We start from the raw sequence: 54,988 nt of genomic DNA on the forward strand, positions 1-54,988 counted from the left end.
CTCGAGCTGGCCGAGCGAGCTACCGCAGCAATCGGCGCGGGTGCGATCGCGGTGGCCTGCGACCTCAGCGACCGAAGTCAATAGCGTCGTCACAGCAGACTTCATGCTCAATCAGCAGACTCATGACCCGGTTCGAAGGTAGCGACGCAGTCCGGGGATGGCGAAGTCGACCTTGCCGTAGCCGGCGCTGATTCGATCAGGCCTCCTGCTATAAGTCTGTTCCGGTACTTCGAGACCACGTTGGGCTTGGACTTGATGGCTTGCCCGATCTGAGCAGCTGTCAAGGGCCCCTTGATGGCTTGCCCGATCTGGGCAGCTGTCGAGGGGCCGTCCTCCCCTGCCATGGCATTTAGGAATGCACGGTCCTTTTCGGAGATGTCTGACAGCGCGGCCTCGACGACAACCAGCGTGCTCCGTCGCTGCGGCGCCGCGATGGCTGTACGGGCGCTGTTCTGGTCCAAGGTCCAGTCGGCCTTGTCAGCTTCCATCCAGAGGTAATAGCCAACGAGCTGAATGAGGAACGGGTAGCCCTCGGTGGCCTCCGCCGCCTCGCTGATCAGGTTGGGAGAGACATCAATATCGCCCTGGCTGAAGAGGTCCCGGTAGGAGGCAGTGACTTCGGCAATGGCGGCCTCGTGAAGGTTGATCCTGGCGGCTCGCCGGAGGAAGGTTGCCCGGCGAACATGAGGCCGATGGGCAGCCCATCGCGGATGAAGTGCTGTATGTCGGAGGCCAGCTGGGAGATTTCAGTCCGGTCGACGGCGTGGATCTCGTCAATAGTGATGACAAGGCCTGTACCTTTCGCTTCCAGCAGCCGCAGTAGCTCCTCCCCGGTCCGACGCCAGTCGGGAATTCGTTCTTGGGGGAGCTGAGTTGTCAGCCCGAACCCTGCAGCGGAGAAGGCGGTGATCTTCCGCGTGGGCGGGCCGTCCCCTAGCTCGTCGACGAGCCAGAGCATATCGTCGCCGATCTTCGCCAAGAAACTGTGATTGGCCGTCCTGGAGATCACGGCCCAGCCGTGCTCTTTCGCGATAGCTTCTGCTGCGCTCAGCATGACGGTCTGGTCGATGCCTCTGGACCCGGTGATGATGGTGAGAAGCCCGGGAGCACCCGAACCCAGATGAAGGCCGTACTCAAATTCGTCCAGTGCGGCGCAACCAAACCAGAACAGACCGGCCCGAAAGTGCACACCGATGAAGTTGGCCCGGGCAACTACGGGTAATTGATTATTCGTTTCGAACTAATCCGTCGGTTCCGAGATTTGAACTGCTGGACCGACGCGTCGCACAAGGCGTGGGTCGCAGGTGAGATCAAGGATTCGTACTCATCGAAGCGAAGCACAGAGCCAGCTATCAGGAGTGCCGCCAGCTCAACTCTGCAAATTTCTGGAGGCCGGCAAATCTAAACTCGAGCATCTGGGCTAGCTGAGCTTCTGCGTCGCAGCGGTCAACGACACGCTCCGGGCTAGGGGAGATAGACCAATCGCCGCTGGCTGCACAGATCTGTCTCTCAAGCCGTTGCGGTGCGCGCTTCCCCTCACGGAGTGCGCTACTTTGCCCGAGCCGGTGCCCAGATTCAGTAGCGCGTATCGCCGGGGACGCAGGTAAAAAAGGAGGGCTGCTCGACCGGCGTAAGCGGAACGACAAGCCACCGGCCAGCATAGAACTCCACGTAGGAGTCCGAAGAGCAACAAGCATAGGCTTCTTCTCGTGTCACGTCGATCAATTCCTTTCAAAGGGAGAAGTGAAGGTGGTCACGTGACCAAGTCTAGTTCAATTTGGTCGGTTGAACAAGTCGTTTGACCAGACTGATGTCTAAGAAAGGATATTGGCCTATTTTCAGACCCCTCCCCGGCCCATTTCGCCACGCCGATAATGAAGATTCCGTCAACCTGCTGTGTGCAGAAGAGGCATTTGCTTCCTCACCAAGTGTTCCAATGGAATGACCTTGAGAGGGCCAGGGCTTGGTCAATCCGGCCTATCCGTCTGGAGATGGCTAGCTGGTGGTGGCGAGCTGGAGCCTTGAGTTACTTGCAATCTTCAGAGCTAGTCGAACGGCAAGGTCTTGTAGGCGGTGTCTTTGCTCATGTTCCAGCCGGCCACGATGCCGGAGCCGATCATTTGGTCACTAAGGCGGGCGAGGCGGTAGGCAGGGTCGGAGTCGAGGGCCAGTTGGAGGAATTGGTGTGCTTTACTGCCTTTGCCTTCCCACCAGTTGATGTAACCGATGGCCGTCAGGACAGGTGCTGAGTGCTCTGCGCTTGTGCGGGTGTAAGCGTGGAGAAGCAGTTGTTGTGCCCACTCGATGCGTGACCACTTCGGCGCCTCCTCGGTTTGGGCAAACAGGACCTGCTGCATGGGTTCGTCGAGCCCTGGAATATCTGCGAGGAGACGGTCGCGGATCTCTGGGAACTGCAGGTTTGCGACGAGGGCGTGGCAGTCTTCATCGCTGGGGAGGTTCTTGGAATCGAGCATGTTTGCCCAGAGTTTCCGGCCATGCTGGAGCGCTGCGTCGGTTGGTTGGGTCCTGATGCTTTCTATTTGGTGTTCGACGGCGGTGGCCTTGGCTGTTTCCTGGCCGGTGGTTGGGAGGGCGATGTGGTTGGTGGGTTCGATGAAGCTGCCGCGGTAGATGAATTCGGCGTTGATCGCACTTGTCTGGGTGGAACTGACGGGCAGGGCGAGGCTGGTGCAGGGTTCGTCGTCGTAGGGTGAGAAGGTTTCGTCTCCGACGAAGAGCCCGTCCCGGATGGTGATGCCCTGTTCGGCGAGGACCCCGGTAAGCGCGGCGATGGTGCCGGCATACGGTTTGGCCTGTCCGTGGTGGGCAGTTTCCTTGGTGTAGACGGCGAAGAGGATCGATGTGGCGGTCGTGTCGCTGGTCAGGTAGTGGGCGACGGTTCGTGCATACGGGAGTTCCTGGCCAGGTTGGCCGGGGAGGTCAATGCGTAGGGTCGCGCCGATGCCGTTGCTGTTCAAGGTGATGCAGACCAGGCTTTCCTGTGGCCAGAAGCCCAGGGTGTGTCCGATGAAGCTGAGCACATCTGATGGTGTCTTGATCGTGAGCTTTTCCATGATCCTTTGGTTCCCTTCACCCTTTGTGTTGCCGTGTTTTCTGCGGTTGTTGGTTGTGGGTGTCGTTCTGGTAGGGGACCACCCGCTGGGCTGAGGGGCCGGAGTGCAACTTGGGGAACCGGCGCCGGGGGCGGAAACTTCATCTGGTGGTAATGCGTCGCCGTTCGTATGACGAAGTTTTCGATTCCGGGGTCGGCGCGGTAGCGCCCTGGTTGCGCGGAGGACCCGCTCAGCGATCATGGGCATATCAGAATGACAAGCAGCGATGGAACTTTTACTGGTCCATCTACGCCAGGGAACCGGGCGGCATGACTTCGACTTGCAGCCCGAGCAGAATTTCCTGAACGTGCTGGATCTCTTCATCTACCGCTCCAGAGATCGACACCAACCGATTAAAGGGCTACGCCCCGAGGGCCGACAGTCTGGTATTCGTTTCGGCACCGCACCTGTCGTTGACGCCGAGTTTCTTCAGTGCGCCGGGTTCGATATTCAGCTTCCCGACCCGCAGACCAATTTGCTTGGGTCTGGCGCACGAGGTGGTGGTTTGGGCCCAGGTGTCGACGGTCGACGGAGGCCAGGGAGCCGATTGAAATACCGTTACGCCCTGTTCACCCGAGAACTAGCCGCCGGCGGGTGGGGGAGGTGTGGGGGCCGAGCAGGTTCCGGGACTCAACGAACTGTTCCTGGAAATGATCCGTGAAGCAGTGTTCTCAGGTGAAATCTTGACGACTGAAGAACTGTTGGTCCTCGAACGAACATCAGCGGTTCTCGCGGCTCCGGGATACTTCGATGATCTTGTTCTCACGGCAGCTTCAATTCCGGCGGTTGCCGTTCCGGGCGTCAGAGTCCCGTTGTCAGAGGGGCAGCGCGTCCGAAAATGCGGACATCGCCGCAAGCCCGGTCACTACCGTTCCAACTGCTCTGTGTTGAATTAGTCGTGTTGACGCTGTCAACGTATTTTCGCTTGGACTGGCTTTTATAGCCCTCGTATCGGCCCGGATCACGTACGTTTCCGCGGGTGCCCAGTGTTTGTAAGGGCTGGAATGCAGTTCGAGTCCCACCTCGGGCACGTGTTTTCCCTGTTCAGGGGCTTGTAGGCCTCTGAGTGTGCACAAATGTTCACATGTGGGCCCCTTCGGGCCCCTTTTTTTGTTCGCCGTGCCTATGACCGCCGGTCTCCTTCTCCTGCTTTGGCCGGTGTCGTTTCGTATTCATTCATGGTGGGGAGCATCCGGAGCTACATGACCTGGACGGTGCTGGGGGGAGGGGCTGCCCTTTCCCATTGCTATTCCTGTGCTCACGACTGTTCATGTCGAAGTTGGAAGGTAGCGGCATGACCTTTGAACTACTCGGATGGTTCCGCAGTCCAAGAACTTGCAATAGGTTAGTCTGCAATGTTGGCGCGCAGTGGCCGAACCTCGGGTGCGTTACGTCTCGGAAGCCGCTGGTTTGAAGACCGTCCAAAGGAACACACCCAGATATAGCGTGTTGAGGTACAGGTATATTCCAGCCTTGTTCGACAAGCTGCCACCAGCGCCTGGTGGCGGACTGCGCGCCGGGAGGGGGCCACGGGTGTTAGACGTCGCAGTGGTTGATGGTAGTGGCGTCGTTGCCGGTGACGATGCGGGCTTTTGCCGTGGTGCCTTGATTTAGTTCCGTTGGCGCCCGTGAGGACCCGCACCGTGCGCAGCCCGGCTTCGATGCCCGCGATGATGTCGGTGTCCATCCGGTCACCGATCATGACCGTGGTTCGCGCATGGACCTGAGTCCGGTTCATGGCCGAGCGGAACATCATGGGGTTCGGTTTGCCCACAACGTGCGGTTCGCGGCGGGTGGCCTTGGTAATGAGGGCCGCGACGGAGCCCGTACCGGGCACCGGTCCAGCCCTGGATGGACCGGTGGCGTCCGGATTGTTCACAACCTCCGCAAGAGTTACAGCTATGCCCAGGCGCTCTCCTAGGAGGCGTGTCGGGCGATTGGCGAGTCGATCTCCAGCGCGGGGCTGTCGACGGCCGGGACGCTCATGAGAGCTCCCGGAGGATCTCGTCCGCGGCCCGGCGACCGGAGCGGATGGCACCGTCCATGTAGCCGTTCCAGACCGTGGAGGTCTCAGAGCCCGCCCAGTGGATCCGGCCGACCGGCGCAGCGAGGGCTGGGCCGTACTGGGTCCAGCCGCCTGCGCCGAGTCGTCCGCCGTAACAGCCGCGGGTGAACTCTTCAGCGCTCCAGTCCTGTTCGATGATGTCGAACGGGTGCGCTGCCTTCGGGCCGAAGTACTTTACCAGCGCTGCGATGACGAGCTCGCAGCGCTCCTCGGCGCTCATCAGGCCCGCGGTGCGGGCGTGGGCGCCTTCGAGGAAGCCGAGCAGCACACCGCAGGAGGCGTCGTCCGGGCTGTTGTCAAAGACGACGTTAAACGCGTCGTCGAGGCTGATCACGAAGCCGCTCAGTCCGTCCTCGCGCCAGAACGGGGCGTTGTACCCGACCTGGAACTTGATCACCGAACCGGCCGGCATTTGCTGGGTGAGACCGTCGCGCAGCGCGGGCAGCGGCGGGACATAGCGCAGCCGGCCGGCCAGCGTCTGCGGTACGGCGACAACGACACGCTCGGCCGCAACGGCGCCCCCTTCGTACTCAACGAGCACTCCCGTCTCGTCCTGACGGATGGTCCTGACCACGGCGTTGAGCCGGACCGCGTCGCCCAGTTCCGCGGACATCCGCTCGGAGATCTGGTGGGTACCACCGACGACACGTCTCTCCTGTGCGCCCCCTGTGGTCGCGACGAGCGTCTCGAGGCTGGTGCCGGACTTGACGTAGAAGAGGAAGTGCAGGAACGAGAGCTCCGCAGACTCCGCGGAGAACAGTCCCGGCACGAGCAGGCGGAAGAACCGCCGCGCGATGCTGTCCTCAGTGTTGGCGACCAGCCAGGCGTCCAGCGTCTGCCGGTCGAGGTCCTGCGCGCCCTCGGTCTCCCACGGTGCGTCAGCGGTGACCGTCGAGGCCAAGGCCTCCAGTTGTTCCCAGAGGCGGCTGACCTCCATCGCGGACTCCGGCGGAAGGCCCCACGTCTCGTCGGCGTACCGCACGACGTTGCCATCGAAGACCATCAAGGCATCGCCCTCATCGAAGCTGGGGAAGGTCTCCAGGCCCAGTTCGCTGATGAGCTCGAGTGCCACGTCCTGTGTCCCGCCGACCCACTGGCCGCCCATCTCCACCGGCACACCGTTGCTGAGAAAGCCTCCCAGCCTGCGGCCCGCGACCCGGTCGCGGGCCTCCAGCACGACCACGGTCCTGCCGGCCTCCACCAGCCTGCGGGCCGCACTCAGGCCAGCCAGGCCCCCGCCCACGACGGCAACGTCCACATCACGCATCTCGAGATCCTCCAGACTAAGTCATCCCCGAGCCGGCAGACGTCCTGGACCGCTCCGGCTGGCGCCAAAGACACCAACAGAACGCCCGCCGGCACCACTACAAGAAAGGACAGCAGCCGAAACAAACGCGACTGTGTACTAGGCGGGCTTGGCGTACGAGGCCGCGCTCATGATTTCGTACCCGACGAACGTCTCGTCGTTTTCAACCCACGCATCGTGGCCTGGAGGGATGGCGTAGGCGTCACCGGCGTGGATTGTGGTGCGGGTCCCGTCTTCCAACTGAACCGTGAGTGTGCCGGCGGTGCAGAAGCCCAGATGGTTGCTTTGGCAGCTGTCGGTGTGGACCACGGTCTTGACCGTCTCGGACCACCGCCAACCGGGCTCGAAAGTGAACCTGCCCAGCGTGGTGCCACCAATGTTGACGACGTCGACTTCTGTCTTTGGCGGACGGCGCTTCTCATCCGGTTCGTTGAAGGACTTTGATTCAAGGGTTGTGACAGTTACTGCAGGCATGTTCATTTCTCCTCAACAGGGAGTGGTTTATAACTGTTCCTCCGGAAGCGCGATTGGTGCTCCGGGAATGCAGGCCCGGCGGGGCCCGGGACGACGTGCCGTAAAGGGCTGAACCGAACTTTCTCAGGTTGCTCTCAGCCTGAGGCGCTGTCAACACGTGCTATTGGCTTTAGCGACGCATCATCGGGACCGACCCTGAGCGGAACTGGTCCGCGTTGACCTCGATTGCGCCAGGCCGAGGTGGCCGCCCAAGGTCATGTGAGAGCCCAAAGCATCCAGGCAATTTATGTGGTTGTGAAGCGTACCAATCATCTGAGGGAAGGCCTCGACGTCAGCCACGCGAAAGTAGCGCCGGAAGCCCTGGAGCAGCTCCGCGCATGCTCCGAATCCACCGTCTGCCGGCCATCACCGATCCGCTTCAGTCAGAGAGTAGGCTCCGCATTGTGGCGCCTGCCGCTGAGGTGGCCAACCTTGGAAGGCCTCGACGGCGGGGAGGCGGCTAAGGCGGTACGCCGCTTGACCGCTCTGGCGGCGGCCCGACCTCTGGTCCCGGTTGCCCGGCCTCCAGCCCGAGTTGCTGGACGGGCGGCCGGGGCCCCCTTTCTTGCCATGGTCTACGAAGCATGGTCATGCCTAGGCAAGTCGGTGGTGGAAGCCTCCACGGGGAACCCTGCGTCTTTCCACTCGGGGTAGCCTTCCTCCAACCGTGCGGCTTGGATGCCGTGCTGATTCAAGGTCCGGACGGCATTGTCCGCGAAGACGCAGTACGGGCCCCGGCAGTATGCCACAACGATGCGATCGTTGGGTAGTTGATCCAGCCGCGTCTCCAGCTCCTTAAGCGTCACGGACATCGCGCCGGCAATGTGGCCCGCCTGGAACTCGGCCTCTGGCCGGACATCAATGACGATCAGATCACCATCGCCTATCCGCTCACGCAGTTCAGCGCGGGTCATGGTCATCATGGTTGAGCGGTCGCCCAGGTAGGACGTGGCAAGTTCATCCAGCTCGGCGAGGTGTTCGCCGGCCACCTCCCGGACGGCAGCCCAGAGCCGGGATACGGCGGGCCCGCTAAGTGAGTAGTAAATTCTGGTCCCCTCGCGCCGGGTTTTCACCAATCCCGCGCGGAGCAGTTGCTGCAGGTGCTGTGACGTGTTTGCGATCGTTTGGTCGATTTCGTGAGAAATCCCATCAACCGGGCGCTCGCCCTGAGCGAGGATGTCCACGATCTCCGCCCGCCTTCCGCTGCTAAGGACCTTGGCAACGGATGCGAATCCGTCAAAGAGTTCCCTTTTTGCCTTATGGCTACCTGGATAGTGACCCATGGGAGTCTGACTGTCCATGTCCTCGGTGCTCTTCCCGGGCTTGTTCATCGGCCTAACCTTCAGATCTAGTCAAGAAACTACTTGACAATGTATCTCCTTCCGGAGGCGTATTCAAGCATTCCCTTGAATATGGTTTGGACTCCTGGTCCTGACCCCACGCTGAGTTGAGGTGAACAACGATGGAGGGCGCACCGAACCATGAGCGACCAAAATGATGGAGTCCTTCTGTCGCCGCCATGGCACGGGCCCGGGTGTAGTCTGTTGCGCAAAACCATCGTCGTCATGAACGAAGGCGGAGGGAGTTATGGAACCAAGGGTGCTTCAACATGATTCCCAGGGTCAGGGCGAGCCGGTCGTGCTCATCCCCGGTGGCCTCACGGGGTGGCTGTCATGGATCCCCCACCAGGAGCGGCTGGCTGGCAGGTACCGTGCGATTCGGATCCAGCCGATTCACAACGAGCTCGGATCAGCAGGCCTTCCCGGGGAGCCGGGCTACACGGCGGAGACTGAGCGGGAGGCCCTGCGGCTGACGCTCGATGCGCTGGGTCTCGAAAGCTCTCATTTGGTGGGCTGGTCAGGCGGAGGCAAGTCATCGCTCGAGTTTGCAATCGAATACCCTGATCGCGTCCGCTCCCTGACCCTGGTGGAGCCAGCCGCGTATTGGATCCTCGAACAGCTCGGCGACGGGCTCGAAGACGTCGAGCGCGTGAATTCGCTGGTACACGGATTGTTCGGTCGCCCGGTTACTGGGGAGGATCTGGCCATGTTCCTTGAGCTGGCCGGCTTCGTCCAGACCGCCCGGGACGCGCCATCGCACCCCAACTGGGACCGATGGCTAAGCCACCGGATGGCGTTGTCCTGGCAGGGCGAGGCGCTCGACCATCCGGAGCGCACGGTGGGGGAGCTGTCGGGCATTACCTGCCCTGTGCTGCTGACCAAGGGGACGAGGACGGCCGACTGGCTCAAGCGGGTGGTCGATGTTCTCGGGGAGCGGCTGCCGAAGGCGTCAGTCGTGGAGCTCGACGGCGATCACGCCCACCACATCGAGAGCATCGACGCGTTCCAGCGGGCGCTGGGGGCGCACCTGACGCGCACCCAAGGCGCCCAGCCGGCGTGAGCGAACGGCCATCTCAATCGTATAGGGGTGCTGCTGATGGCACCTCCACCAGCACCCCAACGACGACGGACAGGGCACCAGCACTGGAGGCTGCAACTGTAGCCAGACACGCCCCGATGGTCCATGAGCTGCACCGGACGTCTTCGCGTACGATGGTGCCGCGGACCCCAGCGAGCCGGGCGGGAGAGCTCTGGACGTCCGTGATTTACTTTTTCACGAGTCGCGCAGGGCCTGGACAACATGACCTGATTCGCCCGGTGCACGACACAGCGCCCGGCTGGATTAAGGGAGTCAGTCCGTCGTCTGAGTGTCAGTGGCGTGTAATCGCGGGGCCCCGCATTCCGCTGTAGGCTGCCACGACCCCCACCAGGAAAATGAGGACGGCGAGGTAGATCAGGCCGAGGTGACCAAGCGTGGCCAGACCCCACGGGTAATGTGCGGGCAGGGCCACTGCCAGTCCGACGACCGGGACGATAACCGCGGTGGCAAAGGCCCACCATTCTCCTCGGCGCACTCCGAACCAGGACAGCCCTGCGACAGCCAGGCCGGTCGCAGCGATGAAGCCGCTGACCGCGATGTGCAGATGGCTGATGTAGTGGTAAAGCTGCGGGCTGAACGCCTCGATCTCCGCCTTCCCCTTGTCCACTTGATCGGGTCCGATGCCCAGCTCAAGGAAGGCGTCCGTGAAGTTCATTATCAAAAAAATCACGGCGTACCCCACGAAAGCCAGCCCGGCCAGCGTCATGAGGCCCGCCCCTGTCCGGAGGCGGGACTGTTGCTGGTGTGGAGTTTGGATGGTGGACACGGCCACCACCCCCTTTCTTATTCAAGTAGGTACTTGAATAAGATACCCGTAACGGTAGTCTTGTCAAGAGATATCTTGAATAGGATGGGCGAATGGGCGACCAGCAGGACAAGGATGCGCACTACGACGTCCTCGTAGAAGCTGCCAAGGCAGGCTATTGGCCGCGGAAACCCTACGTGTCAGGGTTGGATGAGGCCAGCGGCTCATAGCAACTTCGTCTAATCCGTAGGGCGAGAATCAGGAACATCACCAATGTCTATCTCCACGATTTCCCCGGTGCGGGAAGTTGGGTCCATGAGCAATGCTGGCCCCCGCGCCGGTGGGCCGTCCCCTCGAAGGTCGCTCACTCCGGCACAAAAATTGGCGTACTTGGATGCGTATCGCAGGCCTGTGACGACGGCACCGGCGGCGGGGCATACCTGCGCCGCGAGGGCCTGTATTCATCCCAAATCACCGAGTGGCGCAAGCTCCGCGACGCCGGCGTCCTGGAGGGCAAGAAGCCCGGGGAAAAGATCGGCAAGCCCACTGCCGAACAGGCAGAAATCGGGCGTCTACGTCGGCAGCTTGAGGTGAGTGAACGCAAGCTGGCACGGACCGAAGCTGCGTTGTCGATTATGGAAAAAGCACGACTGCTTTTGGAGGATATCTCCGAAAGCGCGGAGCAGCAGCCCTGGTACAAGAAACCCTGATGGGCGCCTACACCGCCCTGACCCAGGCGGATTTCCCGACCAGGGAAGCAGCCGTGATTGCCGGGGTCTCCAGAGCCACAGCAACCCGTAAACCCCGAACCCCGGCGGAAGACCCTCCGCTGGCCCCGGCACCGGTAAATAAGCTCTCAGCGGCCGAGCGCGCACACATCCTGGCGACGGTGAACTCGAACGATTTCATCGACCTGCCGCCGGTGCAGATCTATGCCCGGCTCCTGGATGAAGGCATCTACTTGTGCTCAATCTCCACGTTCTACCGCGTCCTGGAGGAGAACCGGCAGGTCAAGGAACGCCGCCGACAGGCACGCCACCCGGCCCGGGCCATCCCGGAGCTGGTAGCGACCTTAGCCGGGCAGGTTTACACCTGGGACATCACCAAACTCGCCGGCCCGATCAAGGGCAAATACTTCGACTGCTACATGATGATCGACATCTATTCGCGCTACATTGTCGGCGCCTACGTCCACGCTCAAGAGTCCGGCGAACTGGCCATGGAAATGATGAAGGAAATCTTCGGCATCCACGGCATCCCGCAAGTCGTGCACGCGGACTATGCCGATGACGTCCAAGACAGTGGCCGCGCTGCTCTCGCACTTGGAGGTCACCCGGTCCCATTCCCGGCCCCGGGTCAGCAATGATAATCCGTACAGTGAGGCTTGGTTCAAGTCACTGAAGTTCGCTCCCATGTTCCCCGAACGCTTCGGTTCCCTGCCTGACGCCAGGGCGTTCATGGACTCCTTCGTCGACGGCTACAATCACACCCATTGCCACACCGGAATCGCCCTCAACACCCCGGCAGATCTGCACTACGGACTGGCCGCCGGCAAAGCCCTTGAACGCACCAAAACCCTCGCCGCCGCACGGGCAAAAACACCCGAACGATTCACCACCAACAACGACTCCAAAATCCTCGCCATCCCCGACGCCGCCTGGATCAACAAACCAGCAGAGAAAAACCACACAAAAGCAGCAGCCTAACTCCCACTGGCCTCATTCACCTTCAAATTCCGGAGGGAGGCCATACCTGGACTGTGCTGGGCCGCGACAATCGGGTGGTGGAGCTGAGGTGTACTACTGATGTGAGACACAGTTTGAAAGGATTGTGCCCATGTCTGCTCGACCAACCTATTCCGATGAGTTCAAGGCTGATGCTGTTGCGTTGGTGATTTCCTCGGGACGTTCGCCGGCTTCGGTTGCGCCGGAACTGGGGATTTCCGTCACCGCTCTGAAGCGCTGGGTACGGCTGGACAATGAGGGCCAACAGGAGGGCGGGGGCAAGCCGGACGATCCGGTGGATCCAGCGAAATATAGGGCACTGGAAGCCCGGCTGCGTGAAGTCGAGAGGGAAAACGACTTCCTAAAAAAAGTTTCAGCGTTCTTCGCCAGAGAACAACGGTAGAGGATCTCTACCGCCTTGTTCAGGCGAAGAACGCGCAATTCCCCGTCCAATGGATGTGCCGCCGGCTGGGCATGTCCCGGGCCTCGTATTTCCGGTGGCTGGACGCGGACGAGTCCCCGACGGCGGCCCGGCACCGGGAGCTGACGTAAAGGTCATGTTCGATTCCTCGGACGGGATATTCGGGCACCGTATGGTCCATACGAAACTGGCCGCCGCCGGCATCGAGGTATCGGTCGGAACCGTGGCGGTCATCATGGCGGAGAACGGCTGGTCCGGCTGGTCTGGCACCGGACACTTCATCCGGATCGGATCCTGGGGCATTCGATCTGGCGGCGGAAACATCAGCAGCGCGCACGATACTGTCATTACAAGGCCCGCGGCCATACCCCATAAACGCGACTGTCCTTCTAGGAGCGATCTTCATTGACCATGCGGGCCACATGGAGGGTGAGGTAAGTTACCTCATCCTCGGTGAGCGGTTCGCCAAGCCTGAGTTCCAGGACAGCCTGAAGCTTGAGAGCTGTGGCATACGCGTCCGGGTAGGAGTCCTGGATAGCGATGCGTAGTTTGCTGGCCCCCTCGTCCAGCTGCTTGCCGGAGCCTGCCCGCACGAAGAAGTAGCGCAGATGGGTAATAAACCGGGCCGCATTGACGGTGTCGCGGTCGAAGGGCCGTCCGTAGGCCTGGTCGAGCACCTCAAAAAGCTGTGTGAAGACGCCCGTCATCTGATAGGTGTAGGAAAGATCGCCGGTGGCGAAGGCGGCGTTGACGAGGTGCAGCGCGATGGCAACTGCCTCGTCGTCGGCCAGCGGCTTCTCAAGACGGGCGTTGACGAATTCCAGGATGCGTCGTGCCGCCCTCAGTTCGGCGGGGTAGAGATGGGACACTTCGGCACGAAGGGGGTAGTCGAAGTCGATGCCCTGGCGCATCCGTTTGATTGCGAAGCTGAGGTGGTCAGCGAGAGCCACCGATAGTACGGTGCTTGCCGGGATATGCATCTCGGCACGACCGGCGTCGAGGGCTTCCTCAGCCAGCAGCACATGCTCGGGCGGGATCGCAGCGACCATGGCACCCAGGTGATCGGGGTCCCTGCCGTCCTCGGGCACGAAGGTGCGCAGCACCTTGGACGGGTCGATCTGCTGGCCGGGCTTGGCCTGGAAACCCAGGCCGCGGCCGGTAAGGATCACCTCGCTGCTGCCGCTGCGTGCGAGAACCACGTTGTTATTGAAGACGCGCAGGATTTCCACGTCGTTGTTCTCCTGCCTTCGAAGGATACGCGGGGCGGGAGCCTGGCTGACTCCCGCCCCGGACGGGGTCAGCGCAGGACTGTACCGTTGCTTGCGATTACGTCCCGATACCAGCCGAAGGACTTCTTCCGGTACCGGTTCAGCGTACCGGAACCGTCGTCGTTGCGGTCCACATAAATGAAGCCGTAGCGCTTGCTCAACTGCGCGGTGGAGGCGCTGACGACGTCGATGCAGCCCCAGGAGGTGTAGCCCAGGACCTCGGCACCGTCGGCGATGGCCTCGCGGACCTGGACCAGGTGGTCATTCATGTACTGGATCCGGTAGTCGTCCTCCACGGTTATTTCACCGTCGGACTCCGCCAGGACGTCCTTGGCACCGATGCCGTTTTCCACGACGAAGAGCGGCTTTTGCCAGCGTTCCCAGTAGTCGTTGATGACGACGCGCAGCCCCTGGGGATCAATCTGCCAGCCCCATTCGGAGGCTTCCAGCGTCGGGTTCACCACACCGCCCATGATGTTTCCCGGACCCGTCTCCACCGAAGGATCCGCAGATTCACAGATGCTCATGTAGTAGCTGAAGGAAACGAAGTCCACGGTGTTGAGCAGGTCTTCGCGGTCCTGGTCGGTGATATCCAGGTTGATGCCGTTGTCGCGGAAGTACCGCAGCAGGTAGCCCGGGTATACGCCGCGGCAATGGATGTCGCCGAAAGCGTAGCTGGCATGGGCCGTGTCCATGGCCTTGACGACGTCGTCCGGGGACGGTGTCAGGGGGTAGACGGGCAGGGCAAGGATCATGCAGCCGATCTGGGCGTCGGGCATGATCTTCCGGGCCAACCGGGTGGCCCGTCCGGAAGCTACCAGCTCGTGGTGGATTGCCTGGTAAAGGTCCGAATCGGTCAGTTCCTCGCGCGGCGTGGGGATGCCCCCGGAGAGGAAAGGGGCGTGGATCACCGAGTTGATCTCGTTGAACGTCAGCCAGTACTTCACCCGGCTGCCGAAACGCTCAAACAGCGCCTGGCAGTAGCGCTCGTAGAAACCGATCAGCTGGCGGTTGGTCCAGCCACCGTACGTGCGCGCCAGATTCAGCGGAGTCTCGTAGTGGCTGATGGTTACCAGCGGCGTGATGCCATGCTTCTCCAGTTCATCCAGTACCCGGTCGTAGAAGGCCAGGCCTTCCTCGTTGGGCTGTTCGTCGTCGCCGTTGGGGAAGATGCGGCTCCACGCGATGGAGAAGCGGTACACCTTGAAACCCATCTCGGCGAAGAGCGCGATGTCCTCCGCATAGCGGTTATAGAAATCAATCCCCACCTGCTTGAGGTTGTCCGGCGTCGGTCCCTCCGTGGGAGGGGTCATGATGCCCTGGGGCATCACGTCCTGGATGGACAGGCCCTTGCCGCCCTCGTTGTAGGCGCCTTCAAGCTGGTTGGCGGCGGTGGCGCCGCCCCACAGGAATCCTTCGGGGAACGGCCCGGTAGCGGACTTCGTGGTTCCGTTGCTCATAAGCTGCGGTGGTCCTTTCGTTCTTTAGGTTCAGAGTTCGACGTCGAGCGCGGGGGTACCGTGCGTCAGGTGCCCTTCGCCAACGGGTATGACGGCTGTCAGGGCCTTGGTGTTCGTGACCACCATTAGCGTCGTGGAGTCGTAACCGGCCGCCCGAATCTTGGCGCGATCCATCGTGGCCAAAAGCGCCCCGGCCTCCACGCGCTGGCCCCGGGTCACGGCCGCTTCGAAGCCGTCGCCCTTCATCTGGACGGTGTCGATGCCGATATGGACCAGGACCTCAACGCCCTCATCGGACTTGATGCCATAAGCGTGGCCGGTCTTCATCACGGCCTGTACGGTGCCGGAGATGGGCGAGTAGACACGGTCTTCCTCGGGCACGATACCTACGCCGGCACCCATGGCGCCGGAGGCAAAGACCCTATCCTGGACATCAGCCAGAGCGACTGTAGCACCGGTAACGGGGGCAAGAACGGTGATGCTGCGCAGAGCGGGACCTGGCGTACTGCTGGCGGTGTGGCCCGTCGCCGGAGAATCCTCAGCATCGGGGCGGGTATCGGCGCCGTTCTTGTCTGCGTCAGCCGTTTCGCGGGGACCGAAGACGAACGTCAGGATAAAGGCGATGAGAATTGCCGCAGCCGTTCCCACCAGCAGCAGTGCGAAATTTCCGACCGTGGCAAAGGCAGGCAGGGCTAGGACTGACGGGAAGACAAAGGCGCTGGAAGCGCTGCCGCCTACCGCGGCAATGGCGCCGCCCACGGTGCCACCGGCGATACCGAAGTAGAACGGCTTCTTCAGCGGCAGGTTCACGCCGTAGATTCCCGGTTCGGTGACACCGGCCAGGAATCCGGAGAGCGCAGCGGGCGCGGCCACCCCACGCCGGGCGGCACTGCGGGTGCGCAGTGCAACAGCGACCATGGCAGCGGCCTGGGCCAGGACAGCGGGAAGCAGGGGTGCCATGAGGAGGGAGTGCCCGGTGGTTGCCAGATCGTTGGTAAAAATCGGGACAAAGCCCCAGTGCAGGCCGAAGAGCACGAAGACCTGCCACAGGCCGCCCATCACGGCGCCTGCCAGCCAGGGAGCAAAGGAAAAAATTGAAGTGATTCCGGAGGAGACACCCTGAGATACGAACGTGGTGGCGGGGCCTACCGTAAGGAGCGTCAGCGGAACCATGATGGCAATGGTCAGCAGCGGGGTGAGGAAGTTCCGAACCGCGGAGGGCAGGGACTTCAGCAGGAAACGCTCCAAATATCCTTGAAGCCAGACAGCCACGATGATCGGGATCACGGAGCTGGTGTAGTTCATCATCACGAGCGGGATTCCCGCGAAGTCAACAGGCTGTCCGGCGGTACCTAGCGCGATGATGCTCGGGTAGACCAGGGCGCCGGCAATAGCCATGGACGTGAACTGGTTGGTCTTGAACCGGCGTGCCGCGGTGACGGCCAGGAACATCGGTAGGAAGTAGAACAGTGCATCCGCGGCGGCGGAAAGGATCACGTACGTCTGGTTGGTCGGGGCAACCCAGCCGAAGGTCGTGCCCATGCTCAGGAACGCCTTAAGCAGGCCGGCGCCGGCCAGCGGCCACAGGATGGGCGAGAAAATTGCGGACACCATTTCAATGAAACGGTTGAACAGGTTGCCCTCGGGCGGGGCTTCGTGGGTGGTGTCCTCATTGCCGAAGCGGCTGATCTTGCCGAGCCCGGCGAAGACCACGGGGACATCGTTGCCGATGACCACCTGGTACTGGCCGCCGGCCTTCATGACCGCAATGACGCCCGGCAGCTTCTCGACGGCGGCCGTATCGGCCTTCGCCTCGTCGCGCAGCCGTAGCCGCAGCCGCGTCGCGCAGTGAGTGGCACCCACCAGGTTATGCTCGCCGCCGACACCCTTCAGGATGTCTGCGGCCAATGTCGTGTAGTTCACGGAAGCCATGGCAGTCCTTTCTGTCCGTTCCGTCTTCCGGGCATAAAAAAAGACCCAAGACGCACGTCACCGTGTGTCTCAGGTCTTGCCTCGTGTCCGAGTAACAATCCTTCAGGCTGCATCGCCTGCTGGGGAAAGCGTAGCCGTGATTCCGGTCACGTGCAACTCGGCCCCGCACGGACCGGCCTTGCACGGACCGGCCTTGCACGGACCGGCCTTGCACGGACCGGCCCATGCTCGGGTCAGAGGAGGCCGAGTTCGGCGAAGGCGGCTACGAGGCCCTCCTGTTGCGGGCCGGCAGCGGTGCGGTCAGCGATTGCCATGAGTTCGGGCAGGGATCCTTCGATGGCGACGCCGACCCCGGCGTAGGCGATCATCTCCAGGTCGTTGGCGCCGTCGCCTATCGCAATGGTGTCCTCGCGGGCGATGCCCAGGTGCGCGATGGCGGCCGCGATCCCGTCGGCCTTACTGATCCCGCGCTGGTAGAGTTCACCGGCGTGCCGGCCGTCGTCGGCCACCGAGTTGGCGACGACGGCAATGCCCTCTCCGATGTCCGCCACCAGGCGTTCCATGGCAACGGGGCAGTCAAAGACGGAGACCTTGGCGAAGGGCACCGTGGTCCGGTTTGTCGTGGGGCGCACCGCGTCGAGAATGGCGGAGGAACCCACCGGGCCTTCCGGGGCCTTCCGGAAGTGGGCATCAATGATAGCCCGCAAGCGCTCCGCAGCCCCCGGCGGGACGTGTAGGGCTTCCTGCGCCTCAAGGATGTACACGGCGTCGTGCGCGTCGAGCGCCGCGACCGTTCTCGCGGCCAGGTCTGCTGGAAAGCGGCGATCCACGAGCATACTCCCGGCCACCTCCACGTAGGCCCCGGCGCTGGCCACCAGGCCGTCGAAGCCTGCGGCGAGAATACTTGAGGGCAGCATTGACACGGGCCGGCCGGTGCACAGCAGGACCCGGTGGCCGGCCGCCCGCGCGGCACGTACGGCGCGCACATGGCCCTCGGGGACGACGCCGTAGTCCGCGTAGGTGCCGTCCACATCGAGGAAGACAGCGCGGACAGTTCCGATAGTGCTCTGTTTAGCGCTCATGATTCCGGATCATACCGGTGAAGCCAGGCCTTCTCCCAGCCGGGGTATCTGCGGACGGATTTGACGCGGACCGCACCACTTCTGCACACTGGTCGTGGATATGTAACTGGTCATCCAGGCAGGATCCGACCCCCGGGCTGGTGCCCGGTGCTCGGGTCCTTTTTTGTCCCGCAGCTCGGTCCGGCCTTTCCAGAAGGCAGGCCATGAGCAGCGGCGGCTCCGCCTGGGCCACCCTGCCCGGGACCACCGCCGGAACCACCGGTGTGCCAGGGCAGGGCCGTGTGCCTCCCCGGGCCAGGCATGCAGCCGCCCGGCATCCACCCGTCCCTGAAAAACAACGAATGGAACACACGGTGACTGAACGTACCGCCACCATTGCCAGCCGCGTCGGCCTGCACGCCCGCCCAGCGGCCATCTTTGCCGACGCCGCAGGCGCAATGGACCTCGATGTCACCATCGCCTATGCGGGTGAACCCGCGGACGAGGCACTGGATGCCGCCAGCATCCTCTCCCTCATGAGCCTAGGCGCGTCCCACGGCGACGTCGTGGTGCTGCGGGCCGGGGGAACCGGCGCTGAAGAGGCCTTGGAGAAGCTGGTCAAGATCCTCGAAACGGACCACGACGCCGAATAGTCCGCTGTGCTGTCGGCGACCCTCGACGCCGAGCGATTGGCTGGTCCTAGTGGCCTCCGGCGGCGTAGCGACCGGACGGTGTTTTCTGCAGCGCGGCGGAAGGCCCGGTCCATGTTCCAGCCGGCGACGGTGCCGATCATTTGGTCGCTGAGCCTTGCCCGGCGGTAGTTGGGGTCGGCGTCGAGGGCGAGTTGCAGGAACTGGCGGGTCCCTCTGACTGTGGCCGCGGTCTGTGGCTGGTGCCGCGGTGGCCTGTAAAGTTGTGTGGGTGGCGGGCTAGGGTCCTGGCTGGTGGGCCCTCCGCCTGCTGGCGTCCTGGGTTGTCGGTCCTCTTTGTGGCTTGTTCTGATGGCCCTTGTTGGCCATCACTCATTCATGGCTACGGGTTGTGTTGACGACATGACCTAGGGAAATTTCCTTCTAGCTTTTCCTCCAATAGCTGCTTCCTGTGGGCCAAGCAGAGCGCGCGCATCGCGGGTTTGTCCGGCCAAAGGGGGTGTGTAGATTGTGCACACGCCCCTGGACGGGCATCCGCTCGGCGTGCATTGCGGTCCTTTCCTGCAACTTTTCGGCTGGTATCAGTTCATGCGTCCTGGCGTTCTGGGTGACATGACCTGAGGGAAAATCGGTGTCTGTCGCGTTGTTAGGATGGCTGGCCGCCCAGTTGGCCATCACGTGAGTCCTCCCGCTCTTTCTCTTGCTTCAACGACGTGTTCCATTTTCTGGGCGTCGTTTCCGACGTGGGCAGGCGGAGCCCTCGTTTACGCTGATGCCCTATACGATCTGAGCTTTGGGTACATTCCACTGCAAATGCCACTCCCTGGCGGCGCGGATACGAGGGCGCTTCACCTCTCGCAGACCGTGCGAACTGCCATACGCCAAAGCTAATGGCACGGGAGCCATGGCGGCCTGCGGACTTGGCTCCGCGGCACGTCAGGCACTCCCGTCGCTTGCGGGGAGCACTGCCGTGGCGTAGGCATGGCTGGTCTGGACGATGCCGGTGACGGTGTCGAGTTCGGTCGCATTCCGTGGCCCGTAGATCATAACCATCCCGCGGGCGAGGCGGATGCCCGCGAGGGGGTGGGCGACGGCCCATCCCTTGGCGATTGCGTCGCGGCTCAGCGCCAGCGGCAGTGCCAGATGCAGAGAACCGTCGTAGTCGGGGTGAAGGTGTGCGAACTCGCCAACTTGTGGCACGAGGAACGCATCAAGCGGCGCCCCCGGCCCCCGTTCGACCATGAAGCCAGATGCACCGGGTACGGAGATGGCTGACTGACGGGCGGTTACCCCTGGCAAGGCCGTGATGCTGCTGAGGAGTTGCTCTCGGATATTGAGGGGGCTGTTGTCGGAGCGTTGCTCCTGGGGAATCGACCAGGAAACGTCGGGCCGGGAACCTTGGCGGGTCGGAAGCTCCCCGCCGGGAAGGGTATCCCACCTGCCGGGCCCGGAGGGCAGAATTCTGCGGAGGGCGAGGAACTGCAGCCGCTCTGCGATCCAGCCGCCGAGCTCGGCAACGGTGGTGTTGGTGAGCCCGTGGCCGCCGGGGTCGCGGCGTGCGTAGCTGGGGGCGCCGGAATCGCCGAGCAGGTAGGTCCAGGTGCGGTCCAGCAGTTCGCGGGGGATGACTGTGTCCGTTTCGCCCTGGGCTATAAAGACCGGCACTCCGGCCAGGCGCGCAGGTGAGGTTGGGACGCCGGCGTCGAACGGTAACGTTCCGTACAGGATTGCAGCGCCGGCGAAGCGCTGCGGATCGGCCAGAAGCAGACCACCGGCGAACGCGGCGCCGCCGCTGAAGCCAACGAGTATGACCTGGCGGCCCGCGGGTGCCGTTTGGTCGAGCCACTCCCGGAACCAAGCCATGGTCTGAGTGAGGGACTCCGCGACCGGGCGGCCGATTCCGCGGTTGGCGAACCAGGCGTATCCGCCTCCGGCGGGGATCGGTGCGCGGACGGCTGCGTACGATGGTCCGGGTGGCAGGTGTCCGGCTAGGCCAATGATGCCGGTCTCGTCGGCGCCGCGTCCGTGCAATAGGACCACAAGAGGACGGTCGGGGGCGTCCGGGCTGTGCCAGACGACGGTAGGTTTGCCGAAATCGTCATTCATGAGTTGTCCTTCTCAGCGCTGGCTGGGGCGATGCGGCCGGCGGTGGGCACGCCGGACCATCGGGCCAGTTCGGCGTCGAGCTCCAGCGGCTCGACAGGAGCGGTGTTCTCGTACTCGCCCCAATGCTGCCGGGGAAGCATCCACATAAGTTCGAACTCGTTGCCGTCCGGATCTGCGCCGTAGATGCTCTTGGTGGCGCCATGGCTGGACTGACCGGTGTATGCGCCAGCGTCCGTCAAGGTCCGGCGGGCCTCGGCGAGCTCATCGATGGTGTCCAGCTGCCACGCGAGGTGGTAGAGCCCGACGCCGCCACGCACCTTAGGCGCCGCGGCGGCGCCTAAGCCGAAGAGGCCGAGGTCGTGGTGGTTGCCGGAGCGGGGCAGCCGCAGGAATGCAGCGTTCGCAGCCGGTTCGCGGGCGACCACTTCCATGCTGAAGACGTGGGTGTAGAAGCGCTCGGCCCGGTCAAGGTCGGTGACGAATAGTACGGCGTGGTTCAGCCGGACGGGGGAGACTGGCATCGGAGGTAATTCTTTCTCTATTTGGGGCCATGAGCGTGCCTCGGGAGCCGGCCAGAATGAAGGCGGGGCGGCTGCCGGTGATGCGATGCTGCGGGGTTGGGCTGACCGTCGGGTCAGGCCTGGACGGCGAATCCTCCAGTCCAAGAGATCTTCTCGCCGGCCGCGAGGGCGATCTGAAGGAAGCCCTTTGCCTCCAGCTCACGTGCCCGGCGCAGTGAGCCGGCATCAATGGCGCGCAGGCCGCCGGCAGTGATGACCTCCGCGAGCCGGGATTTCGCGTCGGCGTCGTCCCCGGCGATCAGCACAGTGGTGGGTTGCCCGGCGATCTCGCCCGCGGCCAGGGTGGCTGCGAAGGTGGTGTTGAAGGCCTTCACCACGCTGGAGTTCGGAAGCGCGGCCTGGATCTCGGCAGCTGCCGAGGAATCAGCCGGCACGGTCAGGGAGTCGAAGGTTTCAAAGTTCAACGGGTTGGTGATGTCCACGATGATCTTGCCGGCGAGCTGGCCAGCACGTTGGGCCAGGATCTCCTGCACGGCGGGGTAGGGAACGGCCAGGACGACAATCTCGCCGGTGACCGTCTGGGCAGTGTCCTCGCTGCCGAGGACCTGGACGGTGTTGCCGCCTTTTTCAACGATGCCGGCGATGGCCGTGCCCATGTTGCCTGTTCCGAGGATGCTTACAGTGGTCATTACGGTCTCCTTCGTTTCGAACCCCCAGTTGGTTGAGGCTTCAACTAAATAGTAGCGGCTAAAGTTAGTTGTCGCAACAACCAAGTTCGGAGAGAATGGAACCATGGAAACGAACTGGCTTACAAAAGACGAATTGGCTGCCTGGGTGCGGCTGTACACGGTGGTCGAGCTGCTGCCCAATGTGTTGGACTCCCAGCTGCGCCGTGACGCGGACCTGACCAGTTTTGAGTACTACGTGCTCGCGATGCTCTCCGAAGCCCCTGACCGGACCCTGCGAATGACCGCCCTGGCGGCCCAGACCAGCGCCACGCTGCCCCGCCTGTCCCACGTCGTCAAGCGGCTCGAGGCGCGCGGCCTAATGGAGCGCTTTCCCTGCCCCGAGGACCGGCGTGCAACCAACGCCCGCATCACCAATGATGGATGGCGCAAAATCCTGGAAACCGCGCCGGGCCATGTGGCAAACGTCCGCAGTCACGTCATTGACGCCCTCACTCCCGAACAGCTCGGCCAGCTCCGGGGGATCGCCGATGCCCTCCTGGGGAGGCTGGATCCCGATGCGGCGATGGCGCCCCTCTATCGCCGTCATGACGTGACTGCATGAGCCCCCTCGCCAGTCCCGCTCAGAGAATACTGCGCACAGTCGACAAATTAGTTGACGCAACAACCATTGACCCTTAGAGTGGTACTTGAAACATCAACTAAACTTCCGAAGGCCGGGCTTGAACCGCCCCCTTCAGGAAGCCAAGACAAAAGGAACGATCCCATGACTTCTCCGGTCTATCCCGCTGCCACGCAGTCCAATCTCGCCCGTACAGTCCTGCGCCTGGCCGTGGGCGTTGTCTTCTTTGCCCACGGCTGGCAGAAGATCTTTGAATACACCATCCCGGGCACGCAGGCCGCTTTTGTTCAGATGGGGGTACCGGCTGCTCAGCTGGTTGCTCCCGCCATCGGCTTTCTGGAACTCCTTGGGGGCGCCGCCATCATTCTTGGCGTACTGGTCCGCCCAGTGGCCGCCCTCCTGGCACTGGACATGCTCGGCGCCCTGTTCCTGGTCCACGCGCCGGCCGGCATCTTCGCTGACAAAGGCGGATACGAACTCGTGCTCGTCCTCGCGGCCGGCGCGGCAGCCCTCGCCATCGTCGGGGCAGGCCGGTTCTCCATCGACGCCCTGGTCTTCGGCCGCAGCCAGAACCGCACCATCGCAGCCCTGGCCTAAGCAGCAGGCAGCCTCAAGACAAAGCACGGCGCCCGGAACCCGCACAAGCGGGTGCCGGGCGTCGTTCTTGGTTACCGACTCGATCGGATGATTCTGAGCGTGTCCTCCTTGCACCATGTGGAGCCGTGAAATGAGGCATGGAGGGATTTGGCTAAACTGCCTGGGCTCCTTTGATCGCCTGCATGACGCGGTCTGTTACCTCGTCGACGCCGCCGATGCCGTCAACCTGGGTCAGGATGCCGCGCTCGGCATACTTGGCCACAACGGCCTCGGTCTGCTCGTGGTACAGGTCCAGCCGGTGGCGGATTACAGCTTCGTTGTCGTCGCTCCGGACGGTCTCCTTGGCACGGCCGAGGAGCCGGTGGACGAGTTCCTCGTCGTCGGCAGTGAGCTGCAGGACGACGTCGAGCTTCTCTTCACTGTTGGCGAGGATCCCGTCGAGGTAGTCCACCTGCGCCGTGGTGCGCGGGTAACCGTCCAGGAGGAAGCCGCCTTCGACGTCGGACTTGCTGAGGCGGTCACTGACCATCTTGTTGGTGACGCTGTCCGGAACAAAGTCCCCGTTGTCCATGTACTTCTTCGCCTCGATACCAAGCGGCGTTTCGCCCTTGACGTTGGCGCGGAAGATGTCGCCGGTGGAAATGGCCACGACGCCGAGGCGCTCGGAAATGCATTCTGCTTGCGTGCCTTTTCCCGAGCCGGGAGGTCCAATAATTAGAATTTTCGTCATCGCAAAGCCCTTCGTAGTGACGTTGCCGCGGCTGCGCCCTGGAGCTGCTAAATCCATTTCGGTGCCGGGGGCACCTCGGGCAACCCGAGCGGTGCCCCGGTCGCACTATTTGGTGCGCCGGCTGTGCCTGTTGCGGTGACGCCGAAGGTTCCGCGCCCTGTTGCCCAGCGGACCACGCCGGCAAGAGTTCCGGAGACCACCAGGGGTGCCTCGGGGCCGTCGCTGCCGAACTCCAGTTCCGGTTGCTGGTCCGTGACCCGGACCAGCAACCCGGTGTCGGTGCCGCGGGTTGCCCAGGCGGAGGTGATGTCCGTGAGCAGGCGTGTCAGGACCGGGACCGGGATGTCGGTGAATGTGGCGCCGTTGTCCAGGTCAACGGCGTGGGTCCAGACTTCGCGGGTGCGCATCCACACGGTTTCTTCGGCCGGGACGGTCCGGCCCTGGGCTGTTTTGACCTTGTGGAGCCATGCCTCGGCGGGCAGGTCGCGCCATTCCACGTTCAGATGCACCGCTGAGTGGTCAAAGAGGTGCCGCAACGCAATCGGCGGCAGGGTTGCCCCGAAATTGATTTCGTGGTCCCGGATCTCGGGGGAGGCGTACATGGGTGTTTCCACCCCGGTGGCCGCCCACTCAATGAGCCGTGCGATGGCCCGGGCGTTGTAGCCGATGTGCGCGGTCACGTGGCGGCGGGTCCAGCCCGGCAGCAGCGAGGGCCCGTCGAGGTCCGCGTCCGAGAGCTCGTTGAGCTTTCGCGCGAAGAACGCGGTCCCGCGACGGGCCTGCAGCAGCGATTCGAGCAGCTGCGGGTCCGTCGTTTGGTCGTGGCGTGCGACCATCAGGATTCCTTGACCACGCGGTTGTTCAGCTGGCCCAGGCCCTCGATTGTGGTGACCAGGATCTGGCCTTCCTGCAGGTAACGCTTGGGATCCTGGGCGTGGCCCACACCGCCCGGGGTACCGGTTGCAATGACGTCGCCCGGGTTCAGCGTGATGATGGTGGAGATATAGGAGACCAGGAACTCCGGGGTGAAGACGACGTCGTTGGTGGGCGTGGACTGCTGGATCTCGCCGTCGACCGCGGTGGTCATGAGGCCGCCGCTGAACTCGTCCTTGGTGACCAGGGCCGGTCCGAACGGGGTGGACTTTTCCCAGGTTTTGCCCTGCAGCCACTGGATGGTGCGGAACTGGTAGTCGCGCATCGACACGTCGTTCAGCACGGCGTAACCGGCGATGTGGGCGGGCGCGTCGGCTTCGGAAATCCGGCGGCCTTTCTTCCCGATGACGACGGCGAGTTCGGACTCCCAGTCCACCGTGTCGGATTCCTGCGGGAGGGCCAGGTCATCGTCCGGGCCGATCAGGCATTCGGCGTACTTTGCGAACAGCGTGGGGTACTCGGGGACTTCCCGGCCCATTTCCTTGATGTGGTTGCGGTAATTGTGGCCCACGCAGATGATCTTGCCCGGTGCGGGAACAACGGCGTCCAGGTCAGCGCCCTCGACCGGGTGGGTGGCGCCTGTGGCAGCGGCGGCGATGGACTCCCAGGAGGGGTCCTTCAGCAGGGCTCCGACGTCGGAGAACCCTTCAATTTCGGTCAGCGTGTCGCCGTCTTGGCGGACAGCCTTGGTGCCGTTTTTAGTGCGGAGGGTGAGGAGTCTCATGCGTTCTTGCGTCCTTCGGTGTAGGTGCGGTTAAAATTCAGCCGTTCAAAAATGGGGGCGTCGCTGAAGCGGAACAGGTCAAACCCGGTCTCGGCCTGCAGGGACCATTCGGCCCAGGACGGGACCACGAACAGGTCGCCCTTGTCCAGGGTCTTGACCTCGCCGTTCAGCACAACACTGCCACGGCCTTCGAAGACCTGCCAGACGCTGGAGCCCACCTCGCGCAGGGCCTCGGTGGAGGCGCCGTCACGGAAGCGATGGAATTCGGCCCGGATGGTGGGCATCACGTCCCCGCCGGTCGTCGGGTTGGTGAAACGCACGGCGGCGTGGCCCTGGGACACGGTGGCCGGGTGGCCCTCGTCCTCCAGGAGCAGCTGCTCGGTCAGGGCGCGGTCGGTGTATTCCCACCGGTACGCCGCGATGGGGGAGCTGGTGGTGTCATCCAGGCCCGAGAGCGGGCGCAGGCCCGGGTGGGCCCAGAGCCGCTCGGAGCGGGAGATGTGCGGGGTCGCCTCGTCCGTGACGCGCTCAGTGCCGAACTCGAAGAACCCGGCGTCGGCGTAATGCACAAACGGGATGTCCAGGCCGTCGATCCAGGCCATCGGCTCATCCGTGTCGTTGTGGTGGCCATGGAAGTTCCAGCCCGGGGTCAGCAGGAAATCTCCACGTGACATCCGGACCGGGTCACCGTTCACGACGGTCCAGACGCCCTCGCCCTCGACGACGAACCGGAAGGCGTTCTGGGAGTGGCGGTGTTCCGGGGCGGTCTCACGGGCGCCAAGGTACTGGATCGCGGCCCACAGCGTCGGGGTGGCGTACGGGGTGTTTCCCAGGCCAGGGTTGGCGAGGGCAATGGCGCGGCGTTCCCCGCCGCGGCCCACCGGCACCAGATCGCCCGCGCGGGCAGCCAGCGGGTACAGGTCGCTCCAGCGCCACACATGCGGTACGGCTTTAGGCGACGGAACCATCGGCATGAGATCCCCGATCTGCGTCCACAACGGAATCAGGTTCTCGGTTTCGAAATCCGTGTACAGCTCTTTGAGCTGGGCAGCCTCTTCTGCGGTCGGTTCCGGAACAGGCTGGTTGGCGGCAACGGAGGCATGCGTAAGATTCTCGGTCATGACAGTCCTACTTTCCTTGGGAGCCGGCAGCCGCCAGGCGTTCGGCGATGTCGGCGCGGAGGTCCTTTTTGTTGATTTTTCCCACCTTTGTGGTGGGTAGCTCGTCCACGACGACGAGATGTTCAGGGATTTTGAAGGCTGCCACACCGGTGCGGCGCAGCAGGTCCTGGATCTGTTCGAGGGTCACTTCGGTCCCGGGTTTGACCGTGATGTAGAGGCAGAGCCGTTCCCCGAGGACCTGGTCCGGCATCGCGATCGCAGCCGCCATGGTGACGTCTTCGATCCGGTAAACCAGGCTTTCGATCTCTTCGGCGGAAATCTTTTCGCCGCCCCGGTTGATCATGTCCTTGTCGCGTCCCTGGACAATCAGGTTTCCGTCGGGGCGGCGCTCCACAATGTCACCGCTGGCGTACCAGCCGTCCGGAGTGAAGGCACGGGCGTTCGCTTCGGGCGCGCGGTAATAGCCGCGCGGGGTGTAGGGGCCACGGGTCAGGATGGACCCGGGGACGCCGTCGGGGAGGTCTTCACCGAACTCGTCCACAATCCGGACTTCGTCGGCTTCGGAGACGGGGCGGCCCTGCGTGGTGCAGATGACGTCTTCGGGGTCGTCCAGCCGCGTGCTGTTGATGAGACCCTCGGCCATGCCGAAGACCTGCTGCAGCGTGGCGCCCAGGACCGGCTTCACCTTCCGGGCTATCTCGTCCGGGAGGCGTGAGCCGCCCACCTGGAGTACCTCGAGGGTGGCGAGCTGGCTGCTGCCGGTTTCCTGCTGGTATTCGATCCACCGCTGTGCCACGGCCGGGACTGCAGTCGAAAGTGTCACTCCCTCACGTTCGATTGCGGCGAAGGCTTTGCGTGGTTCGGGGCTTGGCAGCATGATCACTCGGCCGCCGGCGAACAGGATCCCGAGGATTCCGGGGCAGGCCAAGGGGAAGTTGTGGCTGGCCGGGAGGGTGCCGAGGTAGACGGTGTCCTCGGTGACGGCGGTGGGTTTGGAGCAGGCCTTGATGTTGTAGGCGTAGTCGTTGTGGGTCCTGGTGATGAGCTTGGGCAGGCCGGTGGTGCCGCCGGAGAGCAGGAACAGTGCGGGTGCGTCCGGTGAAGGAGCGGCGGCGTCCAGCCGTGCCCGGGTAGCCGAGACGTCCTTTAGTGGTGCCAAAATCTCCTCGAGCCGTACGTTGAGTGGCTTTGCCGTACCGGAAACGAGGATGATCTCCAGAGCAGGAATGGATGCCGCAAGTTCTTCGGCCATGGCCTGGTGATCAAAGTCCTTGATGACATCCGGGACGGCGATGGCGCGGGACTCAGAGAGTTCCGTCAGGAAGGACAGTTCGTATTGCCGGTGTGCCGGCAGCGCCATGACCGGGATGATGCCGGCGCGGAAGCATGCCAGGGTCAGCAGCGCGAACTGCCAGCCGTTGGGCAGCTGGACCATGATGCGGTCGTCCGCTTTCAGCCCCAACTGGAGGAGGCGTTCGGCGGCGGCATCCATTCTGTTGGCAAGCTCGGCGTATGTGAGCCGCACGTCACCGTCGACGATTGCGATCTTGTGAGGCAACCGGTCGGCTGTTTCGAGGATGTAGCTGCCCAGGGCGCGGTCCTCCCAGTAGCCTTTGGCGCGGAACTCCGCGGCCAGGTCGGCTGGCCAGGGGGTGGTGCCCTCGCTGGTGTGGCTTGTCATTTCTTGTCCTCCTCGACATTGATAACTACGGCATCGAGCGCCACGAGTCCGTGGTGGGACAGGCGCAGGGGATTGATTTCGATCTCAGCGATGGCGTCATTGGAGACGAGGGCATCGCCGAGTTTGATCAAAATGCCGGCCAGTTCCGTTGTATCCAGCATTGGCCCGGAGCGGAAGCCATACAAGAGTTCGCGGGCTTGCAGATCGTTGGGCATGCCCTCTGCTGCCTGGTCCGAGAGGGGAGCGGAACGGATGGCGATATCGGCGAAGACCTCGGCCGCGGTGCCTCCCAAACCAAGAACCACGATCGGTCCAAACACGGGGTCACGGCGAACACCGACAACCAGGTCCACACCGGACGGGGCCATGGCTTCGATCAGGAACTCGCGGGCTCCGGCGGCCTCAAGGCCGTCCAGGGCGCGGTCCATGGCCTCGGCGGAGTTGACCCCGAGGTGCACACCGCCGATCTCGGTCTTGTGCAGAACGGCGGCATCGAGCAGCTTTACGGCGACAGGTGTCGCCAGTTCAGCCAGCGCCTCATGGGCAGCAGCACGGGTGCTGCAGCGGCGCCGAGCGGGCGTGGCGATGCCAAGGGCGCCGAGGAGCTCCTTGGCACGGTTCTCATCCCACGGTCCGTTCAGGTCCGGCCACGTGAAATGACGCTGAGCTGACACGGCGCGGACGAACTGTCCCCGGGAGTCGTTCACGAGGGCGGTGAGGCCATGGGCCAGCGATGTTGGTCCCGAAATCAACGGCAGCTCATGTTGTTGAGCTGACTTCCGTGCGCGTTCGAGGTCGCCTTCGGGCCCGTCCACACCGATCACGAAGGGCATCGTGCCGGCCACGCCGGAATTGGCGACGGCGAGTGGCAGGTCCGCTACGGGTTCGGTCAGCCCGTAAACGGCGACGACGTCAATGGCCGCGTCGTTGGCTACGGCCGCAACGATTTTCTCGTATCCGGGTCCCGGCCGGCCCGTGTCAACGGGGTTGGCCTGAAAGGTCAAAGGCGGCAGCAACGTGCCGATGATGTCCTGGCTGTGCTGCGCCAAACGCGGCAGCGTCACGCCCGCGCTGTGGAGGGCATCGGCGATCAGCAGGCCCGGTCCGGCCTGTCCGGTGATGAGACCGACTCCTGGGTCTGCAGCCGGCGCTAGCCGGCGCCCCGCCAGCGCGGTGACAGCAGCAACCAGCTGGTTCTCGTCGTCGACAATCACTGCGCCTGCCTGCTTGAGGACAGCACGTGTGGTGCGCCAGGACGTGGCCAGCGCTCCGGTGTGGGACTGGGCAAACTCGGAGACATCGTTGCGGCCAACCACCAGAGCGACAACAGGTTTGACCGCACTGAGGCGCGAGACGGCGTCGATGAGGGCAGGCCCGTCTGACACCGTTTCCAAGTGGAGTGCTACAGCCTTTGTTTGTTCGTCAGTGACCAGGTAGTCGAGGACGTCGGGTGCGGTGATGTCCGTGCCTGCACCTATGCCGACGGCGAGGCTGACTCCGGCGCCGGAGCGCTGGAGGTGGAATGCCAGGACGTGGTTCACACCGCCGCTGGCCGCGACGACTGCCACCGAACCCGGTTCCAGTTCGGCGACGCCGGGCACGAAGCTGGCGCGCAGGTTTCGGTGGGGAACGAAGAAGCCGGACGTGTTCGGGCCGAGCAGCCGGATGCCGGTGTCACGGACAGCAGCCTCCACCTGGTGTGCGAATTCGACGCCGGGACCGCCGGCTTCGGCGAAACCGCCGGCGCAAACCAATGCGGCCCTGGCGCCAATGGTAGCGCTGTCACGCAGCGCTTGGGCAGTGGCGGCGGCAGGAACGCAGAGGACTGCCAGGTCGGGGCCGCCGGGGATGGCGGCTGCGGCGGCAGCGATGCTGGTGTGCATGCCGTTTTCGCCGCGGCTGTTCACGAGTTCCACGGGACCCGGGTAGTTAGAGAGTGATTGCGCCATGACTGCGCCGAGCTTCTCGGGGCTGGAGGAGGCGCCAACGACGATGATGCCGCTCGGGGCGAACAGGGGAGTCAGGCTATGCATCGGTGGCCTCCACGTTTGCGGTGGCAACAGCGTCAGCTCGGCCGGAGAGCACCAGTGTCAGGTTCGATGCCGGTCCGCGGTCATCGACGATGACAGTTGTCAGGCCGCGTCCAAGCCGGGCTTCCTCCGAAAGGAGGATGCGGGTGAATGGATTGCCGCCTTGGATGACAACGGCGGCAGCCTGGGCTGGCAATTGTGCAAAGGCAGTTGCCAAGTCCTCTTCAGTATCCGGTGCGGTCAGAAGCAGTCCTGTGGTGGCGTCGGCCGAGTCCGAGTCGGTGACCAGGGCGATACTGCCCCCCGTGCCGGTCAGGACGATCTGGCCATCCTGCTGGGTCAGAGAGAGTAAGCGCCCGCCGAACCGGATTGATCCGGCGTCGAGTGGTGTTTCCAGTGGTGTGTGGGCATGCCGGGCCAGCCAGTCCTGCTCCGTGGACGCAACCAGTTCCGGGTCGCGCAAGCGGATCTTGTCGATGTCGATGCTGCGGGAGAAGAAGTGGAAGGTGAACTGGGTGGGGGCGAAGGAGTCGTAGTACCTGCCGAAGTGTTCCCACCAGCTGAGTCCACCGCGTGCCTGGTTCTGGATTTTGGCAACCTGCGGCTGGCGCTCGGCTTCATAGTTGGTGAAGGCCGTTTCGAGGTCGTCCTGGTGGGCTGCGACTTCCCGGACGAGGGTGATGGCGTCTTCCATGGCCATTTTGGTGCCGGACCCTACGGAGAAGTGCGCGGTGTGCACGGCGTCGCCGAGCAGGACGACGTTGCCCTTGTGCCAGGACTGGGTCCTGCGGGTGCGGAAGTTCGCCCACCGGGAGCTGTTGGCCACCAGCGGCTCACCGGCAATGTCCTCGGCGAAAAGCTTTTCGAGGAACCGCTGAGTCTTCAAATCCGACGGGCCCGGGGGCTGGCTGACATCGAATTCGTCCAGGCCGGCCCGGCGCCACGTTTCCTCATCGGTTTCGACAATGAAGGTGCTCAGGTCCTTACTGATCGGGTAGCCGTGGACAGCGAAGTTGCCGAACTCGCTCTTCCGGTGGAGGAAGGTCATGCCCTTGAATTTGTGGCTGGTGCCAAACCAGATGAATTTGGCCGCGGCCGTCTCGGCTGTGTGGCCCAGGCCTTCGCCGAGTTGTTCGCGGGTCGATGAGTTGGCGCCATCTGCGCCGACGATCAGGTCAAAGTCTGCGAGCTGTGACAGGTCCGGCACATACTGGCCGAACCGCATGTCCACTCCCGCTTCCGCTGCCCGTTCCTGCATCAGCTGCAGGAGGGTCTTTCGGTAGATGGCGGCCATACCGTTGCCTGCAAAGGACTTCCGCTCACCCTTGAGCCAGACTTCGATGTCGTCCCAGTGCGTGCCGTGGTCCCGGAGTCCGTCCCGGACAACTGAATCGGCATCATTGATCCGATTCAGTGTTGCGTCGGAGAAGACCACGCCGAAGCCGAAGGCGTCCGTGGCCTGGTTCCGTTCAAAGAGTACGACGTGGGCGTCGGGAACGGTTTGCTTGAACAGGGTTGAGAAGAACAGTCCGCCGGGACCGCCGCCAATGCAGGCTACGCGAAGTGCCATCGATGCCACCTTCTAGTGTTTGGAAAATCGGTGAGAAAGGTCTCACTGCAATTATGTAACCAATCTGCGCTGAACGTCAACTATTTGTTACATGTTTCTCAATGGCCGGCGGGGGTCGTGTCTACGACGCTACCTCCTGGCCCTGCCCCACGGACTGGCCGATGATGCTGGAGATGAATTCCGTGGCTGCGGGCCCGAGTTGGCGGTGCACGGCACCGAACAGGGTGTAGGCCTCACTGCTGGGCCAGCTATCGGGCTGCAGTTCGCGGGGCAGGTAAGGATCACGGAACGGGAAGCGGCGGAAGTCGCCGATGACATGCATCCGTTCGATGAGGGCCGTCCGACCGTCCTTGTCCGCATTTACAGCCTCGTTATCCAGGGCGGTGTAGTTGTGGATGAAGTGCCGGTAGTCGGCGCCCAGCTGATCCAAATCCCAGCAGCGGGCGGCGAGCCCCCTGTCCTCCTGCAGGTCGCCGGTTCCGCACCAAAGCGCATCCACCTTGGCCAGCGGGTTCTCGGCGGCGATTTCGCGGACCTCGGAGATGAGGTCGTGTGGGCTCAGCCAGGTTGATGGCGACAGCTGGCCAAACCCGTGCCATGCGAGTTGCTTTCGGAGCTGTTCACGGACGGCACGTTCGGCTTCTGGGACTTGGTAGATGGCCATGGTCCAGCGCCCCTGCCAGGTCTCGTCCCGACGTCGGAAGATCCGCTCTCGCCCCTCGTTGAGGATCTCAAGCATGTGGGGAGTCAGTGAGTAGACCGTTTCCCGCCCGATGCGCCTCGTAGTGAACCACCCCTCTTTGCGTAGGCGGGAAAGGTTGACGCGGACTGTGGCTGCTTCGATGTCAAAGACCGCTAGGAGTTCCGTGATGTCGGCAAGCCGAACCTCGCTGCCGGCATATCGAAGGTAGTCGCCGAACAGGTCCAGGATCAGGGCTCTTGGTTTCCACTGCATAAGACTCCTCTAAGTGTCAGCTGGGTGAGTCATGCATCCCTAAACGTGCAACACGTCTATTGACGAACGACATTTTCATGTTACATTCGATTGTGGGTCAGATCACAGACGGTCACCCACCTATCTCTGGCACATCACAACGTTGTGTATATCACCTGGAGCCCCTAATGACGTTCCCCCAATCATCATCGTCGGCCCGCCCGCGCAAGTCGCCCGCCGTCGTCATCTTTTTGTGTTTCCTTGCCATCGTCTTCGACGGCTATGACCTCGTTGTCTATGGCGCCATTGTTCCCAAGCTCCTGGCTTACGAGCCCTGGGGCCTGACGCCGGTGGAGACCGGTGCCATCGGCAGCTACGCCTTGGCTGGCATGTTTATTGGCGCCATCCTCATCGGATACCTCACCGACATCGTCGGCCGCCGGAAGGTCATGATGGTTTCCATCGCGGCCTTCTCTTCGCTGATGCTCTTGACCGCCTGGGCGCCGACCCCTGAACTCTTTGGTTTGTTCCGCTTCCTGGCAGGCCTCGGACTCGGTGGTGTCATCCCGACGGCCATCGCACTTACCGTGGAGTTCTCAAAGTCGAACCGACGCAACTTCAATAACGCCCTGATGTTCTCCGGCTACGCTGTCGGAGGCATTCTCGCCGCACTTCTTGCTCTCGCGTTCCTGCCGTCGCTGGGATTCCAGGGCATGCTCGCCTTGGGCGGTATTCCACTCGTCACCGTTGTCCCGCTGCTGTTCAAATACCTTCCCGAGTCCCCGGCCTTCCTCGCAGCGAAAGGTGACCGGGCCAACGCGGAACGCATCGTCGCCGAATACGGGCTCGAACTGCTGCCGCCGGCACGGGTTCACACCGACGCCCCCGAACCCGGCCGTTTCCGCACGCTCCTGACTGGACGCCTGCTTGGCGCAATGATCCTGTTCTGCCTGGCCGGAATCTGTGGCCAAACGCTCGTATACGGGCTGAATACCTGGCTGCCACAGCTCATGATCATCGCCAAGTACTCTCTGGCTTCTTCGCTGACATTCCTCCTCACCGTCAACATTGGAGCCGTCGTAGGTGTTCTGGTGTCCTCCCGTCTGGCTGACCGGTTCGGTCCCCGCCGGGTAACGGCCGTCGCCTTTGCCAGCTCCGGAATCGCCCTTGTCCTGATGGGGACAGGCATCATGCCTCTCGTGGCCATGTACGCCCTGGTGGCAGTTGTCGGCTTCGGATCAGTGGGAGCGCAAATACTGGTAAACGGCTTCGTTGCCACGTACTTCTCCGGCGCAACCCGAGCCACCGCCCTCGGAATCACGCTGGGCGTGGGGCGGATCGGCGCAGTACTGGCGATCTCCGGTGGTGGCGTCCTCGTGGCAGCTGCACTCGGCAACTTCATCAACTTCTCCGTGTGGGCCATCGCCGCCGGCATTGGCGTAGTAGCCGTTCTGACCGTACCGGGCCTACCCGACGCGGCAACGCGGGGAACTACTACTGGCGAAACCCCCGCGACTGATACGACCAGCAACAATACCCATCACTAAGAACCAAATAGCCGACCACACCGATGCCGGCCGGACCGGCATCAACTAAGGAGACCCCCTTGCAAACGCAACTCATCATTGACAACCAGGCTCGTGCCGGCCGCGAAGGCAAGACTTTTGAGCGGCGGCACCCGGTGACAGGCGCACTCGTGACCGAGAGCGCTGCAGCAGATGTGAATGACGCACTCGATGCTGTTGAATCTGCCTCGAAGGCATTTGCCACATGGTCCACCACCGGTCCCAGCGAACGACGCGCCGTGATGCTGAAGGCCGCCGAGATCATGGAGCGACGCGGCCCGGAGTTCATCGAAACGATGATGGCGGAAGTTGGTGCGGCACAGCTCTGGGCCGGATTCAATGTGTTCCTCACGGCGCAGCTGTTCCGCGAAGCCGCTGGACTTGCCACCCAGATTCAGGGTGAGACGCTTCCGACGGACAAGCCGGGCACACTCTCGATGACTGTGCGCCAGCCCGCCGGCGTGGTCCTCAGCATGGCACCCTGGAACGGGGCCGGCGTGCTCGCAGCCCGGGCCCTTGCCTATCCCATCGTTTGCGGCAACACGGTGGTCTTCCGAGCCTCGGAAACCAGCCCACGGACCCACGCAATCATTGCGGAGGTCTTGCACGAGGCCGGCGTACCCGCCGGTGTCCTGAACTTCCTGACAAGCACCGCTGAGGACTCTGACCGGGTGGTGGAAGCGATCATCGCGCATCCGGCGGTTCGCCGAATCAACTTCACCGGATCCACAGCAGTAGGACGCATCATTGCCGAAAAGGCTGCCCGCTACCTCAAGCCCGTACTTCTTGAACTCGGCGGCAAGGCACCGTTCGTCGTCCTCGATGACGCCGACATCGACGGCGCCGTCAATGCGGCTGTCTTCGGATCATTCCTCTACCAGGGCCAGATCTGCATGTCCACCGAACGGTTCGTAGTTGATGAGAGTGTTGCCGACGAATTTGTCGCGAAGTTCGCGGCACGCGCGGCGCAGCTGAGCGCCGGAGACCCCTTCACGGACGAGACCTGCATCGTCGGACCCATGATCCGCGAAGAGTCTGGCGCACGCATCAACGCACTCATCGATGACGCACTGGCCAAAGGTGCTGAGCTTGTAGTCGGTGACCGTGCCAACGGTGCTGCAATGCCTGCCACGATCATCGACAAGGTAAGCCCGGAAATGTCTATCTACGACCAGGAAACCTTCGGTCCCATCACCACGGTAGTCCGCGTCCCTGGCATCGAAGAGGCGGTCCAGGTGGCAAATGACACCGAATACGGCCTTGCCGCCGCCGTTTTCGGCGCTGACAGCACCCGGGCCTTGCAGGTTGCCATGCGAATTCAGGCAGGACACGTCCATGTCAACGGGGCAACCGTCCAGAACGAGGCCCAGGCTCCATACGGCGGCATGAAGAACAGCGGCTACGGCAGGTTCGATGGCCGGGCAGTCATCAACGAGTTCACGGAACTTAAGTGGATCACTGTGGAGCAGTCCGATCAGCAGTACCCGTTCTGAATCAACAGCCGACGTATCCGAACAGGAAAGACATGACTATGCAGGTAACCGCAGCAGTGGCCCGTGAGCCGCGGCAGCCACTCACGATTGAAAAGCTTGAGCTGGACGATCTCCGTCCGAATGAGGTGCTCGTAAGGATGGTGGCCTCTGGCGTGTGCCACACGGACGCCATCGTCCGAGACCAGGTCTATCCGACACCCTTGCCCGCCGTCCTTGGACACGAAGGGGCCGGAATTGTGGAGCAGATAGGGTCTTCCGTCACTACGGTGCAGCCAGGCGACCATGTACTGCTCGCGGCCGCATATTGCGGAAAATGCGACCGCTGCCGATCCGGCGAGATGGCGTACTGCGAGAACCTCTTCGCGGCAGACTTCGGCGGCAGGAGGCCTGACGGCAGCACGGCACTGAGCAAGGACGGCGAAGTGATTTCCTCCCACTTCTTCGGCCAGTCATCGTTTGCCACATACGCCAACGTCGTCGAGGAAAGCGTCGTCCGGGTCGGTTCCGACGTCCCGCTCGAGATCGTTGCACCCTTGGGTTGCGGCATCCAGACCGGAGCCGGTGCGGTGCTCAACGAACTTAAGCCCGCGTTGAACAGTACGCTCGTGGTCATCGGCACCGGAGCCGTAGGATCCGGGGCCATCATGGCCGGCGGCGTAGCGGGGTGCGCACGCATCATCGCAGTGGACATCCACACCTCCCGGCTGGATCTCGCCAAGGAACTCGGAGCGACGGACACCATCAACACGCAGGAAAGGGACCTCACGGACGAAATTCTTCGCCTGACGGACGGCCGCGGAGCTGATTACGTCATCGACACTACAGCCCGGCCCGAGCTGCTCCGCAAAGCCGCCGACGCGCTGGCCCTCCGGGGGACCCTGGCCCTGGTGGGTGCTGCCAAGCCGGGAACGGAAGTCTCTTTTGAAATTGGGCTTTCGCTGGTCAAGGGCTGGACGTTCAAGACCGTGATCCAGGGCAGCTCAGTGCCCCAGGTATTCATTCCCAAGCTCATCGAGTTGTGGAAGGAAGGCCGTTTCCCCATGGACAAGCTGATGCGCAACTACGCCTTGAGTGAGATCAACCAGGGCTTCGCGGACTCCGCCAATGGAACGGTCGTCAAGCCTGTCATTGTCTTCTAGCAGTCTGGTAGTCACCTGACGGCTAGGATTCGTGATCCTCGCGCAGGAAGAGGACGACGGCGGGTGCGTACCCGCCGTCGTCCTCTTCCTGCATCCGGGGGCTGTCGCCCGGTGGAGCTACTTGGTGACCAAGAGGCCAGTGTCCCAGTTGAAATCGGCGAACTCGGGGTTTGCCTGCATGGTCATGAGGACGAACTGGAAGCCCTCGAGTTCCCGTGCGCGTTTTAGTGGACCGACGACGAGCGGGCGCATGCCGCCGCCGCTGACGAGGTTGCTGACGGCCGCGTTGGCACCCGCATTGTCTCCGGCGATGAAGACATCCAGCGTCAGTCCACCTGACTCGCCGGCAACCAGGGTGCCCGCAAAGGTCGTGTTGAAGGCCTTCACGACGTTCGAACCTGCCGGCGTGAGTTGGGCGATTTCTTCGGCGGCTGAGTTGCCTGGTTCCACAACGAGGGAATCGAATGTATCGAAGTTCACGGGGTTGGTGATGTCCACGATGGTCTTGCCGGCCAAAGCTTCGCCATAGGCGCTGACGACCGACTTGGCGGCGTCGAAGGGCACGGCCAACACCACGATGTCACCCTGGGGGGCATCGTCCGTCGTGCCGAAGGTGACGCCGGTGCCAAGCTCGATGGCAAGCTCCCGCGCTTTGGTCGCGTCTTGTCCGAGAATCTCAACCGTGTGGCCGCCGGCGAGGGCGCGGGTGGCAATGCCACGAGCCATGTTGCCGTTTCCAATGATTGTCAGGTTCGTCATGGGGCTCTTCTTTCCGAATACGCGGGCAAGGAGGTTTTTCATCGGATTCTGTTCTTCTGGAGGATCGATACTTGAAGCTACAATTAAATATAGGGCAGGAAAGTTGAAGCGTCAAGTATCTTGCTGGCCGTTTGCCTGGCCACTTGCCCCGAGTAGCTGAGGGCGTCTAGTCCGTACCTGCGTCGAAAGCCAGCAGTTCACTGGCCCGCATGATGGCTGCGCGCCTGCGTTCCTCGTCCGGCTCGCCGGTAATAACGAGATGAACGTTCGGGGTCGATATCCAGGCATGGCACAGAGTGACGATTGCCAGCAGGAGGTCCTCAGCGCCGGCTTCGCTTATCGCGGGGAGGGCGGCACGGATCTCGGATACCTTGTTCGACGAATGGAGGGCCCGGCCCTCGGCGCCGACAGGGTGGCCCCGCTCGAGACCCTCCCAGAAAGTTAGTCGTGCGAGACTTGGCCGGCTTCTGGAAAAGTCAAAGTAGCGGCCCGCGAAATCGGCAATGGCTTCGGGGCCTGAGCCGATGACGGGAAGGTCGTCCAAGGCGGTGACGAGTTGGTGCGTCAATGCCGCTTCGAAGAGTTGGGTCTTGCCGCCGAAATAGAAGTAGATCCGTTCGCGATTACACGCTGAGTTCTGGGAGATCTGATGGATGCGTGCACCGGAGAAGCCGCGTTCTGAAAACTCGGCAATAGCTGCATCAAGGATCTTCTCTCGTGTCGCGTCAGTGTCCCAGGCCATGCCGCCATTTTATCTCCAACCGTTCGTTTGCATTTGCACGGCCGTGCTCAGTAATATCAACTCCAACCAAACGTTTGGAGATTGAGTGGAGCACGACGGCAAGGCGCTTGCAGCGGACGAAATCGACGTGCATCATCACAGGGGCGTCGGTATGGCATCCGTGCATGTGAGGGCCGTCGTGACCTGGTTGGCGATATTTCCGCTGGCGGCCACGGGGATGTGCGCGCTGGGAGCATTGGTTCCGCAGTGGCATCCGGTCCTGCGAGCGTTCGTACTGACCCTTGTGGTGGTCCCCACTGCCGTGTACCTCGCGGTGCCGCGCCTCTTGTTGCTCCAGACCCAGATAGGACGGGCGACGCGCACCAGAGCGCAGCGCCGCGCGAAACGCAATTAGCGGTTTCGCAATCTTGGGGTGCTTGCTCATCCCGGCCATCATTGAGAAGGAGATTGCAGTGCAGATAACTGCCGCTGTCGCGCGCAAGAACGGCGCACCATTCACCATTGAACAGCTTGAACTCGACGCCCTGCGACACAACGAAGTCAGAGTCCGCATGGTTGCGACCGGGATCTGCCACACGGACACTCTCGTTCGCGATGGAATCTATCCCACCCCGCTGCCCGCCGTTCTCGGCCACGAGGGGGCCGGCATCGTCGAGGAGGTCGGCGACTCGGTTGTCTCGGTGGTGCCGGGCGACCATGTGGTGTTGGCAGCCGCATACTGCGGCCATTGCAAGCGCTGCCGGAACGGCCAGATGGCTTACTGTGAGAACCTGATGGCTGCCGATTTCGGCGGCCGCCGTCTGGACGGTGCCACCGCACTGAGTAAGGACGGCGAGGCCATTTCGTCCCACTTCTTTGGCCAGTCATCCTTCGCCACCCACGCAAACGTGGTCGAAGAATCCATAGTCCGCGTTGACAAGGATGTCCCTCTTGAGCACCTGGGTCCACTCGGTTGTGGCATCAACACGGGTGCAGGCACCGTCCTCAATGAGCTTCGGCCTGAAATCGGGTCTTCGCTTGCCGTTTTCGGCACGGGCGCTGTCGGCTGCGCCGCAGTCATGGCGGCACGGGTGGCAGATTGTGCCACCATCATCGCCGTCGATATTCACGATGCCCGCCTGGAGCTCGCCCGCGAGCTCGGTGCCACTCACGTCATAAACTCAAAGACGGAAAATCTGGCGGATCGGCTCCGAGAAATCACAGCTGACGCCGGAGTTGACTATGTGGTGGACACTACTGGCATTCCTGCGCTCCTCCGTCAGGCAGCCGATTCACTGGGCGTTCGCGGAACGGTCGCTCTGGTTGGCGCGGCAAAGCCTGGTACTGAGGTCAGTTTCGAGATCGGCGCTTCGCTTGTGAAAGGTTGGACCTTTAAAACCGTGGTCCAGGGCAGCTCCGTCCCACAGGTCTTTATTCCACGGCTGATCCAGCTGTGGAAAGAGGGCCGTTTTCCCTTCGAGAAGCTCGTCAATGACTACGCTCTTGACGATATCAACCAAGGCTTCGAGGATTCCAAGAGCGGGAAGACGATCAAGCCGGTCATCGTCTTCTAGCCAGCGGGACGCCCCCTCGCTCAGCAAGCTTTGCCGCGTGAGGGGGACGTACCCCGCGGGGTCACTTTTGCCGGTAGACGTCGATTACGCTGGAGGCGTCGCGGGCTGCGAGCCCCAAGGCAACAGCGCGTTCCAGGACGGCGACAGTCGCTGTTGCCATCTCGCCTTCAAAGCCAATCCGCTCTGCCGTCTCGCCCACCAGGGCTGCGTCCTTGAGGAAGATGTCTACGCGTGCCGCGATGTCAGCGGTGTTCGTGTCGAGCATTCGGGGGCCGTAATTTTCCAGCATCCAGGATCCTCCGGCGCCTCCCCTTACCGCGTCGAAGACCTTGCCGGTATCGAGGCCGAGCCGTTCGGCGAAGGCGAGGGCTTCCGCGGCTACTACCAGTTGGCTGGTGGCCAGGAGCTGGTTGACGATCTTGTAGGACTGTCCGTCGCCCACATTGGGCCCGGAAAAGACCACCTTTCCCATCGTCTCCAGCACGGGTCGTATTTGCTCGATGGCGTCCGGGTCTCCGGCGGCAAAAAGGGTCAGGGTTCCGGCAACTGCCCCCGGGATTCCTCCGGTAACCGGAACGTCCAGCAGCACGGGGCCTCCGGCTGGGCGTTCGGCCGCCAGCTTCTGCATGGCGTCGGGGCCTAGGGTGGAGAGGACGACGACGACGGCTCCGGGGTCCGCCGTTGCGTAGACGCCATCAGGTCCGTTCAGGACTGCTGCGGCCTGTTGTGCCGTCGCCACCATGACCAGCACGATATCGGCGGGGGAGGTTGCAGCCAATGATTCTGACGTCTGGAGTCCGTGCGAGCGGGCTTCCGCGAGACGCTCAGCTGACGTATCTACGGCTGTTACGGCGCCTACCGCGGCGGCTCGCACGGCCATGGGGAGGCCGATGGCACCGGCGCCAATGAAGGTGATCTGGGGGGTGCTCATGCCAAGCATCCTTTCGTGTGGTGGGAACGCGCAGGAAGCGTGGCCGGGCATCGAAGCCCGGTCACGCCTCATGGTTTTACGCGCCCGTGAGGGATTGAATCTGAGTGACCGTGGTGAAGATGGCAACCGCTGAGTAGAAGAGGACTGCAATGCCCAGGGCTGCGATGCGCGGGCGATTGATGCGGACTACTTTGTGCAGGCGGCGGTTCAGCCGGATGAGGAGTGCGCAGTAAACCACCATGACCCCGCAGTTGAGGATTGCAGCCATGGCAAGAAGGGTGATGGGCTGAGTGACGCCCACACTGAGGATGATGACGCCGAGCACGATCATGGTCCATACGCAGGTGCTGTAGATTTTTGCTTCGGTCCAGAACTTGTGGTCACGAAGGTAGCTGACAGCAAGAACGTCGGCGACAACACGGGCCACGATATCCACCACTGCCAGATTCGCGAACATCAGCGCAACGGTGCCGATGAGCAGATAGAACGTCTGCAGCGGGCCGCCGAACTGCTCACCGATGATGTTGGCCTGCACCTGAATGAACGACAGGTCGCCCTTGCCTTGGTAGCTACCAACGGGCATCAGCCGGTAGGCGAGAAGCGAGAATATCACGATGGTGAACAGGCCGATGACGAAGAAGGACCAGAACTGTTCGGTCTTCGCATTCTTCCACCAAATCTTCCAGTGCCCCTCACTCTCCGGGGTGATTTCAAACTGCGTCCCCGTGGCAGAGCCCGCTTCTTCGTGGCCCGTGATCGGCGAGACAATTCGCGGTGCATGGGCTCCCATGCCCCAGCCTTTATCTCGGATGTAGTTGCTGACGGTCAGATTGAGCGCGCCCCCGCCACCGGCGAAGACCATAGCCGTGACAAGGAACGCTGCCGGGATGCCCTCGGGCATGCGCCCGGCACTCTGGACAGTCGCCGCGGGCAGCGCGGCCCACGGTTCCCAGCCGATGACGAACAGGATAATCACGACGGCGAAGACCAGGATCGCGATGACCTTCAGGAACTCGATCTTCTCCACCGTCTTATAGACGATCGGCGAGAGGGTAAGTACTAGCCCGATGATGACGAGGCCGCCGACAGCGATCCATTGGACACTTCCCTGCCCGCCGGCGGTGAAGGTCACCATGGTGGCAGCGCTGCTCATCCAGCCGGGCCAGGCGAATGGAACTACGGTCATGATGACAAACAGCGGAGCCCAGCCGCGCCAGAGTCGCGTGAATCCGGTAACGGCCGTTTCGCCCGTGGCGAGTGTGTAGCGTGCTACCTCAGTGTTGATGAAGTACTGAAGACCCAGCCCGACTGCTGCGGCCCAAAGGAAGGTCAGCCCAACCTGGCTGGTGATGTAAGGGTGGGAAATGTATTCGCCCGATCCGATGCCGACGGCTACCAGGATGATGCCCGGGCCGAGCATTTTACGGAGTCCTACGGGCTTGGGCAGCTCTGCCCAGCGCAGGGCCGGAAGCCGGCCCATTTTCTCACGGCCAGCGGAACCGGAGGCTTCTTTGCCCTCCAGCCCCTTGGCTGCTTGGGGATCATTCAATTTCATGGCCTTGGCTCATTCTCGTCGAGGTGTCCTATAGCGCGTTCGCTGTTGCCGGCATTGGCGGCAGCGTCGCTGTGGCTGGTGGAGCGCTGCTTGCTGCCGCATCCGGCATGGATGCCGGGTGTGACTTTCGTAACAGCTCCTACGAGAAGGCTACGGACCGCCAGCTATCTAACACAAATACCAATGAGCGATCATTCAATTAGAAATCTAGATATATCGAGTGCGGCTTGGTGGGGATAGCGTTAAGCGACAGGCCCTGGGAGAACTTCGTCGACAACTTCAAGGACGCGGGCCAGGGCCGGCGATGCGTTGTCAGTACGCCACGCGATGGCGGCATGAAGCCAGATTGGTTCCCCGGCAATCGGCAGATATGTCACACCGGTGGGTTGAACATGTTGCACGGATGTAAGTGTCAGAGTGGCACCTGCACCGGCCGCCACGAGGGCAAGAATCGTGTAGGAATCGGGAGCCTCCTGCACGATCCTCGGTGTGATCCCCACTCGTGCGCAGGACTCGAGCAAGGCGGCCCGCAGGGAGGAGCCTCCTTCGGCCGGAAAGCTGATGAACGGGTCGTCGGCAAGCTGCTCAAGTGAGACTTCCTTTTCCCGCGCGAGTGGGTGCGAAGAGGGGAGGGCGCAGATAAGTCGCTCGTGTTCGACTATTCGGTAACTGACGTCAGGGTGGTTGATTGGGAGTCGGACGAAGCCCATGTCAAGACGGCCGCTGACCACCTGGTCCAAGGCTGCGTAGGCGTAGACCTGCCCCTGCAGTACAAAATCGATGCCGGGATAACGTCGCCGAACCTCCTGGGCCAGCGGCGGTAGGATCTTGCTGCTTGAAGCCCCCGCGAAACCCAGGCGAACGCGGCCCGATTCACCGGCCGTGAGCGAGTGCGCGGCCGCCTTCGCCAGTTCGACGTCGGCGAGGACCCTGCGGGCCGGGCCGAGGAGTCTCTCGCCGGCGTCCGTGAGCGTAACAGAGCGCGTATTCCTATTAAAAAGCTTGATCTTGAGTTGCTTTTCCAGTTGTTGGATCCGGTAGCTGAGCGGAGGCTGCGCAATTTGCAGCCGTTCAGCCGCACGGCTGAAATGCAGTTCTTCGGCCACGGCGACGAACGCCTCGAGTTCCTTGAATTCCACTGCCTGCCCCTCGTTGTGGTTGTCGGTCATAAGAGGCCACGCGGCGTGCGCGGCGGTCGCGTCACCGGTCGATATATCTAAAGCATAGATAACGTCGACCCTTATTGGTATTGGACGTCAAATAAGTTCGTTTGGGAAGGTAGAGCAACAGGACGCGACGTTCCCTGCGTATCGAAGGAGTTCCAAGTTGACCATGCCAGCGTCGACCACGCTGCCAGTGGGGGCTTCCCCCGGCAGGACCAAAAACAAAGCGCTTTCCATGCAGGAAGCGATTGCCCGGTTCGTGCACGACGGCGACGTCGTGGCAATTGAGGGCTTTACGCACGCGATACCTACGGCCGCTGGCCATGAGATCATCCGCCAGCGCCGGAAGAATCTGACGCTGGTCCGCATGACCGCGGACATCGTCGTGGATCAAATGCTGGCTGGCGGATGCATCAGCACACTTGTGTCCTCGTTCGTCGGCAACTCTTCGGCCGGATCCTTGGGGGAGCTGCGCCGACGCGTGGAACGGTCGGAGCCCGCCCCGCTCGATTACCAGGAATATAGCCACTACGGAATGATCTGCCGCTACCTGGCCGGGGCGCAACGATTACCGTTCTACCCTCTCCGGTCCTATTTCGGATCCGACCTTCCCAGCATCCAGAAAGGCATGCGCAAGGTCTCCTCCCCCTATCCCGATGAGGACGGGCTGTACGAAGAAATCTACGTGGTGCCCCCTATCAATCCGGACGTCACCATCGTGCATGCCCAGCGGGCTGACCGGTCAGGAAACACACAGATGTGGGGCCTGACAGGAATTCAGGCCGAAGCAGTCTTCGCGGCCAAACGCGCCATAGTCGTCGTTGAGGAAATCGTTGACGACGACGTGATTAGGGCGGACCCGAACCGAACCGTGATTCCGGCACTCGCCGTGGATGCTGTTGTTGAATGCCCCGGGGCCACCCATCCGTCCTTTTCACAGGGGTACTCCGACCGGGACAACGACTTTTACCGTTCATGGTCAGGCATCAGCGCCGACCCGGTCAGCCTGTCAAGATGGATGGAGGAGTGGATATACGGGACCAAAGATCACGCAGAGTATCTGGCCAAGCTTGGCGAAGGCGCGCTAGCCCGACTCCGCGTCGGACAGGCCCTGAGCGGTCAGGTCAATTATGGAACACGGCTAGAGTCGGCCGACAGCGCCGGAGACAACACTAAGGAAGCGCAATGACCTCATTGGCCCCCGACATAAGCATCAGCGCCACCGAGCTGCTCACCGTCGTCGCCTCGAGAGAACTGGCAGGCCGCAACACGGTCTTCGCCGGTATCGGGCTCCCAACTCTTGCAGTATCGCTGGCGAGCATGACCTCCGCCCCTGATCTCGAAATCGTCTACGAGTCCGGTGTCTGTGGGGCCCATCCCTCCCACCTTCCTGAAACGATTGCAGACGCCGTCCTCATTACGGGAGCTGAGGCAGTTCTTTCAATGCCGGTCCTGTTCGGCTACGTCCTCCAAGGCGGCCACATCGACGTCGGTTTCCTTGGCGCAGCGCAGATCGACAAGTGGGGCAACCTGAATTCTTCTGTGATCGGGCCTTGGGAGAAGCCCAAGGTGAGGCTGCCCGGATCGGGCGGAGCCGTCGAAGTGGCTGCTAATTCCAAGGAAGTCTTCGTCGTGATGCGCCGTCATGATGCCCGCACCTTTGTGGAGCAGTTGGACTTCTGCACCTCGCCAGGGCCGGACCGTGCACTTGCTGAGGGCGGCCGGGTCAGGGGAGCAGGCGTGACGAAGGTCATCACGGAGCTCGGAATCCTTACGCGTTCGGGTGTGCATGATGAGCTACAGCTGTCGGCCGTCCACGAAGGTATTTCCGTTGAGCAGGTCCGCGAGAATACCGGATGGGACCTTAAAGTCTCCAACGACCTCAGGGTCACACCTCAACCCACAGCCGAAGAACTCCGGCTGCTGCGTTATGAAATCGACCCGCGCAGGGTCTACCTCCGCTGACAGCCACAGAGAGAACATCACGGACATGAAGATTGAACGCATAGAGGCAATTCCCTACGAGATCCCTTACGTCAGGCCGTTAAAGTTTGCCAGTGGCGAAGTCACGACGGCAGACCACGTCCTGCTGCGGATCCACACCGATACCGGGATCATCGGCCAGGCGGACATTCCGCCCCGGCCCTACACATACGGCGAGACGCAGGCTTCCATCGTCGCTGTCATCAACGGCATATTTGCCCCCGCACTGACTGGGTTGGATCCGTTTCGCCGCCAGTTGGTCCAACAGGTGCTTCGACGGACGGTTCACAACAACACGGCCAAGGGCGGAATCGACATCGCCCTCTGGGACATCATCGGCCAGGCTACGGGCAGCTCAGTTTGGAGCCTCCTGGGGGGCTTTGCCCCCTCAATGCGGGTCAGCCATATGCTCGGCTTCAAAGAGCCCGAGGTGCTACTCGAAGAAGCCCAGCGCTTCGGTGAGGACTACGGCATCACCACCTTCAAACTCAAAGTGGGCAGGCGCCCGCTGGCCCTCGACGTCGAAGCGTGCCATGTACTGCGCGAGGGGCTGGGCGAGGACGTGGAACTCTATCTGGACGCCAACCGCGGTTGGACGGCCAACGAAGCAATTGAAGTTCTGCACCGTACTGAGGGCCTCGGCCTGAGTTTCCTCGAGGAGCCCTGCGACGCCAAGGAAGCCATGGGCCGCCGTCGGCTGGTGGAGATGTCAGCGATCCCGATCGTGGGTGATGAAAGCGTGCCGACTGCAGGGGATGCTTCACGTGAGCTGCTCTCCGGTGGCTGCAACGGCCTCTGCATCAAGACTGCACGGACCGGTTTCACTGAGTCCCAAGAAATACTGGGACTGGCCACCGGACTCGGTGTAGACGTCTACATGGGCAACCAGATCGACACTCAGATCGGGACCATTGCCACAGTGGTGTTCGGCGCTGCGCATGAGGCCACAAGTCGCCGTGCAGGAGAGCTTTCGAACTTCCTCGACATGGCCGACGATCTCCTGGCCGATCCACTCGTCATCCGGGAAGGCCGGATACACGTACCGGAGGGTGCCGGCGTTGGAGCGAGGATCGACGAGGAAAAGCTCGCCTTCTACCGCGTCGACGGCGCCCCGACCTCATAATCGGTAAGTCCTAGAAGAATGGTTCAACACAATGACATCCCTTAGTGCTCCCGAGTCAGAATCGTTCCATGTAAACGGCACAATGCGCGCCGTGGTCAAGGCAAAGCCCGAACGCGGTGCCAATTTCGTCAGCGCCTATCCCGAACGGCGAATTTCCGTGGATGAGGTAAGAATTCAGATCGCAGCAGCCTCGGTCTGCGGAACCGATCGCGAGCTCTACGAGTACTCACCCATGGCGCAGGCGTTTAACCTCGACATCCCGGTAGTGCTGGGGCACGAGTGCGCTGGCACAATCATTGAAGTCGGATCCGCCGTTGACTCTCTGACTATCGGGGACACGGTGGCGCTCGAATCCCACGTCGCCTGCTGGGACTGCTACCCGTGTCGTAACGGAAACGCCCACAACTGCCTCAACATGAAATTGCTTGGACTGCACCTGGACGGCGGCTTCGCCGAACGGCTTGTCGTCCCGGCCACGGCCTGCTTCAAGTTGCCCCAGGATTTTCCCCTTGAACAGGCCGCCCTCTTGGAACCGGCTGGGGTAGCCATGCACGCCATCCAGCGATCAAAAGTTGACCTCGCCGGAGCTGATGTGGTGATCAGCGGTGGAGGCCCAGTGGGCCTGTTCATAGCTGCGATCGCCCACGCGCTGGGCGCAGGCAACGTGGTGGTTGTTGAACCGAACGCCTACCGCAGGGGCCTGATCGCAGAACTGGGGGCAACACCGCTTGCCCCAACGGACGATGTTGTAGGCGCCTGCCGTGGGCTCTCAGGCGCCAAGTTCGGTTTCGATGTCGCCTTCGAAGCCTCCGGGGCCCCTGCAGCACTGCCGCCGCTCCTTGAAGCACTGCGTAAGGAGGCGACGATCGTCGCCGTCGGAATTCCGGGCCGTTCGATTGAGGTGGATGTCGCTGCCTACTTGATAAAGAAGGGCCTTACCTTCACCGGTAGCTTCGGCCGCGCTCTCTGGGGAACCTGGGAGAAGATTGCAGAGTTGGTGGCCAGCGGCAAACTGGACCTGTCCAAGTTCATCACTCATCGCCTTCCACTGTCTGCTCTCGACGAAGCCATCGAACTCCTGTCCGAGGAATCCTGTAAGGTCCTGCTCATCCCGGATTTACCTGACAGGGGCGATGCGACATCCATGGACGACGCGTGAACCATCAGGACGGCCTACCCAGTTACCACGACCTGTTGGACCGCATTGACGCGCCACCGGGCAGCAGTTGGGGAATATTCGGCGCGAACGACGATCTCGGCACCCTCAACTTCCTGACTCCGGCGCGAAGGATCCGGGCCGCGGGCTTGGTCCGTGGCGGTCTAACCTACTCCCTGGACCTTCCCTTAGATGCCTTTCCATCGCCGCTAATTTCCCACCGCGGCTCCTTGCAGCACACTGTCTTCGGACTGAACGAGTTCCATCGGGACGACAGGATTGACAACCTTTTCCCGCAGGCAACGAGCCAGATAGACGGACTTCGCCATTTCGGTCACCCGGACTACGGCTTTTACAACGGCGCCGACCCAGAGAAATTGGTCGCCGGAGACCCGACCCTGGGAATCCAGCGCTATGCCGAACACGGCATCGTGGGCAGGGCAGTCTTGCTCGACGTCGGGCGGTACCTGGAGCATATTGGGGACCCCATCGATTACTCCCAGCCGCGGTCCGTACCGGTCCGCGTGCTGGAGGAAACAGCCCGGCATCAAGGGGTTGGCATCGAACCAGGCGATATCCTGATGCTGCGTTTCGGCTGGTTGGGCAATCGCCTCGACCAGATCAAGCGTGACGCCCAAACAGGGGTTGACACATTGTCCGGCGCCCCTCTGGTGTCAGTGGGTTTGGAACAGAGCCACGACACTGCTGCATGGTTTTGGGACAATCGTATAGCTCTCGCGGCCGCCGACAACGTCGCCTTGGAAGTCTGGCCGGCAAGTGCATCGGATCTCACTGTCCATGCCGACACGCAGGGGACATTGCCCGCGTCCTCACATACCGGCATGCTGCACCGGATCCTCATACCGTTGCTTGGCCTCGCTATTGGCGAACTCTGGCAGCTTGACGAACTGGCCGAGGCTTGCCAGGCCGACGGGCAGTATGACTGCATGGTCGCCGCAACGCCGCTCAGGTTGCCTGGTGGCGTTGGCTCGCCGTCCAACGCGGTCGCAATCCGGTGACCGCCCCACAAACACAACTGAATGGAGAAGTACATGGAACTGCTGAAGAATCGCACAGCCGTGATAACAGGCGGTGCCAACGGCCTGGGACTGGCCACCGCGGTGGCGTTCGCGCGGGAAGGTGCGAATGTAGTCATCGGTGACCTTGACGCCGAGCAGGCCGCCAAAGCGGCAGCGGGCCTGGGTATTGGTGGCCGTGCCGTAGGGATTGGCTGCAACGTGACGTCAGCGGACGACGTCGACACTCTCGCGCGGACGGCGCGTGACAGCTTCGGCGGACTCGATGTGTGGGTCAACAACGCGGGGTTCACCCGCGATGCCACCATGCGGAAGATGTCTGAAGAAGACTTCGACGCCGTCATATCCGTTCACCTCAAGGGAGCCTGGCTCGGCACCCGCGCCGCGGCGGGCATCATGCGTGAGCAGCCTAGCGGTGGATCGATCATCAACGTGTCCTCAATCTCCGGAAAGGTCGGGAATCCGGGCCAGACAAACTACAGCTCTGCCAAGGCCGGCATTGTGGGCCTGACCAAGGCCGCCGCCAAGGAAGTCGGCTTCGCCAACGTGAGAGTCAACGCTGTCCAGCCCGGAATCATCCGCACGGCCTTGATCGATTCTATGAAGCCTGAAGTACTCGAGGCCCGCCTCTCCGAGGTGCCGCTCGCACGCTTTGGGGAACCGGAGGAAGTGGCCTCGGTGATCCTGTTCCTTGCGAGTGACCTGTCCAGCTACATGACGGGCACGGTCCTGGAGATCGCGGGCGGACGAAACATCTAATTCTCGTTTCGCGGCTCCAAGACAATAAGAAAAGAACAAGGACCAACATGAATCAGGCTTTTGTGTACGACGCCGTGCGCACCCCGTTCGGTAAGTTCGGCTCGGGCCTCGCGGGGGTCCGTCCCGATGACCTTGCCGCGCACGTGATCAGGGAGTCCGTGAAGCGCGCGCCCGGGCTTGATCCGGAGCGGATCGATGAGGTGGTGTTCGGCAACGCCAACGGCGCCGGCGAGGAGAACCGCAACATCGCCCGGATGGGCACGTTGCTGGCCGGCCTGCCGGTCTCGATCCCGGGCACCACGGTGAACCGGCTCTGCGGCTCGTCACTGGACGCAGCGATCATCGCCTCGCGGCAGATCAACGCCGGCGACGCCGACCTGATGCTGGTGGGCGGTGCGGAGTCGATGTCCCGTGCGCCGTGGGTGTTGCCCAAGACGGAGAAGCCCTACCCGGCCGGAGACCTGACCCTGGCCTCCACCACGCTGGGCTGGCGACTGGTGAACAAGGCCATGCCCAAGGAGTGGACCATCTCCCTGGGGGAGGCCACCGAGCGGCTGGCCGGGAAGTACGGCGTGACCCGCGAGGCCCAGGACGAGTTCGCTGTGAACTCGCACAACCTCTCCGCCGCCGCCTGGGACGAGGGCTTCTACGACAACCTGGTGGCCCCGGTCCCGGGCACCGACCTGGTCCGCGACGAAGGCATCCGCGCCGGCTCCTCCGCGGAGAAACTCGCCGGGCTGAAGACCGTGTTCCGCACCGAGAACGGCACCGTCACCGCCGGGAACGCATCCCCGCTGTCCGACGGCGCGTCCGCGGCCTGGATCGGCTCCGAAGCCGCCGCCGCGCTGCTCGGGCTCGAACCGCTGGCCCGCATCGCCGGCCGCGGCGCACACGGCAACGACCCCCAATTCTTCGGATACGCCCCGGTGGAGGCGGCGAACAAGGCCCTCGCGAAGGCGGGCATCGGCTGGGACCAGGTGGGCGCCGTCGAACTTAACGAAGCGTTCGCCGCGCAGTCCCTGGCCTGCATCAACGCCTGGGGCATCGAACAGTCGATTGTGAACCGGCACGGCGGTGCACTCGCCATGGGCCACCCCCTGGGCGCGTCCGGCACCCGGATCCTGGGCACCCTCGCCCGCAGTCTGCAGGCCTCCGGTGAGCGCTGGGGCGTCGCCGCGATTTGCATCGGCGTCGGCCAGGGCCTCGCCGTTGTCCTCGAAAACGTCACCTCCCCCGCCTGACGGAAGCAGGAGCAAGGCAACACGATGCCCGGTTGGAACGCTCCAGCCGGGCATCTGTGCGTCGTTGACTTCCTTGGAAATCGTTGGGCTGTTGGTCGGCCGTTTCACGACTTAAATGGGCGACGGCCGTTGCATCCCCGGGGAGGGTACGCAACGGCCGTCAGGGCCAGTCCGGAGTGGGCTACGCCTTGGTTTCCTTCACCTGGTGAATCTCGATCATGTTTCCGGCCGGGTCCGTCAGGAAGATCTGGTGCCATCCCTCAACGGACCAGATGCCCCAGTCGTCGAAGGGGATATTGTGTTCCGTCAGCCGGGCCTTGATGGCTTCAATATCGTCGGTGCGGAAGGCGAAGTGACCGCCAACGAGGGGGTTTACCGAGTGCCCTTCCTGCAGGGCAAGGTATGCCTGTCGGCGGGTGGCGTGCACCTGCAGTTCCTCGGGGTCGCCAGCCTCGAAAAAGCGTGCTCCCTCTTCCCATTCAGCGTTTCCATCGGTGACTCCGGCGTCGGCCGCATGGGTGGTTGCGATCATTTTCGGCGAAGGCAGCAACGGCAGGCCGAGAGCGTCGCGATAGAAGTCGCTGAGGGAGTGCATGTCATCTGAAGTGACGTTCACGTGATGGAGGCGAAGATAAGCCATGGGAATTCCTTTCGTCGTTACTTAAGTATCTGCTTCGGCCCCTTATGGCGTCCAATATTTATTGGACCATCGGTTATGTAAATTCCTTATAAGTGGCCGGAGGTTCTCCCGCGTGGCCTAAGGCCCCTGCAGGTCCGTGATCCAGTGCGCGAGAGCGGTTGCGTCGTCTTGTCCTATGCTGTGGCCGCCGGCCGAACGGATGGCAGTTGTCTGCGCACCTGACTCCTCAGTGAGATAGCTCCAGGTGGATTTCAGCAACTCGGCCGGTATGACCGAATCAGCGTCGCCGTGCGCTACGAACATCGGAATGCCGTGGAGTCGGCCCGGCGTCGTCGGCACGCCGGCGTCGAAGGGAAGGGTTCCGTAGAGGATTGCCGCACCTGCGAAGCGGTCAGGGTCGCTCAATACGAGCCCCCCAGCGAAGGCGGCACCCCCGCTAAAGCCAACAAGGATCACGGGCCGCCCGGCCGGCGCAACACCGTCCAGCCAGTCCGTAAACCATGCCATGGTCTCCGTGAGGGACGCAGATATCGGGCGGCCGATGCCACGGTTCGCAAACCAGGCAAACCCCGGACCCTCTGCGAGAGGTGCACGCACAGCCGCGTAGGCCGGACCGGCCGGGAGGTGATTCGCCAACGCGATGATGTCCGTTTCGCGTGACCCGCGCCCGTGAAGCAAGACGACCAAGGGCTTGCGCGGATCGTCCGGGGACTGCCACGCGATGGTCGGTTGGGGTAGGCTACTCAAACGGCAGCCCCCGTAATTTCGCCGGTTGACTGGAATTCGGCGATGTTCGTCAAGGCATAGCTGAGTGCGGCGTCGTGCCACTCTGCGTTGATGCTCGATGTTGCGTCCGTGACAACGATTGTGCGGTACCCGTGATCCGCTGCGTCACGCACGGTATGTTCCACGGCCATGTTTGTCCAGACGCCTGCCACTACTACCGTGGTGACCCCGGTATTCCGTAACAAAATATCCAGTCCGCTGCCGTTGAAGCAGCTCATCCGATTGCGGATCAGGACAGGCTCGTCCGCCAGCGCCTCCAGCCCCTCCAGCGCGTCTGCACCCCAGGAGCCGAGCTTTAGTGACTCCGGGCCGATCATCCCGAAGATGGGGGCATTCGAACCGCCGAAGTCGCCGCCGGGGTAGAACACGATGCGGTTGTGGATGATCGGCATTGACTCGTTGCGTGCCCATTCGAGTAGTTGCCCCACGTGGGGGACCAGGCCCTGCTCAACTGCATGCGCGGCGGCACCGAAGGATGCGAACGCCCCGTCCCGATGGACATTGTCATTCTGAAGGTCTATCAATATCAGTGCAGTCTTGCTGACATCGAGGGGTGTGTTGTCCATGGTGTCTCCTGTTTGGTGATTGCTGTATTCGCCAGAATTACTTTAACCTACAACTAACGTTCCGAGGTATTTTATTCCCATGGCTGTCCACCGCGCCGCTTCCCCGAATAGCCAGGCCGCACACTGAAGGCTGGACCTGCAGTGGCAGGCCCAGCCTTATCGTGTGTCGTCATTGATTGCGTGTACTCTGCTGGGATCACCTGGCGGGATCGACCAAGAACGGTTCCGGTACGTCTTCGATTTCGAGTTTGTTTTTGCCGTAATAGACTGCTGCGCGCATGGAGTCTCCTAGTGTTGTGTCGGGTCTCAGTTGATGTTTTGTGTCGGGCTTTAGATGATGCGGATGAGTTTCTTGTTCGCGAATTCGTTGAGTCCGAATTTGCCGAGTTCGCGGCCTATGCCGGAGGCCTTGACTCCGCCGAAGGGGAGGTCGGGGGCACTCTTGATGGTGGTGTTGATTCCCACCATGCCGACCTCGAGGCGGTCGGTGACGTAGGCGGCCTGCTTTGGGTCGTCGGTGAAGACGGCGCTGCCGAGCCCGTAGGGCGAATCGTTGGCCAGGGTGATTGCCTCATCCACGGAATCCACGCGGTAGAGGATCGCCACGGGACCGAAAAGCTCCTCGCGGTAGGCGCGCATGTCGGGTGTGACGCCGGAGAGGACGGTCGCCGGGTAGTACGCGCCGCGGCCTTCCGGGACGGCTCCGCCCAGGTGGACGGTCGCTCCCTTGGACACGGCGTCGTCAACTTGTTCGGCCAGTTCTGCCCGGGCTTGGGCGGTGGACATCGGGCCGAGGCGTGTGTCTTCGCCCATGGGGTCCCCGGTTTGCCATTCTGCGGCTTTCGCCAGGAACGCTTCAAGGAATTTGTCCCAGTTGGACGAGTCGATGATGAGCCTTTTCGGCGACGTGCAGGCTTGGCCGGCGTTCCCGAATCGGCCTGCCGCTGCCGCGCTGGCGGCCTTGTCGATATCGGCTGCGGGAAGTACGAGGAACGGGTCGGAGCCGCCGAGTTCGAGGACGCACTTCTTCAGGTATTGCCCGGCGAGTGCGCCGATGGCACTGCCTGCACGCTCTGATCCGGTGAGGGAAACGCCTTGGAGTTTGGGGTCGGCGATGATGTCCGCGACCTGTCCGGAGGTGGCGAAGAGGTTCTGGTAGACGCCTTCCGGGGCCCCGGCCGCGTCGATGATTTCGGCAATGCGCAGGGCTTGTTGCGGGCAGTTGCTGGCGTGCTTGAGCAAGATGGTGTTGCCCAGCAGCAGGTTGGGGGCGACGAACCGTGCCATCTGGTAGTACGGGAAGTTCCACGGCATGACGCCCAGGAGTGGTCCGATGGGAGCTGTCCGGACGATTGCCCGGCCCGCACCGGCGATGTCGAGTTCTTCGTCGGCGAGCAACTGTTGGCCCGACGTGGCGTAGTACTCATAGATGGAAGCGGATAGCTCGACTTCGGCCTTGGCCTGGGTGATGGGCTTGCCCATCTCGAGCGTCATCAGTTTGGCAAGGTCGATGGAGTGATGCCGGTGGAGGTCGGCGATGCGCTGCAGGAGCGCGCAGCGTTCCGCGAGGTCCTTCGTGTGCCAGGACCGGTAGGCAGCGTGCGAGCGCGTCAGGGAAGCGGCGACCTCTGCGTCGGTCATGCTGTCAAATTCCTGCACGACATTGCCGCTGGTGGGGTCGACGGTTGCATATTTCTTCATTGAAAAACCTTCATCGTACTGAGGACGGCACGGGAAGGACGGCTTGGCAGGCTGTCCTTCCCGGGCTGGCGGTGGTGGTGCTGGTCAGGCCGGGGTCAGGATGTCGGCGTCGGTTGCGAAGTTCGGGTACTTGTTGGAGGCCTC

48 protein-coding genes and 2 pseudogenes are annotated in these 54,988 nt (G+C 62.6%); 18 read left to right on the plus strand and 32 right to left on the minus strand.

The window, feature by feature from the left end:
- Positions 1–107 precede the first annotated feature (107 nt).
- The 7 genes and pseudogenes from CXR02_RS23075 to CXR02_RS19935 all read right to left on the minus strand — a co-directional run bounded on the left by CXR02_RS23075 (position 108) and on the right by CXR02_RS19935 (position 8,328).
- Positions 108–488: a hypothetical protein gene (locus CXR02_RS23075; RefSeq protein WP_258061140.1), complete on the minus strand. Its 381-nt coding sequence runs from the start codon at positions 486–488 to the stop codon at positions 108–110.
- Positions 489–556: 68 nt separating this feature from the next.
- On the minus strand, positions 557–1,189 hold the full coding sequence (locus CXR02_RS23080) for an ATP-binding protein (protein WP_258061141.1): 633 nt from the start codon (positions 1,187–1,189) through the stop codon (positions 557–559).
- Positions 1,190–2,045: 856 nt separating this feature from the next.
- Complete coding sequence (locus tag CXR02_RS19910) at positions 2,046–3,074, minus strand: DUF4192 domain-containing protein (protein WP_104063563.1); 1,029 nt, start codon at positions 3,072–3,074, stop codon at positions 2,046–2,048.
- A gap of 1,384 nt (positions 3,075–4,458) precedes the next feature.
- Positions 4,459–4,986 (minus strand): annotated as a pseudogene (locus CXR02_RS19915) (HAD hydrolase-like protein); the annotation flags it as partial.
- Positions 4,987–5,095: 109 nt separating this feature from the next.
- Positions 5,096–6,445, minus strand: a complete 1,350-nt coding sequence (locus CXR02_RS23085; RefSeq protein WP_104063565.1) for an FAD-dependent oxidoreductase — start codon at positions 6,443–6,445, stop codon at positions 5,096–5,098.
- Positions 6,446–6,583: 138 nt separating this feature from the next.
- Positions 6,584–6,958: a cupin domain-containing protein gene (locus CXR02_RS19925; protein WP_104063600.1), complete on the minus strand. Its 375-nt coding sequence runs from the start codon at positions 6,956–6,958 to the stop codon at positions 6,584–6,586.
- Between the two features lie 614 nt (positions 6,959–7,572).
- Complete coding sequence (locus CXR02_RS19935) at positions 7,573–8,328, minus strand: metalloregulator ArsR/SmtB family transcription factor (protein WP_219816458.1); 756 nt, start codon at positions 8,326–8,328, stop codon at positions 7,573–7,575.
- A 268-nt stretch (positions 8,329–8,596) separates the two neighbouring features.
- Here CXR02_RS19935 and CXR02_RS19940 point away from each other — a divergent pair, with 268 nt between their 5' ends.
- Complete coding sequence (locus tag CXR02_RS19940) at positions 8,597–9,397, plus strand: alpha/beta fold hydrolase (protein ID WP_181037305.1); 801 nt, start codon at positions 8,597–8,599, stop codon at positions 9,395–9,397.
- Between the two features lie 310 nt (positions 9,398–9,707).
- Here CXR02_RS19940 and CXR02_RS19945 read toward each other — a convergent pair whose 3' ends face one another.
- Positions 9,708–10,202, minus strand: coding sequence for a hypothetical protein (locus CXR02_RS19945; RefSeq protein WP_258061142.1), 495 nt, complete (start codon positions 10,200–10,202; stop codon positions 9,708–9,710).
- A gap of 294 nt (positions 10,203–10,496) precedes the next feature.
- Between CXR02_RS19945 and CXR02_RS19950 the strand changes: the two are divergent.
- Both CXR02_RS19950 and CXR02_RS19955 read left to right on the plus strand, forming a co-directional pair.
- Positions 10,497–11,887 (plus strand): annotated as a pseudogene (locus CXR02_RS19950) (DDE-type integrase/transposase/recombinase).
- Between the two features lie 130 nt (positions 11,888–12,017).
- Complete coding sequence (locus CXR02_RS19955) at positions 12,018–12,308, plus strand: transposase (protein WP_104063567.1); 291 nt, start codon at positions 12,018–12,020, stop codon at positions 12,306–12,308.
- Positions 12,309–12,715: 407 nt separating this feature from the next.
- Here the strand turns inward: CXR02_RS19955 and CXR02_RS19960 are convergent, their stop codons facing one another.
- The 4 genes from CXR02_RS19960 to CXR02_RS19975 form a co-directional block, all read right to left on the minus strand.
- Positions 12,716–13,555 (minus strand): PRD domain-containing protein, encoded by an 840-nt coding sequence (locus tag CXR02_RS19960; protein ID WP_104063568.1) that lies wholly within the window; start codon positions 13,553–13,555, stop codon positions 12,716–12,718.
- A 68-nt stretch (positions 13,556–13,623) separates the two neighbouring features.
- On the minus strand, positions 13,624–15,054 hold the full coding sequence (locus CXR02_RS19965) for a glycoside hydrolase family 1 protein (RefSeq protein ID WP_104063569.1): 1,431 nt from the start codon (positions 15,052–15,054) through the stop codon (positions 13,624–13,626).
- A gap of 30 nt (positions 15,055–15,084) precedes the next feature.
- A complete protein-coding gene (locus tag CXR02_RS19970) occupies positions 15,085–16,986 on the minus strand; it encodes a beta-glucoside-specific PTS transporter subunit IIABC (protein ID WP_104063570.1) in 1,902 nt (633 codons plus the stop codon).
- A 233-nt stretch (positions 16,987–17,219) separates the two neighbouring features.
- A complete protein-coding gene (locus CXR02_RS19975) occupies positions 17,220–18,068 on the minus strand; it encodes an HAD-IIB family hydrolase (protein WP_104063571.1) in 849 nt (282 codons plus the stop codon).
- Between the two features lie 353 nt (positions 18,069–18,421).
- On the opposite strand from CXR02_RS19975, the gene CXR02_RS19980 reads away from it, so the two are divergent.
- Positions 18,422–18,700 (plus strand): HPr family phosphocarrier protein, encoded by a 279-nt coding sequence (locus CXR02_RS19980; protein WP_104063603.1) that lies wholly within the window; start codon positions 18,422–18,424, stop codon positions 18,698–18,700.
- Positions 18,701–19,633: 933 nt separating this feature from the next.
- Here the strand turns inward: CXR02_RS19980 and CXR02_RS19985 are convergent.
- The 3 genes from CXR02_RS19985 to CXR02_RS19995 form a co-directional block, all read right to left on the minus strand.
- Positions 19,634–20,803, minus strand: a complete 1,170-nt coding sequence (locus CXR02_RS19985) for a luciferase family protein (RefSeq protein WP_104063572.1) — start codon at positions 20,801–20,803, stop codon at positions 19,634–19,636.
- Positions 20,800–21,324 (minus strand): VOC family protein, encoded by a 525-nt coding sequence (locus CXR02_RS19990; RefSeq protein ID WP_104063573.1) that lies wholly within the window; start codon positions 21,322–21,324, stop codon positions 20,800–20,802. Before CXR02_RS19990 ends, CXR02_RS19985 begins: the two co-directional genes overlap by 4 nt.
- A 113-nt stretch (positions 21,325–21,437) precedes the next feature.
- Positions 21,438–22,013, minus strand: a complete 576-nt coding sequence (locus CXR02_RS19995) for an NADPH-dependent F420 reductase (RefSeq protein WP_104063574.1) — start codon at positions 22,011–22,013, stop codon at positions 21,438–21,440.
- A gap of 103 nt (positions 22,014–22,116) precedes the next feature.
- On the opposite strand from CXR02_RS19995, the gene CXR02_RS20000 reads away from it, so the two are divergent.
- Both CXR02_RS20000 and CXR02_RS20005 read left to right on the plus strand, forming a co-directional pair.
- Positions 22,117–22,614 (plus strand): MarR family winged helix-turn-helix transcriptional regulator, encoded by a 498-nt coding sequence (locus CXR02_RS20000; protein ID WP_104063575.1) that lies wholly within the window; start codon positions 22,117–22,119, stop codon positions 22,612–22,614.
- A 162-nt stretch (positions 22,615–22,776) separates the two neighbouring features.
- Positions 22,777–23,229, plus strand: coding sequence for a DoxX family protein (locus CXR02_RS20005; RefSeq protein WP_058929034.1), 453 nt, complete (start codon positions 22,777–22,779; stop codon positions 23,227–23,229).
- 151 nt (positions 23,230–23,380) lie between these two features.
- On the opposite strand, the gene CXR02_RS20010 is transcribed toward CXR02_RS20005, so the two are convergent.
- From CXR02_RS20010 to CXR02_RS20045, 8 genes are all read right to left on the minus strand, one after another.
- A complete protein-coding gene (locus CXR02_RS20010; protein WP_104063576.1) occupies positions 23,381–23,959 on the minus strand; it encodes an adenylate kinase in 579 nt (192 codons plus the stop codon).
- 47 nt (positions 23,960–24,006) lie between these two features.
- On the minus strand, positions 24,007–24,795 hold the full coding sequence (locus tag CXR02_RS20015) for a maleylpyruvate isomerase family mycothiol-dependent enzyme (RefSeq protein WP_104063577.1): 789 nt from the start codon (positions 24,793–24,795) through the stop codon (positions 24,007–24,009).
- Positions 24,795–25,616 carry a fumarylacetoacetate hydrolase family protein gene (locus CXR02_RS20020; RefSeq protein ID WP_104063578.1) on the minus strand — a complete coding sequence of 274 codons (822 nt, stop codon included), beginning with the start codon at positions 25,614–25,616 and terminating at the stop codon, positions 24,795–24,797. Before CXR02_RS20020 ends, CXR02_RS20015 begins: the two co-directional genes overlap by 1 nt.
- On the minus strand, positions 25,613–26,737 hold the full coding sequence (locus CXR02_RS20025) for a cupin domain-containing protein (protein WP_104063579.1): 1,125 nt from the start codon (positions 26,735–26,737) through the stop codon (positions 25,613–25,615). Before CXR02_RS20025 ends, CXR02_RS20020 begins: the two co-directional genes overlap by 4 nt.
- 7 nt (positions 26,738–26,744) lie before the next feature.
- Entirely contained in the window at positions 26,745–28,418 is a 1,674-nt protein-coding gene (locus tag CXR02_RS20030) for a (2,3-dihydroxybenzoyl)adenylate synthase (protein WP_104063580.1), read from the minus strand.
- The gene (locus CXR02_RS20035; RefSeq protein ID WP_104063581.1) at positions 28,415–30,451 is read right to left on the minus strand and encodes an acetate--CoA ligase family protein; all 2,037 of its coding nucleotides are present in this window, start codon (positions 30,449–30,451) and stop codon (positions 28,415–28,417) included. The genes CXR02_RS20030 and CXR02_RS20035 overlap by 4 nt, the downstream gene beginning before the upstream one ends.
- A complete protein-coding gene (locus CXR02_RS20040; protein WP_104063582.1) occupies positions 30,444–32,018 on the minus strand; it encodes an FAD-dependent monooxygenase in 1,575 nt (524 codons plus the stop codon). The genes CXR02_RS20035 and CXR02_RS20040 overlap by 8 nt, the downstream gene beginning before the upstream one ends.
- Positions 32,019–32,139: 121 nt before the next feature.
- Entirely contained in the window at positions 32,140–32,973 is an 834-nt protein-coding gene (locus CXR02_RS20045; protein ID WP_104063583.1) for a PaaX family transcriptional regulator C-terminal domain-containing protein, read from the minus strand.
- Positions 32,974–33,140: 167 nt separating this feature from the next.
- Between CXR02_RS20045 and CXR02_RS20050 the strand changes: the two genes are divergently transcribed.
- Genes CXR02_RS20050 through CXR02_RS20060 form a run of 3 tightly spaced genes read left to right on the plus strand, consistent with a single transcriptional unit; the run spans position 33,141 to position 37,149 of the window.
- Positions 33,141–34,499, plus strand: coding sequence for an aromatic acid/H+ symport family MFS transporter (locus tag CXR02_RS20050; protein WP_258061143.1), 1,359 nt, complete (start codon positions 33,141–33,143; stop codon positions 34,497–34,499).
- A gap of 59 nt (positions 34,500–34,558) precedes the next feature.
- A complete protein-coding gene (locus CXR02_RS20055) occupies positions 34,559–36,010 on the plus strand; it encodes an aldehyde dehydrogenase (protein ID WP_104063584.1) in 1,452 nt (483 codons plus the stop codon).
- A 32-nt stretch (positions 36,011–36,042) separates the two neighbouring features.
- The gene (locus CXR02_RS20060; protein WP_258061144.1) at positions 36,043–37,149 is read left to right on the plus strand and encodes an NAD(P)-dependent alcohol dehydrogenase; all 1,107 of its coding nucleotides are present in this window, start codon (positions 36,043–36,045) and stop codon (positions 37,147–37,149) included.
- A 117-nt stretch (positions 37,150–37,266) separates the two neighbouring features.
- Here the strand turns inward: CXR02_RS20060 and CXR02_RS20065 are convergent, their stop codons facing one another.
- Together CXR02_RS20065 and CXR02_RS20070 are read right to left on the minus strand one after the other, a co-directional pair.
- Positions 37,267–37,908, minus strand: coding sequence for an NADPH-dependent F420 reductase (locus CXR02_RS20065; RefSeq protein ID WP_104063604.1), 642 nt, complete (start codon positions 37,906–37,908; stop codon positions 37,267–37,269).
- Positions 37,909–38,074: 166 nt separating this feature from the next.
- Positions 38,075–38,650, minus strand: a complete 576-nt coding sequence (locus CXR02_RS20070; RefSeq protein ID WP_104063586.1) for a TetR/AcrR family transcriptional regulator — start codon at positions 38,648–38,650, stop codon at positions 38,075–38,077.
- Between the two features lie 85 nt (positions 38,651–38,735).
- Between CXR02_RS20070 and CXR02_RS20075 the strand changes: the two genes are divergently transcribed.
- A complete protein-coding gene (locus tag CXR02_RS20075) occupies positions 38,736–39,044 on the plus strand; it encodes a hypothetical protein (protein WP_219816462.1) in 309 nt (102 codons plus the stop codon).
- A 58-nt stretch (positions 39,045–39,102) separates the two neighbouring features.
- Positions 39,103–40,203, plus strand: a complete 1,101-nt coding sequence (locus CXR02_RS20080; RefSeq protein WP_104063606.1) for an NAD(P)-dependent alcohol dehydrogenase — start codon at positions 39,103–39,105, stop codon at positions 40,201–40,203.
- A 61-nt stretch (positions 40,204–40,264) separates the two neighbouring features.
- On the opposite strand, the gene CXR02_RS20085 is transcribed toward CXR02_RS20080, so the two are convergent.
- From CXR02_RS20085 to CXR02_RS20095, 3 genes are all read right to left on the minus strand, one after another.
- Complete coding sequence (locus tag CXR02_RS20085) at positions 40,265–41,134, minus strand: NAD(P)-dependent oxidoreductase (protein ID WP_181037306.1); 870 nt, start codon at positions 41,132–41,134, stop codon at positions 40,265–40,267.
- Positions 41,135–41,210: 76 nt separating this feature from the next.
- Positions 41,211–42,689 (minus strand): Nramp family divalent metal transporter, encoded by a 1,479-nt coding sequence (locus CXR02_RS20090; RefSeq protein ID WP_104063588.1) that lies wholly within the window; start codon positions 42,687–42,689, stop codon positions 41,211–41,213.
- Positions 42,690–42,931: 242 nt separating this feature from the next.
- Complete coding sequence (locus CXR02_RS20095; RefSeq protein ID WP_219816460.1) at positions 42,932–43,858, minus strand: LysR family transcriptional regulator; 927 nt, start codon at positions 43,856–43,858, stop codon at positions 42,932–42,934.
- A gap of 163 nt (positions 43,859–44,021) precedes the next feature.
- Here CXR02_RS20095 and CXR02_RS20100 point away from each other — a divergent pair, with 163 nt between their 5' ends.
- The 7 genes from CXR02_RS20100 to CXR02_RS20130 are packed head-to-tail and all read left to right on the plus strand — an operon-like array spanning position 44,022 to position 51,151.
- Positions 44,022–45,041, plus strand: coding sequence for a CoA transferase subunit A (locus CXR02_RS20100; RefSeq protein WP_104063589.1), 1,020 nt, complete (start codon positions 44,022–44,024; stop codon positions 45,039–45,041).
- On the plus strand, positions 45,038–45,817 hold the full coding sequence (locus tag CXR02_RS20105; RefSeq protein WP_104063590.1) for a CoA-transferase subunit beta: 780 nt from the start codon (positions 45,038–45,040) through the stop codon (positions 45,815–45,817). The genes CXR02_RS20100 and CXR02_RS20105 overlap by 4 nt, the downstream gene beginning before the upstream one ends.
- A gap of 25 nt (positions 45,818–45,842) precedes the next feature.
- The gene (locus tag CXR02_RS20110; RefSeq protein WP_104063591.1) at positions 45,843–46,958 is read left to right on the plus strand and encodes a mandelate racemase/muconate lactonizing enzyme family protein; all 1,116 of its coding nucleotides are present in this window, start codon (positions 45,843–45,845) and stop codon (positions 46,956–46,958) included.
- Between the two features lie 31 nt (positions 46,959–46,989).
- Positions 46,990–48,117, plus strand: coding sequence for a zinc-binding dehydrogenase (locus CXR02_RS20115; protein ID WP_258061145.1), 1,128 nt, complete (start codon positions 46,990–46,992; stop codon positions 48,115–48,117).
- Positions 48,114–49,133: a cyclase family protein gene (locus CXR02_RS20120; protein WP_181037307.1), complete on the plus strand. Its 1,020-nt coding sequence runs from the start codon at positions 48,114–48,116 to the stop codon at positions 49,131–49,133. The genes CXR02_RS20115 and CXR02_RS20120 overlap by 4 nt, the downstream gene beginning before the upstream one ends.
- Positions 49,134–49,166: 33 nt before the next feature.
- A complete protein-coding gene (gene fabG / locus CXR02_RS20125; RefSeq protein WP_104063594.1) occupies positions 49,167–49,910 on the plus strand; it encodes a 3-oxoacyl-ACP reductase FabG in 744 nt (247 codons plus the stop codon).
- 47 nt (positions 49,911–49,957) lie between these two features.
- The gene (locus CXR02_RS20130) at positions 49,958–51,151 is read left to right on the plus strand and encodes a thiolase family protein (RefSeq protein ID WP_104063595.1); all 1,194 of its coding nucleotides are present in this window, start codon (positions 49,958–49,960) and stop codon (positions 51,149–51,151) included.
- Between the two features lie 181 nt (positions 51,152–51,332).
- Here CXR02_RS20130 and CXR02_RS20135 read toward each other — a convergent pair whose 3' ends face one another.
- The 4 genes from CXR02_RS20135 to CXR02_RS20150 all read right to left on the minus strand — a co-directional run bounded on the left by CXR02_RS20135 (position 51,333) and on the right by CXR02_RS20150 (position 54,844).
- Positions 51,333–51,791, minus strand: coding sequence for a VOC family protein (locus tag CXR02_RS20135; protein WP_104063596.1), 459 nt, complete (start codon positions 51,789–51,791; stop codon positions 51,333–51,335).
- 117 nt (positions 51,792–51,908) lie between these two features.
- A complete protein-coding gene (locus tag CXR02_RS20140; RefSeq protein ID WP_258061146.1) occupies positions 51,909–52,619 on the minus strand; it encodes an alpha/beta hydrolase in 711 nt (236 codons plus the stop codon).
- A complete protein-coding gene (locus CXR02_RS20145; RefSeq protein ID WP_104063598.1) occupies positions 52,535–53,143 on the minus strand; it encodes a cysteine hydrolase in 609 nt (202 codons plus the stop codon). The genes CXR02_RS20140 and CXR02_RS20145 overlap by 85 nt, the downstream gene beginning before the upstream one ends.
- 330 nt (positions 53,144–53,473) lie before the next feature.
- Entirely contained in the window at positions 53,474–54,844 is a 1,371-nt protein-coding gene (locus CXR02_RS20150; RefSeq protein ID WP_104063599.1) for an NAD-dependent succinate-semialdehyde dehydrogenase, read from the minus strand.
- Positions 54,845–54,988: the final 144 nt, after the last annotated feature.

The sequence above is a fragment of the Arthrobacter sp. 4R501 genome, from assembly GCF_002929755.1.
Classification (GTDB): Bacteria; Actinomycetota; Actinomycetes; order Actinomycetales; family Micrococcaceae; genus Arthrobacter.

Coding starts and splice junctions, on each gene's coding strand:
- CXR02_RS19935 (WP_219816458.1), bottom strand. CDS start 8,328: ATGAACAAGCCCGGGAAGAGCACCGAGGACATGGACAGTCAGACTCCC.
- CXR02_RS20045 (WP_104063583.1), bottom strand. CDS start 32,973: ATGCAGTGGAAACCAAGAGCCCTGATCCTGGACCTGTTCGGCGACTAC.
- CXR02_RS20130 (WP_104063595.1), top strand. CDS start 49,958: ATGAATCAGGCTTTTGTGTACGACGCCGTGCGCACCCCGTTCGGTAAG.
- CXR02_RS23085 (WP_104063565.1), bottom strand. CDS start 6,445: ATGCGTGATGTGGACGTTGCCGTCGTGGGCGGGGGCCTGGCTGGCCTG.
- fabG (WP_104063594.1), top strand. CDS start 49,167: ATGGAACTGCTGAAGAATCGCACAGCCGTGATAACAGGCGGTGCCAAC.
- CXR02_RS19995 (WP_104063574.1), bottom strand. CDS start 22,013: ATGACCACTGTAAGCATCCTCGGAACAGGCAACATGGGCACGGCCATC.
- CXR02_RS20060 (WP_258061144.1), top strand. CDS start 36,043: ATGACTATGCAGGTAACCGCAGCAGTGGCCCGTGAGCCGCGGCAGCCA.
- CXR02_RS23075 (WP_258061140.1), bottom strand. CDS start 488: ATGGAAGCTGACAAGGCCGACTGGACCTTGGACCAGAACAGCGCCCGT.
- CXR02_RS20000 (WP_104063575.1), top strand. CDS start 22,117: ATGGAAACGAACTGGCTTACAAAAGACGAATTGGCTGCCTGGGTGCGG.
- CXR02_RS20050 (WP_258061143.1), top strand. CDS start 33,141: ATGACGTTCCCCCAATCATCATCGTCGGCCCGCCCGCGCAAGTCGCCC.
- CXR02_RS20015 (WP_104063577.1), bottom strand. CDS start 24,795: ATGGTCGCACGCCACGACCAAACGACGGACCCGCAGCTGCTCGAATCG.
- CXR02_RS20135 (WP_104063596.1), bottom strand. CDS start 51,791: ATGGCTTATCTTCGCCTCCATCACGTGAACGTCACTTCAGATGACATG.
- CXR02_RS20020 (WP_104063578.1), bottom strand. CDS start 25,616: ATGAGACTCCTCACCCTCCGCACTAAAAACGGCACCAAGGCTGTCCGC.
- CXR02_RS20025 (WP_104063579.1), bottom strand. CDS start 26,737: ATGACCGAGAATCTTACGCATGCCTCCGTTGCCGCCAACCAGCCTGTT.
- CXR02_RS20100 (WP_104063589.1), top strand. CDS start 44,022: ATGCCAGCGTCGACCACGCTGCCAGTGGGGGCTTCCCCCGGCAGGACC.
- CXR02_RS19985 (WP_104063572.1), bottom strand. CDS start 20,803: ATGAATGACGATTTCGGCAAACCTACCGTCGTCTGGCACAGCCCGGAC.
- CXR02_RS19910 (WP_104063563.1), bottom strand. CDS start 3,074: ATGGAAAAGCTCACGATCAAGACACCATCAGATGTGCTCAGCTTCATC.
- CXR02_RS20010 (WP_104063576.1), bottom strand. CDS start 23,959: ATGACGAAAATTCTAATTATTGGACCTCCCGGCTCGGGAAAAGGCACG.
- CXR02_RS19970 (WP_104063570.1), bottom strand. CDS start 16,986: ATGGCTTCCGTGAACTACACGACATTGGCCGCAGACATCCTGAAGGGT.
- CXR02_RS20065 (WP_104063604.1), bottom strand. CDS start 37,908: ATGACGAACCTGACAATCATTGGAAACGGCAACATGGCTCGTGGCATT.
- CXR02_RS20115 (WP_258061145.1), top strand. CDS start 46,990: ATGACATCCCTTAGTGCTCCCGAGTCAGAATCGTTCCATGTAAACGGC.
- CXR02_RS20030 (WP_104063580.1), bottom strand. CDS start 28,418: ATGACAAGCCACACCAGCGAGGGCACCACCCCCTGGCCAGCCGACCTG.
- CXR02_RS20095 (WP_219816460.1), bottom strand. CDS start 43,858: ATGACCGACAACCACAACGAGGGGCAGGCAGTGGAATTCAAGGAACTC.
- CXR02_RS20005 (WP_058929034.1), top strand. CDS start 22,777: ATGACTTCTCCGGTCTATCCCGCTGCCACGCAGTCCAATCTCGCCCGT.
- CXR02_RS20085 (WP_181037306.1), bottom strand. CDS start 41,134: ATGAGCACCCCCCAGATCACCTTCATTGGCGCCGGTGCCATCGGCCTC.
- CXR02_RS19965 (WP_104063569.1), bottom strand. CDS start 15,054: ATGAGCAACGGAACCACGAAGTCCGCTACCGGGCCGTTCCCCGAAGGA.
- CXR02_RS20070 (WP_104063586.1), bottom strand. CDS start 38,650: ATGGCCTGGGACACTGACGCGACACGAGAGAAGATCCTTGATGCAGCT.
- CXR02_RS20110 (WP_104063591.1), top strand. CDS start 45,843: ATGAAGATTGAACGCATAGAGGCAATTCCCTACGAGATCCCTTACGTC.
- CXR02_RS19990 (WP_104063573.1), bottom strand. CDS start 21,324: ATGCCAGTCTCCCCCGTCCGGCTGAACCACGCCGTACTATTCGTCACC.
- CXR02_RS20150 (WP_104063599.1), bottom strand. CDS start 54,844: ATGAAGAAATATGCAACCGTCGACCCCACCAGCGGCAATGTCGTGCAG.
- CXR02_RS19955 (WP_104063567.1), top strand. CDS start 12,018: ATGTCTGCTCGACCAACCTATTCCGATGAGTTCAAGGCTGATGCTGTT.
- CXR02_RS20145 (WP_104063598.1), bottom strand. CDS start 53,143: ATGGACAACACACCCCTCGATGTCAGCAAGACTGCACTGATATTGATA.
- CXR02_RS19975 (WP_104063571.1), bottom strand. CDS start 18,068: ATGAGCGCTAAACAGAGCACTATCGGAACTGTCCGCGCTGTCTTCCTC.
- CXR02_RS20040 (WP_104063582.1), bottom strand. CDS start 32,018: ATGGCACTTCGCGTAGCCTGCATTGGCGGCGGTCCCGGCGGACTGTTC.
- CXR02_RS20105 (WP_104063590.1), top strand. CDS start 45,038: ATGACCTCATTGGCCCCCGACATAAGCATCAGCGCCACCGAGCTGCTC.
- CXR02_RS19925 (WP_104063600.1), bottom strand. CDS start 6,958: ATGCCTGCAGTAACTGTCACAACCCTTGAATCAAAGTCCTTCAACGAA.
- CXR02_RS20090 (WP_104063588.1), bottom strand. CDS start 42,689: ATGAAATTGAATGATCCCCAAGCAGCCAAGGGGCTGGAGGGCAAAGAA.
- CXR02_RS20035 (WP_104063581.1), bottom strand. CDS start 30,451: ATGCATAGCCTGACTCCCCTGTTCGCCCCGAGCGGCATCATCGTCGTT.